Annotated in this window: 48 protein-coding genes and 1 pseudogene (1 of these 49 running past the window's edge); 15 read left to right on the top strand and 34 right to left on the bottom strand. The window is 46.0% G+C overall.

What is annotated here, in order from left to right; translation table 11 throughout:
• Nucleotides 1–995: the 3' portion of an exodeoxyribonuclease I gene (gene sbcB / locus K2Q13_RS04685; protein ID WP_292919507.1), read on the top strand. Its footprint begins 448 nt before the window's first position; 995 of the gene's 1443 nt are visible here — the last part of the coding sequence; its start codon lies beyond the left edge, outside the window; the stop codon is at nucleotides 993–995.
• Nucleotides 996–1067: 72 nt separating this feature from the next.
• Here the strand turns inward: sbcB and K2Q13_RS04680 are convergent, their stop codons facing one another.
• Both K2Q13_RS04680 and K2Q13_RS04675 read right to left on the bottom strand, forming a co-directional pair.
• Nucleotides 1068–1346, bottom strand: a complete 279-nt coding sequence (locus K2Q13_RS04680; RefSeq protein ID WP_292919506.1) for a hypothetical protein — start codon at nucleotides 1344–1346, stop codon at nucleotides 1068–1070.
• Between the two features lie 166 nt (nucleotides 1347–1512).
• A complete protein-coding gene (locus K2Q13_RS04675; protein ID WP_292919505.1) occupies nucleotides 1513–1908 on the bottom strand; it encodes a dihydroneopterin aldolase in 396 nt (131 codons plus the stop codon).
• Nucleotides 1909–2015: 107 nt separating this feature from the next.
• Here K2Q13_RS04675 and plsY point away from each other — a divergent pair, with 107 nt between their 5' ends.
• A complete protein-coding gene (gene plsY, locus K2Q13_RS04670) occupies nucleotides 2016–2630 on the top strand; it encodes a glycerol-3-phosphate 1-O-acyltransferase PlsY (protein WP_292919504.1) in 615 nt (204 codons plus the stop codon).
• Here the strand turns inward: plsY and tsaD are convergent.
• Nucleotides 2627–3661: a tRNA (adenosine(37)-N6)-threonylcarbamoyltransferase complex transferase subunit TsaD gene (gene tsaD / locus K2Q13_RS04665; protein WP_292919503.1), complete on the bottom strand. Its 1035-nt coding sequence runs from the start codon at nucleotides 3659–3661 to the stop codon at nucleotides 2627–2629. The genes plsY and tsaD overlap by 4 nt on opposite strands.
• Before the next feature lie 434 nt (nucleotides 3662–4095).
• Here tsaD and K2Q13_RS04660 point away from each other — a divergent pair, with 434 nt between their 5' ends.
• The 4 genes from K2Q13_RS04660 to K2Q13_RS04645 all read left to right on the top strand — a co-directional run bounded on the left by K2Q13_RS04660 (nucleotide 4096) and on the right by K2Q13_RS04645 (nucleotide 10129).
• Nucleotides 4096–5046: a CoA ester lyase gene (locus tag K2Q13_RS04660; RefSeq protein WP_292919502.1), complete on the top strand. Its 951-nt coding sequence runs from the start codon at nucleotides 4096–4098 to the stop codon at nucleotides 5044–5046.
• A gap of 95 nt (nucleotides 5047–5141) precedes the next feature.
• Nucleotides 5142–6323 carry a malate--CoA ligase subunit beta gene (locus tag K2Q13_RS04655; RefSeq protein WP_292919501.1) on the top strand — a complete coding sequence of 394 codons (1182 nt, stop codon included), beginning with the start codon at nucleotides 5142–5144 and terminating at the stop codon, nucleotides 6321–6323.
• A gap of 9 nt (nucleotides 6324–6332) precedes the next feature.
• On the top strand, nucleotides 6333–7220 hold the full coding sequence (gene sucD, locus K2Q13_RS04650) for a succinate--CoA ligase subunit alpha (RefSeq protein ID WP_292919500.1): 888 nt from the start codon (nucleotides 6333–6335) through the stop codon (nucleotides 7218–7220).
• Nucleotides 7221–7690: 470 nt separating this feature from the next.
• Nucleotides 7691–10129 (top strand): Calx-beta domain-containing protein, encoded by a 2439-nt coding sequence (locus K2Q13_RS04645; protein ID WP_292919499.1) that lies wholly within the window; start codon nucleotides 7691–7693, stop codon nucleotides 10127–10129.
• Nucleotides 10130–10215: 86 nt separating this feature from the next.
• Here K2Q13_RS04645 and K2Q13_RS04640 read toward each other — a convergent pair whose 3' ends face one another.
• The 5 genes from K2Q13_RS04640 to K2Q13_RS04620 form a co-directional block, all read right to left on the bottom strand.
• Nucleotides 10216–10746, bottom strand: coding sequence for a CinA family protein (locus K2Q13_RS04640; RefSeq protein ID WP_292919498.1), 531 nt, complete (start codon nucleotides 10744–10746; stop codon nucleotides 10216–10218).
• Between the two features lie 7 nt (nucleotides 10747–10753).
• Nucleotides 10754–11590 (bottom strand): alpha/beta hydrolase, encoded by an 837-nt coding sequence (locus K2Q13_RS04635; RefSeq protein WP_292919497.1) that lies wholly within the window; start codon nucleotides 11588–11590, stop codon nucleotides 10754–10756.
• Nucleotides 11591–11601: 11 nt separating this feature from the next.
• The gene (locus tag K2Q13_RS04630; RefSeq protein WP_292919496.1) at nucleotides 11602–12093 is read right to left on the bottom strand and encodes a DUF2141 domain-containing protein; all 492 of its coding nucleotides are present in this window, start codon (nucleotides 12091–12093) and stop codon (nucleotides 11602–11604) included.
• 174 nt (nucleotides 12094–12267) lie between these two features.
• Nucleotides 12268–15504: a DUF748 domain-containing protein gene (locus K2Q13_RS04625; RefSeq protein ID WP_292919495.1), complete on the bottom strand. Its 3237-nt coding sequence runs from the start codon at nucleotides 15502–15504 to the stop codon at nucleotides 12268–12270.
• 253 nt (nucleotides 15505–15757) lie between these two features.
• Entirely contained in the window at nucleotides 15758–16222 is a 465-nt protein-coding gene (locus K2Q13_RS04620) for an FKBP-type peptidyl-prolyl cis-trans isomerase (RefSeq protein WP_292919494.1), read from the bottom strand.
• Nucleotides 16223–16396: 174 nt separating this feature from the next.
• Here K2Q13_RS04620 and K2Q13_RS04615 point away from each other — a divergent pair, with 174 nt between their 5' ends.
• Nucleotides 16397–16852, top strand: coding sequence for a YbaN family protein (locus K2Q13_RS04615; RefSeq protein ID WP_292919493.1), 456 nt, complete (start codon nucleotides 16397–16399; stop codon nucleotides 16850–16852).
• A gap of 60 nt (nucleotides 16853–16912) precedes the next feature.
• Nucleotides 16913–18370 carry a DUF4139 domain-containing protein gene (locus K2Q13_RS04610; protein ID WP_292919492.1) on the top strand — a complete coding sequence of 486 codons (1458 nt, stop codon included), beginning with the start codon at nucleotides 16913–16915 and terminating at the stop codon, nucleotides 18368–18370.
• Between the two features lie 36 nt (nucleotides 18371–18406).
• Here K2Q13_RS04610 and K2Q13_RS04605 read toward each other — a convergent pair whose 3' ends face one another.
• The 7 genes from K2Q13_RS04605 to K2Q13_RS04575 form a co-directional block, all read right to left on the bottom strand.
• The gene (locus tag K2Q13_RS04605; protein ID WP_292919491.1) at nucleotides 18407–19456 is read right to left on the bottom strand and encodes a VanZ family protein; all 1050 of its coding nucleotides are present in this window, start codon (nucleotides 19454–19456) and stop codon (nucleotides 18407–18409) included.
• A 360-nt stretch (nucleotides 19457–19816) separates the two neighbouring features.
• Nucleotides 19817–20332 (bottom strand): DNA-deoxyinosine glycosylase, encoded by a 516-nt coding sequence (locus K2Q13_RS04600; protein WP_292919490.1) that lies wholly within the window; start codon nucleotides 20330–20332, stop codon nucleotides 19817–19819.
• Between the two features lie 16 nt (nucleotides 20333–20348).
• Complete coding sequence (locus K2Q13_RS04595) at nucleotides 20349–21086, bottom strand: 2,3-bisphosphoglycerate-dependent phosphoglycerate mutase (RefSeq protein ID WP_292919489.1); 738 nt, start codon at nucleotides 21084–21086, stop codon at nucleotides 20349–20351.
• A complete protein-coding gene (locus K2Q13_RS04590) occupies nucleotides 21086–22171 on the bottom strand; it encodes a fatty acid desaturase (protein WP_292919488.1) in 1086 nt (361 codons plus the stop codon). The genes K2Q13_RS04595 and K2Q13_RS04590 overlap by 1 nt, the downstream gene beginning before the upstream one ends.
• A gap of 22 nt (nucleotides 22172–22193) precedes the next feature.
• Entirely contained in the window at nucleotides 22194–22649 is a 456-nt protein-coding gene (locus K2Q13_RS04585; protein ID WP_292919487.1) for an HIT family protein, read from the bottom strand.
• 6 nt (nucleotides 22650–22655) lie between these two features.
• The gene (locus K2Q13_RS04580) at nucleotides 22656–23405 is read right to left on the bottom strand and encodes a phosphocholine cytidylyltransferase family protein (RefSeq protein ID WP_292919486.1); all 750 of its coding nucleotides are present in this window, start codon (nucleotides 23403–23405) and stop codon (nucleotides 22656–22658) included.
• An 89-nt stretch (nucleotides 23406–23494) separates the two neighbouring features.
• A complete protein-coding gene (locus K2Q13_RS04575) occupies nucleotides 23495–24652 on the bottom strand; it encodes a cysteine desulfurase family protein (RefSeq protein ID WP_292919485.1) in 1158 nt (385 codons plus the stop codon).
• A 249-nt stretch (nucleotides 24653–24901) separates the two neighbouring features.
• On the opposite strand from K2Q13_RS04575, the gene K2Q13_RS04570 reads away from it, so the two are divergent.
• Nucleotides 24902–25645, top strand: a complete 744-nt coding sequence (locus tag K2Q13_RS04570) for a hypothetical protein (protein WP_292919484.1) — start codon at nucleotides 24902–24904, stop codon at nucleotides 25643–25645.
• An 88-nt stretch (nucleotides 25646–25733) separates the two neighbouring features.
• Here K2Q13_RS04570 and K2Q13_RS04565 read toward each other — a convergent pair whose 3' ends face one another.
• From K2Q13_RS04565 to K2Q13_RS04535, 7 genes are all read right to left on the bottom strand, one after another.
• Nucleotides 25734–26447, bottom strand: a complete 714-nt coding sequence (locus K2Q13_RS04565; RefSeq protein WP_292919483.1) for a hypothetical protein — start codon at nucleotides 26445–26447, stop codon at nucleotides 25734–25736.
• A gap of 18 nt (nucleotides 26448–26465) precedes the next feature.
• The gene (locus K2Q13_RS04560; RefSeq protein WP_292919482.1) at nucleotides 26466–29723 is read right to left on the bottom strand and encodes a TonB-dependent receptor; all 3258 of its coding nucleotides are present in this window, start codon (nucleotides 29721–29723) and stop codon (nucleotides 26466–26468) included.
• Nucleotides 29724–30122: 399 nt separating this feature from the next.
• Nucleotides 30123–30416 carry a hypothetical protein gene (locus K2Q13_RS04555; RefSeq protein ID WP_292919481.1) on the bottom strand — a complete coding sequence of 98 codons (294 nt, stop codon included), beginning with the start codon at nucleotides 30414–30416 and terminating at the stop codon, nucleotides 30123–30125.
• A gap of 96 nt (nucleotides 30417–30512) precedes the next feature.
• Nucleotides 30513–33836: a tetratricopeptide repeat protein gene (locus tag K2Q13_RS04550; RefSeq protein WP_292919480.1), complete on the bottom strand. Its 3324-nt coding sequence runs from the start codon at nucleotides 33834–33836 to the stop codon at nucleotides 30513–30515.
• Nucleotides 33837–34042: 206 nt separating this feature from the next.
• Entirely contained in the window at nucleotides 34043–36298 is a 2256-nt protein-coding gene (locus K2Q13_RS04545) for an adenylate/guanylate cyclase domain-containing protein (RefSeq protein WP_292919479.1), read from the bottom strand.
• A 93-nt stretch (nucleotides 36299–36391) separates the two neighbouring features.
• On the bottom strand, nucleotides 36392–37402 hold the full coding sequence (locus K2Q13_RS04540; RefSeq protein WP_292919478.1) for a metal-dependent hydrolase: 1011 nt from the start codon (nucleotides 37400–37402) through the stop codon (nucleotides 36392–36394).
• A gap of 160 nt (nucleotides 37403–37562) precedes the next feature.
• Nucleotides 37563–39257: an L-lactate permease gene (locus K2Q13_RS04535; RefSeq protein ID WP_292919477.1), complete on the bottom strand. Its 1695-nt coding sequence runs from the start codon at nucleotides 39255–39257 to the stop codon at nucleotides 37563–37565.
• Nucleotides 39258–39426: 169 nt separating this feature from the next.
• On the opposite strand from K2Q13_RS04535, the gene K2Q13_RS04530 reads away from it, so the two are divergent.
• The gene (locus K2Q13_RS04530) at nucleotides 39427–40362 is read left to right on the top strand and encodes a hypothetical protein (RefSeq protein ID WP_292919476.1); all 936 of its coding nucleotides are present in this window, start codon (nucleotides 39427–39429) and stop codon (nucleotides 40360–40362) included.
• 170 nt (nucleotides 40363–40532) lie between these two features.
• Here K2Q13_RS04530 and K2Q13_RS04525 read toward each other — a convergent pair whose 3' ends face one another.
• The 4 genes from K2Q13_RS04525 to K2Q13_RS04510 form a co-directional block, all read right to left on the bottom strand.
• Nucleotides 40533–40763, bottom strand: coding sequence for a sulfurtransferase TusA family protein (locus K2Q13_RS04525; RefSeq protein ID WP_292919475.1), 231 nt, complete (start codon nucleotides 40761–40763; stop codon nucleotides 40533–40535).
• A 51-nt stretch (nucleotides 40764–40814) separates the two neighbouring features.
• Nucleotides 40815–42089 carry a porin gene (locus K2Q13_RS04520; RefSeq protein WP_292919474.1) on the bottom strand — a complete coding sequence of 425 codons (1275 nt, stop codon included), beginning with the start codon at nucleotides 42087–42089 and terminating at the stop codon, nucleotides 40815–40817.
• 302 nt (nucleotides 42090–42391) lie between these two features.
• Nucleotides 42392–42925, bottom strand: coding sequence for a hypothetical protein (locus K2Q13_RS04515; RefSeq protein WP_292919473.1), 534 nt, complete (start codon nucleotides 42923–42925; stop codon nucleotides 42392–42394).
• Nucleotides 42926–43084: 159 nt separating this feature from the next.
• Entirely contained in the window at nucleotides 43085–45316 is a 2232-nt protein-coding gene (locus K2Q13_RS04510) for an EAL domain-containing protein (RefSeq protein WP_292919472.1), read from the bottom strand.
• A 310-nt stretch (nucleotides 45317–45626) separates the two neighbouring features.
• On the opposite strand from K2Q13_RS04510, the gene K2Q13_RS04505 reads away from it, so the two are divergent.
• Nucleotides 45627–45752, top strand: a complete 126-nt coding sequence (locus tag K2Q13_RS04505; RefSeq protein WP_292919471.1) for a hypothetical protein — start codon at nucleotides 45627–45629, stop codon at nucleotides 45750–45752.
• A gap of 130 nt (nucleotides 45753–45882) precedes the next feature.
• Here the strand turns inward: K2Q13_RS04505 and K2Q13_RS04500 are convergent, their stop codons facing one another.
• Together K2Q13_RS04500 and K2Q13_RS04495 are read right to left on the bottom strand one after the other, a co-directional pair.
• On the bottom strand, nucleotides 45883–46227 hold the full coding sequence (locus tag K2Q13_RS04500; protein WP_292919470.1) for a hypothetical protein: 345 nt from the start codon (nucleotides 46225–46227) through the stop codon (nucleotides 45883–45885).
• A 282-nt stretch (nucleotides 46228–46509) separates the two neighbouring features.
• Entirely contained in the window at nucleotides 46510–46881 is a 372-nt protein-coding gene (locus K2Q13_RS04495; RefSeq protein WP_292919469.1) for a DUF4156 domain-containing protein, read from the bottom strand.
• A gap of 210 nt (nucleotides 46882–47091) precedes the next feature.
• Here K2Q13_RS04495 and K2Q13_RS04490 point away from each other — a divergent pair, with 210 nt between their 5' ends.
• Both K2Q13_RS04490 and K2Q13_RS04485 read left to right on the top strand, forming a co-directional pair.
• A complete protein-coding gene (locus K2Q13_RS04490) occupies nucleotides 47092–47664 on the top strand; it encodes a LemA family protein (RefSeq protein WP_292919468.1) in 573 nt (190 codons plus the stop codon).
• 30 nt (nucleotides 47665–47694) lie between these two features.
• Nucleotides 47695–48672, top strand: coding sequence for a GIDE domain-containing protein (locus tag K2Q13_RS04485; protein WP_292919467.1), 978 nt, complete (start codon nucleotides 47695–47697; stop codon nucleotides 48670–48672).
• Nucleotides 48673–48707: 35 nt separating this feature from the next.
• Here the strand turns inward: K2Q13_RS04485 and K2Q13_RS04480 are convergent, their stop codons facing one another.
• The 4 genes from K2Q13_RS04480 to K2Q13_RS04465 all read right to left on the bottom strand — a co-directional run bounded on the left by K2Q13_RS04480 (nucleotide 48708) and on the right by K2Q13_RS04465 (nucleotide 53407).
• Entirely contained in the window at nucleotides 48708–50201 is a 1494-nt protein-coding gene (locus K2Q13_RS04480) for a CYTH and CHAD domain-containing protein (protein WP_292919466.1), read from the bottom strand.
• Between the two features lie 54 nt (nucleotides 50202–50255).
• The gene (locus K2Q13_RS04475) at nucleotides 50256–51074 is read right to left on the bottom strand and encodes a polyphosphate kinase 2 family protein (protein WP_292919465.1); all 819 of its coding nucleotides are present in this window, start codon (nucleotides 51072–51074) and stop codon (nucleotides 50256–50258) included.
• 42 nt (nucleotides 51075–51116) lie between these two features.
• Nucleotides 51117–52136 carry an isoaspartyl peptidase/L-asparaginase gene (locus K2Q13_RS04470; protein ID WP_292919464.1) on the bottom strand — a complete coding sequence of 340 codons (1020 nt, stop codon included), beginning with the start codon at nucleotides 52134–52136 and terminating at the stop codon, nucleotides 51117–51119.
• Nucleotides 52137–52237: 101 nt separating this feature from the next.
• Nucleotides 52238–53407 carry a L,D-transpeptidase family protein gene (locus K2Q13_RS04465; protein ID WP_292919463.1) on the bottom strand — a complete coding sequence of 390 codons (1170 nt, stop codon included), beginning with the start codon at nucleotides 53405–53407 and terminating at the stop codon, nucleotides 52238–52240.
• A 238-nt stretch (nucleotides 53408–53645) separates the two neighbouring features.
• On the opposite strand from K2Q13_RS04465, the gene K2Q13_RS04460 reads away from it, so the two are divergent.
• The gene (locus tag K2Q13_RS04460; RefSeq protein WP_292919462.1) at nucleotides 53646–54809 is read left to right on the top strand and encodes a J domain-containing protein; all 1164 of its coding nucleotides are present in this window, start codon (nucleotides 53646–53648) and stop codon (nucleotides 54807–54809) included.
• Between the two features lie 23 nt (nucleotides 54810–54832).
• Here K2Q13_RS04460 and K2Q13_RS04455 read toward each other — a convergent pair whose 3' ends face one another.
• Together K2Q13_RS04455 and K2Q13_RS04450 are read right to left on the bottom strand one after the other, a co-directional pair.
• Entirely contained in the window at nucleotides 54833–55612 is a 780-nt protein-coding gene (locus K2Q13_RS04455; RefSeq protein ID WP_292919461.1) for an EAL domain-containing protein, read from the bottom strand.
• Nucleotides 55587–57320 (bottom strand): diguanylate cyclase, encoded by a 1734-nt coding sequence (locus tag K2Q13_RS04450; protein ID WP_292919460.1) that lies wholly within the window; start codon nucleotides 57318–57320, stop codon nucleotides 55587–55589. Before K2Q13_RS04450 ends, K2Q13_RS04455 begins: the two co-directional genes overlap by 26 nt.
• 140 nt (nucleotides 57321–57460) lie before the next feature.
• Between K2Q13_RS04450 and K2Q13_RS04445 the strand changes: the two are divergent.
• Nucleotides 57461–57671, top strand: a pseudogene (locus tag K2Q13_RS04445) (IS5/IS1182 family transposase); the annotation flags it as partial.

Here is a 57671-nt window from a genome sequence, read left to right as displayed (position 1 = left end):
GGCCGCAACATGAAGACGGGAAACCCAGTTTTAAACTGCAGGATCTGGTTGCGGTCAACGGTATTCTGCATGAATCCGCGCATGATGCCTTGTCCGACGTGCGTGCCACGATTGCCCTGGCGCGCCTGATACGCACGCAACAGCCGCGCCTCTTTGACTGGTTGTTGCAGCTACGCGACAAGCGCAAGGCCACGACACAGCTTGATCTAACGACACGCAACCCGGTATTGCACACAACGCGCATGTATCCGGCTAAAACCGGTTGTACTTCGCTGGTCATGCCCTTGATTATGGAACCGGGAAATAATAACAGCGTGTTGGTGTATGACTTGCGCCATGACCCGGAAATGTTCCTGTCGCTGAATGCAGACGAACTGAGCCAATTGCTGTTTACCCGTAACGAGGACTTGCCCGAAGGCATGCAACGGCTGCCGGTCAAATCAATAAAGATCAACAAATGCCCAGCACTTGCGCCACGTAATACTTTAGATGATGAAGCCGCTGAACGTATCGCACTTGATCTGGATGCTTGTTACCAACATTGGCAAACATTATGCGCCGTTCCCGAGTTTTTTCAGCGTGTGGCGACTGCTTATACCAGCCGCACATTTGAGTCATCCGGTGACGTCGATGTGGCCCTGTACGACGGTTTTCTGAGCAATGCGGATGCAGCATCACTGGGACAAATACGAGCAGCTTCACCGAAACAGCTGGCAAAAATGCAATTTGATTTTCATGATAAGCGATTGCCTGAATTGTTGTTTCGCTATCGCGCCCGTAATTGGCCGGAAACATTAGAGTCAGTAGAAGTGGAGCGGTGGAAATTGTTGCGCTTGCAGCGCCTGACGCAAGCAAATGGCGGTGGGAACATCACTTTTGACGAATTCTCGGCGCAAATTGCGTTATTTCGGGAAACGTATAAAGCGGATGAGAAGGCTAAGCGGATATTGAATGAATTGGAAGCGTGGGGTAGTAACTTGATGGATTCGTCATAGATACCCCGCATCCAGAGGCATTTTCTCTTTTAGCGTGCATCAACTGTTTCGAAAACGTTTTTCAGAGAACTGTTAACGTTTAAAACTATTCGCCGTGATTTCTTTTTCTCCGCACAGCTTGGCGGTTTCATTGACGCAGCCGATTGCGGCAGTCATTTCAAATTCTGCTGCTTTGACTTCCGCTATCGCGGTTTTTATTGCTTCCGCTTCCATATCAATTGTTTTTGTCGGATCTTCGGCTAAGTTGCGTATTTGTGTCGAAAGGTTGTAAAGCACAGCAAAGCGTTTTTCTGCTGCATCCTTAGCTTGTTTCATAAAGGCGTGGTATTCGCCCAGCAATTCATATTTCATCGCTTATCCTTCAACCTGTTAGCCAAGCAATTAAAACTTGCCGGATATTAGTGTCGAGTTCTACCAGGGCTGGCTGTTAGTCTGGTACCGAGTCATGAAACCAATACAAGTTACCAACCCACAATATCACAAGAAATGATACTGGATCCATCAGCGAAACCCTCAATTAGTTCTTAACTAGACCTATGCGCGACCGAATATCGGATACAGCATCCGGTGTCCGTTCAATGCACACCCCCAGCTTCTTGACTCCGCGAATGATTCCAAGTTTGGCAACGCTAATTTTAACCCACGGTGATTGAAATTCCGTCAGAATAGTTTGCGCGATATACTCAGCCAATGCTTCTAGTAGTGAGAAATGGTGCTTTGTCAGGATTTCGTTAATTCTTTCGATGATCAGCGCATAATCCAATGCATCCTGGATGTTATCGGATTGACATGCACGGCTAGTGGGCAGCGCGATTTCCAGGTCTATCTGGATAGTTTGTGGAACTATCCGTTCCCAGGGATAAATGCCAATTAGGGTCTTGGCCTTGAAGTCATGCAGAAAAATAATATCCATCGTTGATTAAGCGCTAAAATGTGTGGGTTAATCTGGGAGTGCCGGAAGCCTCATTGGTATGAGCAATACGCGATTCTATTCTATTTTGTCTGGGTGGTGCTGATCACATGACGTTATTGGTGTTTGCTTTGCTGGCTTATTTGCTGGGATCGGTTTCCTTTGCCGTGGTATCCAGTTGGATTTTTAAATTACCCGATCCGCGCACGTACGGCTCAAAAAATCCGGGCGCAACCAATGTCTTGCGTAGCGGCAAGAAAGCAGCGGCAGTTTTAACCTTGCTAGGCGATGCCGGAAAAGGCTGGATTGCAGTAATTCTGGCGCAAACGTACGCTACGACTTGGGAATTGGGGAACGAAGCAGTGGCTGTGGTTGCCTTGGCGGTGTTTCTTGGGCACGTGTTCCCGGTATTTTTGCGTTTTCAGGGTGGCAAAGGCGTGGCAACTGCGGTGGGGGTGTTGTTGGGTTTGAATTTTTGGATGGGTCTGATGGCTATCGGAACTTGGATGTTGGTCGCATGGATTTGGCGCATATCATCGTTGTCGGCTTTGGTTGCCGCCGCGTTGGCGCCAGTATATGCCGGTGCCATACTTGGCTTTGAAGGCAGCACATTCGCTGTGTTGTTGATGTCGCTGATATTGATTTGGCGGCATCAGTCGAATATCGTCAATTTACTTGCTGGCAAGGAAGGACGTATTGGTGAAAAAAAATCTCCCGGCACTTAATCAGCTTCCGGTAGTTCAAGCATTTCCAGGTCCCAGCGTGCCTTGACGGTGAAGCTGCTTGCTGGTTGCCAATTCTTTTCCGGCATGGCCTGGAGTCGCATCGCACCGGCAAATGCAATCATGGCGCCATTGTCGGTACAAAATTCAAGTTCCGGATAAAAAACCACCGCGCCTTTCAAGGCCGCTTTGTGGTCGAGATTTTCGCGTAACTGCTCGTTGGCGCCGACACCCCCGGCTACCACCAGTTGCGTCAGTCCTGATCGTGATAAGGCCGTCAGCGATTTTTCCGTCAATACTTCCACCACCGCATCTTGAAATGCCAAAGCAATATCCGCACGGATTTGGTCGATACTTTCCTGTTTGTTGACTAAAGTAAGTACTGCAGTCTTTAGCCCGCTGAAACTAAAATTGAGGTCCCCACTATTCAGCATTGGCCGCGGCAGTTTAAATTGTCCCGGGCGGCCTCGCCGCGCGAGTTTAGATAAAGCCGCGCCACCCGGATAACCCAATCCCAGTAATTTAGCCGTTTTATCAAATGCTTCACCGGCAGCATCGTCTACAGTCTCGCCCAGCAGCCTATAGTGACCAACTGCATCCACTTGCATCAATTGCGTATGCCCTCCAGATACCAGCAAAGCAATGAATGGAAAGCTTGGTGCCGGCGTGGATAATAACGGAGACAGTAAGTGTCCTTCCAGATGATGAATACCCAGCGCAGGAATTTTCAACGCAAAACTCATTGCTGCGCCAATACTAGCACCGACTAGAAGCGCACCGGCCAAACCGGGGCCCTGTGTATACGCTATGGCATTGATTTGGTGCAAGTCACATTTCGCAGCGGCTAATGTTTGTTTAATCAAGGGCAACACGCGTCGGATATGATCGCGCGATGCCAGCTCAGGCACCACGCCGCCATATTCGCTATGCATTTCTATTTGAGAATACAATGCGTGATTCAGCAGACCGCGCTCTGTGTCAAAAAGTGCGATTCCGGTTTCGTCGCAAGAAGTTTCAATTCCTAAAACAAGCATGAGAAAGAATCAGGGTAGTTATGGTTTTATGGATAGATTATCACTGGGTTATTTTAGCATTGTGACTCTTAATGACCGGTAGCTTTTGCTGCATCCCTATCGATCAATTGAGCTCGCATAATGCCCGATTCAGAATCCTTTTGCACAGATGCATTTCACATGGGGAAAGGCTGTCAGTAGATAAATTCTCATAGAGAAGATATAATTCGCTGAATAATTAGCCTTTAAAATAAGAAACCAAAACCATTTATTCTAACCGTTCACCTCATCAAGATTACCTGCGTTGCTAATCCACGAATCACAGAATGCTTTAATTCCATGCCTACTTTTGAGGGCAGATCAGGTGAAATGGTGCGCAATAAACCATAATTCATCCGGCATGTTCGTTGTTAGCCCTATTGATTACTTAAAAATTTATTAATTCTGGAGGAAAAATGAGTCACACGCTTTATGAAACCACCGTACAGCGAGTACAACGCTGTGAATTGGCCGTACCGGGCTCCAACCCAGGGATGTTTGAGAAGGCATTGAATAGCGGTGTAGACTTTGTTTTTCTCGATTTGGAGGATGCAGTCGCTCCCGATGACAAAGTCCAAGCGCGTAAGAATGTTATTCAGGCGCTTAACGATTTGGATTGGAAAGGTCATGGCATCACAGTTTCAGTGCGTATCAACGGTCTTGATACGCAATACATGGTGCGTGATGTAGTTGATTTGGTTGAGCAGGCCGGAAGCAAGATTGATACGCTGTTGATCCCGAAAGCAGGTGTTTATGCGGATGTCTACATGGTGGAAGCCATGGTGACACAGCTTGAAAAGCAACAAGGCCTGACCAACCGCATCGGTCTGGAAGCATTGATTGAAACCGCACTGGGCATGGCCAATGTGGAGGATATAGCGCGTCACGGTACAGTAGGGCGATTGGAAGCCTTGCATTTCGGCGTGGCTGATTACGCCGCCAGCAATCGTGCCAGAACCACCAACATCGGCGGTTTGAACCCGGATTACCCCGGCGACCAGTGGCATTTCGCCATCAGTCGGATGATTGTGGCTTGCCGTGCCTATGGCTTGCGCCCTATCGATGGCCCATTTGGCGACATTAAAGATCCGGATGGTTACGTGCTTGCGGCGAAACGCGCAGCTGCACTGGGTTGCGAAGGTAAATGGGCCATTCATCCGACGCAGATTGAGTTTGCAAACGATGTATTCACGCCGCCTGAAAGAGAGATTGAAAAAGCCAAACGCATTTTGGCTGCGCTCAAGGAAGCTGCCGCCCAAGGTAAGGGCGCTGCAGCATTGGATGGCCGTTTAATAGATGCAGCTTCGGAAAGAATGGCCAATAATGTGGTGAAAGTCGCCGATGCGATTGCCGCCAAAAATGGTTGATGATTAAAAGCCGCAATCTGCGGCTTTTGTTTTTGTGATGCAATGAATTGAGCTTATTGAGTTAACGCAGTTATTGCGATTGTGGGGAAATTGAATTGAACATACACGAATATCAAGCAAAAGAAATCCTGGCGCAGTACGGCGTCAAGATCGCTGAAGGTGGTCTCGCCTACAGCGTTGTCGAAGCAGTGCAACGTGCCAGAGAAATAGAGGGCGATGTATGGGTCGTCAAGGCGCAAATTCATTCGGGTGCGCGCGGCAAGGCGGGCGGCATTAAGGTGTGCAGAACGCATGCGGAAGTCGAACAAGCCGCCGAGGAATTAATCGGCAAAAAATTGGTGACACACCAAACCGGACCTACTGGAAAAATTTGCTCCAGGATCTATGTTGAAGCCGGAACCAGTATTAGCAAGGAGATGTATCTATCCTTCATGGTCGATCGCGCTAGTGAGCGCATTATCATGATCGGTGCTGCCGAAGGCGGAATGGAGATCGAGAAACTGGCAGAGACCAATCCGGATGCGATCATCAAGATTTATATTGAGCCCGCCGTCGGGTTGCAGGATTTTCAAGTGCGAAAAATGGCGTTTGGTTTAGGTATCGATCCGGCGCAACTGAATCATGCGGTAAAAACCATCAAAGGCTGTTATCGTGCGTTGCGGGATCTCGACGCCAATACCCTGGAGATCAACCCGCTGGCCATAACCGCCAATAACGAAATTGTGGCACTCGACGCTAAAATGGTATTTGACGAAAATGCATTGTTCCGCCGTCATAAGATCGCTGAACTGCGTGACAATACGCAAGTTGATAATCGCGAAGTCGCAGCCGCCGAAGCTGGTTTGAGTTATGTCGGACTGGATGGCGACATCGGTTGCATGATTAATGGTGCAGGCCTGGCTATGGCGACGATGGATATGATCAAGCTGGCGGGCGGCGAGCCTGCCAATTTTCTCGACGTCGGTGGCGGTGCATCCGCCGAGCGTACTGAAAAAGCATTCCGTTTGGTGCTTGCCGATGCCAACGTTAAAGCAATGCTGGTGAATATTTTCGCCGGTATCAACCGCTGTGACTGGATTGCGGAAGGCGTGGTGCAAGCGGTCAAGAACATCGATATGAAAATCCCGTTGGTGGTTCGCCTATCGGGAACCAATGTCGAAGAAGGCCGTAGCATCATCAAGAATAGCGGCTTGCCGATCATCACAGCCGATACGTTAGCGGAAGCCGCAGAAAAAGTGGTTCGCGCCCGCAACGAAGTCGTCGCACAAAAAGCCTAGGAGTACAAAGTGGCCATATTAATCAACGAAAAAACAAAAATTATTGTGCAAGGGTTTACCGGAAGAATCGGTACCTTTCACGCGCAGGAAATGATTGACTACGGTTCCAATGTAGTCGGCGGTGTCACGCCCGGTAAAGGCGGACAAAAGCATCTGGGATTGCCGGTATTTAACACGGTTAAGGAAGCAGTCGAGCAAGTCGGCGCGGAAGCCAGTATCGTCTTCGTGCCGCCGGCTTTCGCCGCAGATTCGATCATGGAAGCCGCCGATGCTGGTATCAAATACTGTGTCTCGATTACCGACGGTATCCCCACGCAAGACATGATGACGGTCAAGAATTTCCTGCGCCGTTTCCCGAAAGCAGACCGCATGTTAATGACCGGCCCGAATTGCGCCGGCACCATCAGTCCAGGCCGCGCTATGCTTGGCATCATGCCGGGCCATATTTATATTCGCGGCAATGTCGGCGTGGTTGGCCGCTCCGGTACCTTGGGTTATGAAGCCGCCGACCAGATGCGCTTACTCGGCATCGGTATTTCAACCTCGGTCGGCATCGGCGGCGATCCGATTCCCGGCAGCTCGCACCGCGATATTCTGGAACGGCTGGAACAAGATCCAGAAACCAAAGTTGCGCTGATGATCGGCGAGATCGGGGGGCCGCAGGAAGTCGAAGCGGGTAAGTTCGCCAAGGAAAATATGACCAAGCCATTGGTGGCTTACATTGCTGGCTTAACCGCACCGGAAGGACGGCGCATGGGACACGCCGGCGCTATCATCTCCTCAGCCGGAGAAAGTGCGGCCGAGAAAGTCGCAATGCTGAAAGAACTCGGTGTCACCATCTGTCCGACACCATCGCTGATGGGGCAAACGGTGGCGGAAGTATTGGCAAAACTGTAACAACGACTCATAAGATGAAAAGCCCGGTAACTTTTGTGTTTCCGGGCTTTTTATTACCTGGAACAAAAGCATCCGAGCAATCCTCGATTTTCCAAAAATCCTAATTCGACGAGTTTCAGTTCATCAATTTTTTAATCTTTCCAATGCATTGATAACGTCATTATGATCCAGGCTCGTGTGGAAATAAGCTTAATTCAATGTTGCCTAATGACTGCCTAAATTAGTCTTTTTTAGGAAGCTGAGATAAGCAAATTTATCCATAAAATCATGACTAAAAATCTGAAAAAGAGCTGTCACAAAAGTTGTAATTTTGAATGAATTCAGTGCTATGATTCGCCTTGCTCTCTTGCATATAGAGCGAACAGTTATAGCTGTTCCGGCTTGAATTAGCCAGAGTTCAAGCTGTTGCCAAATATTAATAAAAGCGATTTGAGAGTAGTACTCTGATAAATCTTCTAAGGATAATAAAAATGACAACTATTCGAGTCGATGATGTTTTTGTCGATGAAACCAATGCAACTGCAAATTTTACTGTGTGGCTGGATGTTGCTGATGCTAACCCAGTAACCGTCAATTACCGAACAGACCTGAATACCGCCACTTACGGCGGTAACCAGGATTTTGTATTTACCTCGGGAACCTTAACCTTTAATCCCGGTGAAGTATCTAAGACGGTTAGTGTCTCTATCACCAACGATGCAATCGCTGAAGCGATCGAGAATTTTGAACTTAATTTATCTTCGCCCAGTGCCAATGCAACCATTGCTGACGCGTCTGCGCTTGGAACCATCATCGATAACGATGCGCCATCGGGCACGCCGGTTGTTTCTATCAATGACTTTACCGTAGACGAAGCGACCAAGGAAGCCACGTTTGTCATCGTGCTTGACCGACCATCGACCAGCGTGGTTTCGATGAATTATGCAACACAAAATGGCACGGCCCTGGCGGGTTCGGACTTTGTCGCCACGAATGGTTCGCTTAAGTTTGCGCCGGGTGAGACCGCCAAAACGGTCAAGGTTTCGTTGGTGAATAACACAGCATTTGAGGCTTCTGAATCGTTCAATCTGGTGTTGTCTGCGCTTACTAACGCCACCACGCTAGATAATATTGGCACTGCAATTATTTTTGAGAACGATGCAGCTGCGGTGAGCAATTCGAGAATTTCTGTCGACGATATATTTGTCGATGAATCGCAGGCCTATGCGGACTTTATCGTGCGTCTGGATGCGCCGAATATCAATTCTGTAACCGTCAACTACCGTACCGACCTGAATACGGCCACTTATGGCGGTAACCAGGATTTTGTGTTTACATCGGGTACGCTGAATTTTGCTGCGGGAGAGATGGTTAAGACGGTGCGGGTTACGATGTCGAATGGTTCAATCGCTGAAGCGATCGAGAATTTTGAACTTAATCTATCTTCGCCCAGCGCCAATGCAACCATATCCGATCCTACTGCTCTTGGGACCATCATCGATAACGATGCAACCTCCGGTGTGCCGGTGGCAAGAATTACTGACGCTGTTGTGGACGAAACCGACCAAACGGCAACCGTCACCGTCATTCTTGACAAACCAAGTGTTAATGGCACAAAAGTTAATGTGGCAGGGCAGAATGTGACGGCAAATAATGGCGGAGATTTTCGTAATCTGCATATTGGCACGGTTGCGTTTGCTCCAGGAGAAACAGCTAAAACGGTTACATTCGGGCTGTTGAACGATAATGCGGTTGAAGATGCGGAGCTATTTGATGTGACATTAAACAACCCTGTCGGCATGACGGTGGGAGACGGGCGTGGACATGTCATTATCGCCGGCAATGATAGGGCTGCTGTGGCCTCACCTGTCATCAATGTTGCGAATATCGCTGCATCCGAAGATAAAGGATTTATTGATTTCCAGATTACCTTGACCGCACCAAGTGTTGGCGGTGCTCGAGTAAACTACAGCACCACCACAGGTACGGCTGGTTTTAATACAGATTATGTGCATGCCACCGGCACCCTGGTTTTTACTCCCGGTGAAGTATCCAAAATTGTCCGAGTCGGCCTGGTTGACGATATCACAGCGGAAGCGCTCGAGAACTTTACATTCAACTTAAGTGGCGCAGTCAATGCAACGATCGGTAATGCCTCGGCCAGCGCGACAATTATTGATAACGAGAGCGCTGCGCCTGCAGCACCGATTGCAATCGCGGGTACTTCCGGGAATGATATTTTGCAAGGTACGCAGTTCAGAGATACTTTTACAGGCGGTGCCGGCAATGACATATTCAATGGCGGTAATGGCAATGACAGTATGGTGGGAGGAGGCGGGAACGATACTTTCATCATCGAGAATGCAGGCGATACGTATTCCGAGGCAGCCGGCGGCGGTACCGATCTGGTGATCAGTTATCTGCCAAATCATACGCTGGGCGTTAATGTTGAGAACCTGCTTTTGGCCGGTACCGCAACCACGGGAATTGGCAATACACTCGCCAACACGATTACTGGCAATGGCGGAAACAACACGATCAACGGTAGTTCCGGGAATGACATCCTGAATGGAGCGGCAGGTTCCGACAATATTTCCGCAGGCACGGGTTCTGATTTCATCGTGTTCAATACCGCGCTGAATGCGACTACTAATGTCGATACGATTGCGGATTTTAACGTGGTTGATGATACCATCCGCTTGGAAAATGCCATTTTTACCAAGTTTACGGCAACAGGCGCTATTCCCGCGAATACGCTGGTATCGGGTCCAGGTGCAGTAGCCTTGGATAGTAATGATTTCCTGATTTATAACACTACCAATGGAAATCTTTATTACGATGCTGACGGCAATGGTGCCGGTGCGCAAGTGGCTTTTGCAACATTGGCAGGAACGCCTGTGCTAACAGCTGCCGATTTTGTAATTATTTAAAATCTTATTGAAGGTATTTCCGATTGTTTTCGCGGTAATGTTTTAAGGGTATCTTCGGGTACCCTTAATGCTTTTGTCGGTAAGCATCACGCCACAGCAATGGTATTTTCCAATAATTGTAATATGCCCTGCAAGGCAGTAGTCACCGCCAAATGCCTGATGGTTTCACGGTCGCCCTTGAAACGATGAGTTTGTTGCTGCACCGGGCCATCTTTGCTGACCCACGCAAAACACACCATTCCCACCGGTTTTGTGGCTGTTCCGCCGTCGGGTCCGGCAATGCCGGTAATCGACACGCTGATTTGCGCATGACTTCTGTGTAGTGCGCCGATAGCCATTTCTTGCGCTGTTTGTGGCGATACGGCACCAAATTGATCTAGCGTACTTTGCTGTACGCTCAGCATTTCGCATTTGGATCGGTTGCTGTACGTGATAAATCCCCGTTCATACCAGCCTGAACTGCCTGCTACGGCGGTGACTGCTTGACCAACCCAACCGCCAGTGCAGGATTCGGCTGTTGCCAGCATCCATCCACGCTGCTCAAGGGCTTCTCCAACGCGCAGTGCCAGATCGAAAATGGCTTGATCGTCATCAAAAATTTGTGATTCACGGGTCATCGGTAAGCTACCTTGAAAATTTTAATGGGGAGTTCAGATGTTGATCCATAAACGCGCCCAGAGCTCTTTGCCACGTGGGTTGCATAAATATGAAACCGTTATTGTGACCACCTTCCAAAGTTAAGAAATGTTTCGGCTCGGAAGCCGCTTGAAACAATCGCTGGCCATGCTGAAACGGGACGATTTCATCTTGCGGGCTGTGCGCGATAAAAACCGGGCAAGTTACTGATTGTAATGATTCAAGCGTGTTGTAATCAAAACGGCTGATCCAGCGTACCGGCAGAAACGGATATATTTGTGCAGCCAGATCGGGAACCGAAGTAAACGTCGAAGCCAGCACCAGCAGGCCGGGCTTTTCGCGGGCGGCCAGCCAGGAAGCTACAGCGCCACCGAGCGATTCGCCAAATAATACAATTTGCTCAGATGCAATCTTTTGCGTCACGGTCAAATGCTGCCAAGCAGCTTCGGCATCCAGATAAGTGCCGGATTCCGACGGTGTTCCGCTGCTCTGGCCATAGCCTCGGTAGTCAAACAATAAGGTGTTATAACCCAATCGGCTGAACATGGTCAGATAATTGATGCGATGGGAAATATTTCCGGCGTTGCCGTGAAAGAACAATACCGTGCCTTTGGCATCGGGAACAGGCACCCACCATCCATGCAGTGTTTCACCATCAGCAGTGGCGATGCTCACCGATGAATAATCCAGACCAAACATTTCCGGCGTATTGCTGAGTTGCTTGTCCGGAAAATACACCATACGGGATTGACCCACATAGATCAACAAAACCAATGCAAGGTACGAAACCGCCAGCAAAAAAAATAGATTCAGTAGCATGCGCATGAGATGATGGATCAGGGCTGCTTCAGATCAATCACGATATCGGCACCCAGATCGGTGGTCGTAAATGCCGAATCACTGAATTCCGGAAAACCAACCTGCTGTTCAGGGTTGTTCGATAAGCCAAACGGTTCGTTCGGCAATAGGTTCCATCGTTTTTTTAATTTACGGTTTCCATCCAGATCATGATAAGCCGACACTGCATAGGTGCCGGGCCGTTCCAGATTGATACAGACTTTCTGCGGTTCCTCTGCCGCCGGAGCGCGAACCTTGCGTGTGCGCCCTTTTTTAAAAAGAAAATGCTCCGGGTCATGGTATAACTCAACGTTCAGCACGCCGCCTGGTTGCACCCCATTGACGGTTACCCTGATTTGCGCGAGGTCTGCATCGCAGGCATCGGGGACTTCATCCGGATTGATGTTGAAGGCTTCAGCAGCATGCGTCTGTGCGCAGATCAGAAAGCCCAGTACCAGCACCCAGGGTACTTGCCGGGAAAATGTGAACAATGGTCGTAGCGTCTTGGATTGGATGGTTTTCATCGGTATTATTTTTTTGGTTTGCAACGTATGAATAGTTTACTATAATCGATTCGCTAAGACTAAAGCCGCGCGACCGAAGAAAAATACCACCCGTTCCGGGGATACATGAACAAAGGGCAACTTCAAAACTTGAAGCCGATCTCACTTCAATGAAAACTCAACCCGGCTGCCTGCCTTTTGGTCATCTACTTCTGCTTCATGACTGACGACAAATATCCGGTCGCTGGCAACTTCGCCATTCTCAATCAGCCAGTTACGCGCCGCATTGGCGCGGTTTTCTGCCAGCACCTCCAAATCATTATCATGAATCACCGTATGCTCGAGCATCAGTTGCTCCATTTCGGCATCAGGAATGCTTTTAGTTAACCCGATAAGATTGGTGGGTTTTTCGAAAGTTTCTTTTTTATAGGCCATCTCAAGGTATTCGCTATATTCTTCCGGAGCTAAGGTCACATCCACAAGAGTGCTGCTGGTAACGCCTTTCTTGACATCCTCGGCTAACTTCTGCGCTTTCACTTTGTTTTGTAACATGGCGAGTTTCAAACCTTCATGATCCGCGATAGGATCAACGTGGCCGGAAATTTCCAATTCCAGAGACGGACGGTCATTTAAAACTTCGGATAGAGTTTGCAGACGTTGCAGGGATTCGTCTTCGATGGTCGAAAAACCGGGAGTAAAGGTAATTTCAGATAATTCTTCGCCACCTTCAAATGCTGAGGCTAGTAATGTAAAAGGAGAAGTAATCGCTTTAGTGATTAGGTTGACGAATGCCTGGAAAATAATGTCACCAAGGTTAAATTCAGGGTCATTAATCGATCCTTGGAGCGGCAGATGTATGTCAATCTCACCGCGGCGGTTTTTAAGCAGGGTAATCGCCAGGTCGAGCGGCAGAGAAACAGCATCCTCGCGATCGATTTTTTCACCGAGCGTGAATTGATCCAGAAAGATTTTGTTGTCGGCTGATAAAGCCCCATTCTCGACTTGGTAGTTAACGTCTGCTGACAGTTTGCCTTTTTCAATCGCATAACCGATAAATTTTCCCGAATAAGGGCTGAAAGGCGGCAAATCAATATCTTTAACTTGCGCCATGATATCCATCTGCAATTCCGTACCGAATGGATCGATCGAGCCGCTGATTTTCAACGGCGAGGTTTTTCCAACCATGCCTCGTATGTCGATTTTCCCGGTTTTTCCGGTTTGCAATGGACCAATCTGGCCTGACAACGCGGATAACTTGGCGGAGTAATTCGGCTTAATAAACCGGTCGTTGAAATGAACACTGCCTTGTTGCAAAGAAATGTTATCAATACGAACGGCTGCCGGTTGTGGGGATTCGCTTGGCTGGGTATCCGCAGGGGATGCATCGGCGGCCGCCACGGCAGAATCTAACGGGATATCCTGCCGAACGATATGTTTAAGATTGAGACTGCCGTCCGACCGGATTGTCACGCGTGCATAAAAGTCACTTAATTTGATTGCCTTTACATCCACACGGAGCGGTTCGTTAACAAAATTCAGGTCGTTGATATCCAGTTTTTTCCAGCGCAGCAGGTCACGCGTAGTTTTTGGATCAAACACATTGAAATTGGCTAGATTTCCATGCCCGCCAAGCTGAATTTTCAGTGGATTACCCTGAGCTTTGATCGTGCCGTTAAAGGAAATATCACCACTGGTTAGCAAGGCAGTCAATTTGTCACCGCCCCAGCCTTGTAAAGACACCAGATCAACGTCATCAAGATTCATGGTTAAATCCGCCGCAAGTGGCGCCCATCCCAGCGAACCATCAACTTTGATTTTGCCGCGTTGATTGACTTTAGCTTCCAATGCAAGATTCGACGGTGTAGCGCCACTCAAGTCAACGTTATCTACAGTGAGATTCAAGCTCTCAACAACCATCGGGGTAAGCTTTTCCAGTGTGAGATCTTCGTAACGCAGTGCAGCTTCATTGAGTTTTATGCGTTTGACTTGAGTAGTCCACTGCGTCTCGTTATTGCTGGTAGACGCTTCTTTTCTTGCAGACGTAGGTGGAGCGACGGAGTCACTAGGGGTTGCTTTGCTTTCGGCTACTTTGATCCCATCGGAATCAGGATAAGCCGGTTTTCTGCCAGGAATGGGTATATTTTTTTGCGCTTTTATCTCAGTTTTTTGGACTGGTGTTTGAGTCTGCGTTTGAGTCTGCACTTGTTCATCGGTAGGCTCAAACATCCGGGTTAGATCTATTTCGCCGTCAGATTCCCGACGTAAGGTTGTATTCAGGCGATCCAGAACTATTTCATCCAAAGTAATCCGGCGCGATTTGATATTGATCAGGATGCGGTCGATAGCCAGTTGAGCGAGCGATAATGCAGGTTCACTTTCGCCTTCGCGCATTAATTCGACTTGGTCCATTTTCAATTTAATTTGCGATGGTTGCTCACGCATCAAATCTACCTGGGTCAGTGCGATGTCCAGTTTTTTTACATCAGTTCGATAGGGCGCCGCTACCGTACTATCCTTTATGGCTAATTGCCGCAATGTTGTATTTCCGGTTAGCGTAATAGCGGGCGCTTGGTCCGGCTGCTGTGTAAATGTCACGAGCAAATCACTGTCGAAATAACCTGAAAGGAGTTTGATTCCCTGGGGCAAGGGTGCATATCGGTCAAACTCGGATAAGTCTATTTTATTGAATTTAAGCGCCAAGGTTGCTTCCTGTGGAACGGCGAATGGGCGCAGTTTGCCCTCTAATGAAAAAGGCGATCCATTAATTTTTGCGCTGAAGTGTGGTTCTACCCAGTGTGTTATAGCACTCTCAAAATTAGCGATAATTGGAATGCCTAGATTAATTTCAGTAATTTGATGATCAGTCTGCATGTGACGGTCAAGAAACTCAAAATGTCCCCCCTGGATCGTAATGTTGCTGATTGAGAATTTCGTGGCACGATCCTCTTCCTCTTCTTTATCCGAGGGTTGGCTGAATTTTTCCAGTAAATCAGAAATATTCAGTTGATCCTTTGTTTCTCGAATCAAACGAAATTTAGGATTTGTCAGAGCAATTGCGGTTATGACAGGCGCACGTTGCTTTAGCGACTCAATACTGAGATCGATATAAAACCTATCAAAGGAAAGCAGCGATTCATTTGGCTCGCCAGTATCAGCTTTTACACCCACTTGAAAACCATGCACGATCAGTTCTAGCTTATGCGGTTTGATTTCAATCAAGGCGACTGTGACAGGGCGTTGCAACAGTTCGGATAGACGTATCTCAAGCTGAGATTTTGCGTAACCGGGCAACCAGAAATAGCTGAGCGCTGCCAACAGAATAATTAAAATCGCTATCACGCCGAGACTGATGCTCAGACGTTTGTGCCGAATGAAGCGTTGCGGTATGGTCGTAGTCATAGCAGTTCCCTGTCATTTTCAGTTGATTATGAAACGCTCAGGTTGATTAAAGCGCCTCGCCATAACCGACGAGGTATGCACTTTAGGTTGGCGGCTTTGCAACTCGCTGATCTCAAGGAGCGAAGATTAAATCCGCAGCGACCAAATGGATTTAAGAATTGAAGGGCAAATGAGCTATTGCGGAAGCGACAAAATAACTAACTCAATAGCTCGATTTACAATATTTGTCTAACGGTTGAATGAAAAACAAATATTAATAATGCGCATCTTTCTTAAAACCAATCAGTTCTACATCAAAAATCAGGGTAGCATTCGGTGGAATGATGTTTCCGGCACCTCGTGCACCATAGCCCATCGATGGCGGAATAATTAACGTGCGTTGCCCTCCGACTTTCATGCCTTGAACGCCTTGATCCCATCCTTTGATGACGCGCCCGGCACCCAACATGAATGAAAAATGTTCTTTACGATCATGAGAGCTGTCAAATTTTGGGCCTTTTTTCTCAGGCGCATCTTCATCATAAAGCCATCCGGTATAATGTACATTGACCGTTTTTCCAATTTCTGCTTCTTCGCCCGTGCCGACTTTGGTGTCAATTTTTTGTAACTCTGAACCATCTGCCGCCGCATGCTCTTTATAAGCAAATGCTGCGTTGGATAGCATTAATAACGCGAACAATACGAAGCTTAAATTTAGTAGTGTTTTGATATTGCGCATAATTTCCTCAAAAATAATATAGAATCCGGTTAATATGAATAATTAGCCTGTAGATATTATAACTGCTAACATAAATCCTTATCTGCAGCCGGTTGAAATGATGGTTGCTTTTTGAATCAAACTTAATTAAGTTTACCAATAAATATTTTTTCGAACCAGATTACTCAATTAAAAATGCATGCATCGGAGCAGCAAAAAGTAAACCAGAACGAACGGCAAGTTGCAGCCGAGCAAGTGGCCGATTTGTTATGTTTACATGACTCGCCAGTTGTACGTATCCTGTATTTGAGCGCTGGTTTTCTGGCGTTGTTGCTGGGCGCGTTAGGAGCGATCTTGCCGGTGTTACCTACCACGCCATTTGTGCTTCTGGCAGCCGCATGTTTCGCACGCGGTTCCGAGCGCTTTCATCGTAAATTGCTGGAAAATCGGATAGCGGGCCCAATAATTCGCGAATGGAATATTTATCACAGTATCCCATATCGCGTCAAACGCTGGGTCTATTTTCTCATGTCGTTATCATTCGGCAGTTCTATTTTAATCGTTCCCGAACTATGGCAAAAGATCATGCTACTTGTGATTGGAAGTATTTTAGCTTTCTATATCTGGCGCATTCCTGTAAGAGAAGTTTGAAACACTTTCACTGATCGCATTCATTGGGTTCACTTAACCCGTCTTTGGGCCTTTCATATCATGGATACTTTAAATCGATTCTCCAGCCAAGCTTTGTTGACCATTAGCTGCGTACTGTTCCTTTGTGATTCGGTGGTAAATGCCAAAACTGAAGAGCAACTGAGCACCCTTTTAGAGCAGAAATCAGTGGCGGTTACCATTTACAACAATGACCTGGCTCTGGTGAAGGATTTGCGCCAAATTGATCTCGCCAACAGAGACTTTAATCTGGCATGGCGCGATGTCAGTGCGCAAATACGACCGGAAACCGCATTGCTACGCAGTGTCAATCATCCAGGCAGTATTACGGTAGTTGAACAGAATTTCAATTTTGATTTGCTAACGCCACAAAACTTACTCAACAAATATATTGGACAAATGGTGACAATCATTAAAGTCAATCCGGTAACCGGTGTAGAAGGCAGGGAAAATGCAGTGGTGTTGGCTGCCAGCGGGGGTGTTGTATTAAAAATGGCCGATCGTATCGAAACAGGCATTCCCGGTCGAATTGTTTTTGAGAATGTGCCAAATAACTTGCGTGACCGCCCTACGCTGGTGATTCAAGGCAATCGTAACAATTCCGCAGCGCAGGAATTAGAGCTTAGCTATTTGACAACCGGCTTGTCTTGGAAAGCCGACTATGTTGCAGAGCTGAATGACGCAGATGCTCAAATGGATTTGTCCGGCTGGGTCACGCTGACCAATACCAGCGGCACCCATTACGCCCAGGCAAAACTGCAATTGGTAGCTGGCGACATTAATCGGGTACAGCGGGAGCTTGCCACCCCCATGGCAAGGCGAAGCAAAGCAGAGTTTGATGTTGCGGAAGTATCAATGCATCAGGAATCTCTGATGGAATATCACTTATACAATCTGAATAGGCCGACGACTCTGGCTGAAAATCAGACCAAGCAAGTTGCATTGCTCAACGCTGTCAACGTGCCCGTGCGTAAGGAGCTTGTGTTGATTGGTAACGATTACTACTACGCTTCCAGCTATGGTGATCTCGGGCAGAAACTAAAAGTAAGTGTATTTGTGCAATTTGACAATAAAGAATCGGTGCGGTTAGGCGTGCCTTTGCCCAAAGGCACAATACGTGTGTATAAGCGCGATAAAATGAATAATGCACAGTTCGTCGGTGAAGATTGGGTCGATCACACGCCGATCAATGAGGTCGTGCGCTTGAAGCTGGGACAATCGTTTGATGTCACGGCAGCCAAAAAACAAACCGATTTTAAACAGTTAGGCTCTGGAAATAATAGTATTAATCGTTTTGAGAGCGCTTATGAGATTACGCTCAAGAATGCGAAAAAGGAAGCGGTTACGGTGCTTGTTCAAGAACCTATCCCCGGAGACTGGAAAATCATTGCGGAAAACCAGCCGCATAGTAAACCTACTAGCAACGTGGCCGAGTGGAAAATAGAGGTGCCTGCGGAAGGTTCTGCATTACTTAATTATCGCGTGCAAACGAAATACTGAGTGTGGATTTTTGAATTTACCAGTTTTTTTTCTGACTTATTTTTCATTGCGAGCAGCATCAGTGATAAAAGAATGATGATCCTTCCTTATCTTCGTAAGCAAGATCAGAATCAATCCGAAAATCCCGCCTGCTGCATCAATAAAAAAATCTATGATAAGGGGAGTTCGGCCTCCGATATAGAGTTGTGCGAGCTCAGTGCCAGCAGCTAGAGAAAGAATGGCGAATATCATTCGGCTTAAGCGTTCTTGAGTCATCATCAAGCATAGAATCAAGCCAAACAAGAAAAATGAACAAAAATGCCAGATCTTGGATAAGTCCCATGTCATTGGGCTTTTAATTTGCTCACTTTGCATATGAATGTGTGTTTTTACTTCATCGGATACTTGATTCTTGAGTTTTCCGGGCAGAGTCGTTCCCACGATAATGGAGATGAATGCGAAAACCAGTAATAAGTGCAAGAAAACACTTTGTTTGTTGCTGATAAGGCATGAGCCAATCAGCAGCAGGAAGAAAGCGCTCCATGCTGATAGCATTATGTTCCTAGCTATTGCGAACAACTGGGTTTCGCGGACGGGATAAAGTTGGATATTATTTATCTGGAGCGATCCGGTAGCTTGACTTAATTGTGCGATTATCCGGATGCTCTGGGTTTCATGTGAAACAGTAAAAATGCCTTGATAATTTTCCCAATCATGGGTTCCTGTCAGCGACACTACTACCGAAGGCAAGTCCCAGCGCTCCTTCTTTTTATCGACTTGCAGAAGCAGAAGTCTGGCCTGATTCCAAGACTTTTCGCCTGCTAATACATCACTGCTTTTTACATCAGCGGATAGCAATAAAATCGTACCAGGCGCAACCGTTGGGATATCTTGGTAGATGCTGGTTATCGTTGTTGCATCATTGGATATAAGATTGAATCCAATGCTGGTGAAATTAATTTGACTGTTTTTTGAGGTTTTGTACTTCCAATGGTCAGTTAATAGCTCAGATCCATCTGGTTCATATTGCGCGATCCAAGTATGAGATGCAATGGTGGTAACGGCCAATAAAATAAAAAGCAAGCACTGCGTTTTAAACAGCGGCATGCATCAGATGCCGGCGCGCAGCAATACAGTAGAATCTCTGCAGCTAGTAAGTTCAGGAAATATAAACATATTCTTTTGTTGCGTTGTGAAGTGTCATTTTTGACAGGATTCTCCTGCGCGCGAGCGGCACAGCACACAGTGTAGAGCAATTGGGGCGCTATCTTTCCGATCTAAAAATACTGAACCATTAAGCTGATATATCCAGCGGCAAAAATAATAAGCACAATAATCACGAGCTTTTTCATCGAATGAAGTCCTTTCAGTTAAATGTTAATTAGCATTGCTGTATTGTAGCGTGTAAGTAAAACGCATCTTAGGCTTTGCCGTCAAGTATTTTGCATTGTTTTGTTGAGTAGATGGTCAGTGCGACTCCAATGCTAACTTGATTATTTGATGCCATGTTTTGTATTTTTCATCGAATGACAATCTTGCGTTAGCGGGGCTTGTGGAAGGCAGGCGTGACAGAGTTATTGATCTTAACTTATTGCCCGGAATGACGTTGCGCCTAAAGCAGGTTTCTGCTTTCCCGCCGTTAAAAAATACGTGGGTAATTTGCGGGTGTAAGGTAAAAAAGGCTGGAAAATTGTTGACGATCTCCGTCCCAGTTTCAATCATTGAATCCAGACTTCCAGAGCGGTTGCAGGATTTAAGCACATCCCATAGCGCGATGGGCGATGATTTCAGGGCGATTATTTTTTCTTCATAGGGCGAACTTACTTGGATTTGCAGCAGTGGTGCCATAATTGGCCAGAAGGCATTGCGCGGATGTGCGTAATATTGAGTTGCCGCCAGTGAAGCCTCACCGGGCATGCTGCCGAGTATCAGGATTTTTGTGTGAACGCCCGCTATGGGGGCAAAGCTGTGGATGGTTGGCATGATGAAACGAAGCGTATCAAACGAGCTTGTCGATATAATAATGCCGTATGGTGTTGCATTGCTGGTCTAATTCATACACTAAGGGGCGACCGGTAGCCAGTCTCAACTTCATGACCTGTGTGGGCGTGAGATGATCCAATAACATCATCAGCGCTCTCAGGGTATTGCGATGAGAGACGATCAGCACGTGCTTTCCTTGCCGGATTTCCGGTTGAATCGTGTCCTGCCAATAGGGTTTGAGGCGCGCGAGGGTTTGTCGCATGCTCTCTCCCGTTGGCAGTTGATTGCGATCAATATGGGCATAACTGAGCTGATTGCCCGGATAGCGATAATCCTCTTGATTCAAATTCGGGGGAGCGGCGTCAAATTTGATTTGGCAACCCAGAATCGGCCAAATGCCGAATTGTCTGATCGCCGACCAACGCTCCATGCCTTCGAGTGCCCCGTAGTGGCGTTCATTCAAATGCCAGGTTTGCAGTACCGGAATATCTAGGTGCATGCTTGCTAGCGCAATGCGCGATGTCGATGTGGCGCGTTGCAGGACGGAAGTAAAACACAAATCAAAAGTGAAGCCTGCATGCTTCAGCAAGTAAGCTGCTTGTTCAGCTTCCTGTTCACCTTTTGAGCTCAGCGCCACATCGCTCCAGCCGGTGAATTTTTTATCGCGATTCCAGATGCTTTGCCCGTGGCGCAACAGCACCAGCTTTGTCACACTTTGTCGGGAAGTTTCTGCCGCCGGGATAACTTTTAGCATTAATTGTTTTGTCGCTGCGAGGGATTCGTGGCAGCTTCAGAGGATTCGCGCCAGATTTGTTTTAGCGCTGGCCATAAGCCGCTGCGCAGTGTTTTGATATACTGCGAATTATCGGTCAGATTATTGACCAAGCGACGCTGGGCCTTGCCAAGATTATGGTATGGCATGCTCATGAAGAGGTGATGCGTGGCATGGTAACGCAAACCGACCGGCGCCCACAGCGGTGTAATCAGGAAATTACCAGGAATGTTGATCGAATCCAAATACTGCTCAGCCAAAGTCATCTTGCGATCGCCGGGATTGCGGTAAGCGTGAGCGGCTAGCGTGCGTAGTGAATTAAGGGCAAAGACAGTCACTGCGACCAAATACCAAAGTATCAGCAACGAATACGGAAAAACTTCCAGCATCACTAAAGCGATAATAGTCACACCAAATAAACAGGCAGCGATTTCCTGCTGCCGCCAATTGAGATCGTTGCGGATAGCATCTTTAGCGCGCCGGTAATTCGGATCAATCGTCAATGACGATGCGCGTTCCCATACGATCTTGCGCAGCGGGGGAATCAGGTAAACAATGGGCGTCAATACCACAAACCGTATCGCTAGCAGAATCGGGATCAGCAACGACAATAGCACATACACCACCATTTCTCCGGGCTTGCGCGTCGCAAACGGCAGGTATTCGCCATCTGCGCTGGTGCCATACACATCCGGCTTATGATGATCGTTATGCACGCCATCATAAGTAAACGAAGGGATCATGAATGGGATGCCGCTCAAGATATTCCATGCCAGACGGAAGTTTTGAAACGTGCCTTTTTTCAGATGCGCCAGTTCATGCACAAAAACCGCCGAGCGATATAATGTCAGTACCGAGATCACAAAAGCACCTAGTTGCCACAGTGATAAAAACGGAGAAAATAGCGCAGTGAAAAAGGCGGTCCAGCCCAGCGTGACATGGAACAGAAAATCAATCCAATAAATCCACGGATTGGGCGCCAACAGATCGCGTACCAGATGATGAGCTTCCCGCAAGGGAAATTCCTTGACGTAAGGTATATTTTGTTCGGTGGCTTGTTCAGTCACTTGTTGCCTCGCTTCATTACGGTCACGACCAGTAGGTTTTGAGATGCTCCATGATCTGCTGATTGATAGCTGTGTCCGTTTTGTTGATTTGACTCAAATTCGGCACGGCTGGCCAACCTGCGTCGATAAATTCCATGCCGACGAATGACTTAGGCTGTGCATAGCGTGGCAGCACGTGAAAGTGCACATCCGGGTCAACCATCATCAGCATCAGATAATTGATTTTGTCATACTGAAAAGCTTGGGTTAGTGCTGATTCGATATGCCGGGTTACTGCATGTAGCTCATTAAAACTTGCTAAACTCAGCTCCGAGAAGGCATTGGCTGGCTCATGTGCAATTAAAACCAGCGCACCCAGCGTGACTTGCGCCGGACGTAATAACACTGACCAGTAATGATACGACCGGATAATCGTTTGCGGCGCACCGAATTTGCGCATGGTGGCATTGTAGTTCGTTGGAGCTGAATCCTGCATCATACGAGTTTACTCGCTAAAAATAATGCCCGCCCGGGCTAAGTCCTCAATGAAATCGATTTCGCACCAGCGAAAACCTTTGATAGAACAAGAATTCACCAAATGCTGCTTAGCCAGACGATCAATAATTGATAAGTACCATGATTTGAGTTCCGCTGGATGACGCAAAGCCACTTCCACGGCATCACGAAAGGTGCGTGCGCCTTGCTCGCGGAAGTAAATCAAACCAATTGATTCCGCATTGACTTGATGCGGCGGCACGATCTTGCTGACTTGCTGCACCCAGCGATCGGCATCCAGTTGTACTTTCATATCGTCGGCGTCATAAGTATCCTTGTCATCCACACTCAGTGTAATGGGCGCGAGTTCTGAATTCAAGACTTTGCTCAGTAACGCCGATTCGATCACGGTATCGCCGTTTAGCAGCAAAAAATCGCCATCCATTTCGGCGCGTGCGATCCAGCAACTTGCCAGATTATCCGCTACCTCATAAAAAGGGTTGAACAGAATTTTAATCTTGGGATAATTTGCGTAACGTTGTAGCAACAATGCCTCAATCAGAGCCACCTGAAAGCCGCTAATAATCGTAACATCATTGACACCCACCGCCAACAAAGCATCGATTTGCCAGGCCAGCACGGGTTTATCGGAAACCGGCAGCAAGCATTTTGGCATATTCTCAGTCAGTGGCAATAAGCGGCGGCCTTGCCCGGCGCTCAGAATGATGGCTTTGATCGATTTCGTGGCCTGATTCGTCATAGATAAATTGATTTTAAGGTAGTTACAATGCGAAGCGTTGATAATAGCAACGCAGTATTGTAACTAAGTTTGGATTTAGAGAGTGCGCTTTAAAAAGAAAGACTACTGGTTTGCTTCAATTCTGCAACAATGCGCTGCGTAGTACGCAAGAAATCGTCAATTTGTTCCAGTGTGTTGCTGCGCCCCAAACTGACACGCACCGCGCAGCGCGCAAGCATTGGGTCAACCTGCATAGCATTCAGCACATGACTTTGTCCCGGATTTACGCTGGAACAAGCGGCCCCAGCCGCGACGGCAAAACCAGCTTTATCCAATTTAACCACCAGCGTATCACCTTCAATATTCGGCAACGCAAAGTAACAAGTGTTCGGAATGCGTGCGGCAGCACTGCCGAAAATCACTGCGCCCATACCAATCAATCCTTTTTCTAACTGATTGCGCAATAAAGAGACATGTTGCGCGGTTTCGGCCATGCGCGCTTGCGCCAATTCGCACGCTACGCCAAAACCGACAATCGCAGGCACATTCTCGGTGCCGGAGCGTAGCCCATTTTCATGTCCGCCACCATAGATCAGCGGTTTTAATAACAACCGTTTGTCGACGATCAATGCCGCTGCGCCTTTTGGGCCATAAATCTTGTGCGCGGAAAGTGTCATGGCATGCACTTTGAGCTCCGAAAAATCAACTGGAATTTTTCCCAGCCCCTGAATTGCGTCGGTGTGAATATAAGCGCCATGCGAGCGCGCCAGTTCGGCAACACTGGCAACATCCTGAATCACGCCGGTCTCGTTATTCGCCAGCATCACCGCAACCAATCCCGGCTTGTGATTCTGCATCGCGTCACCCGCCGCTTCCAAATCCACCTGCCCGGAAGCATTAACCGCCAACTGGTGCATTGCCCACGCATCACAGCTGCGGCGAGACAATGCCTGAGCCGGTTTCAACACACAAGGGTGCTCAATCGCGCTGATGTACAGATTGCCGGGCTTCAAACTATCGGTCGCGCCGCGGATAAACAAGTTATTCGCTTCCGAACCACCGCTGGTGAAAATCACCTGCACCGGCTGCACCCCTACCGCATCCGCTACCTGTTTGCGAGCCTTGTCAATTGCCCGTCGCGCGCTCAAGCCGTAGCCATGGCGACTGGAGGCATTGCCGAACTCCTGTTGAAAGTACGGCAACATGGCTTCTAGCACAGCGTCATCGACGGGGGTGGTGGCATTGTGGTCGAAATAGACTGGTTCCATTCAGATCGTCTGTAAATTGAATAAAGAAGAGTATGATAAACCTTAATGGGAGTTTTTATGATCCCGAGTGTTTATTTTTTCTGCAACTCTCATAAATTTAAGGTGATATTCCGGCAACAGCTGATTTAACTCTGTGCTACAGACAAACAGTTGTGCTTCATAATCGTAGAAACAACTTTTGTATGGCATCTCCTAGTTGGATGCTAGAATCATTTAAAAGTCGATAATCAAATCAGGGGAGATTATGTCATGCTAGCAGAGAAACGTTTAACTGAAGTAGGCTTCACATTAGATCAAGCTATAAATTTTATTAATACAAATATTAGCCAACCCCAAGTAATCTTTGAGACTGCAGCTCAATATGGCGTAAATACGAGAATGCTGAGTGAAATATCGGGTCACTCAAAAGACATTGTTCATGAATATTTTTTAAATACGGGCTATGACAGCGCGACGATAAATACAACATTAAATACCAATCTTCTGGTGAACTCTGATTTAAGTGCATTGGAAATCCTGGTTAGCTTTAACAGCAGAGAGGATATTTTATCGAATGCCTCGTTGCGTGAAGTAGTTAAACCGGTAATAGACGCCAATTATGATTATGATGGGACTTTTGGCCCCGTAAATATTAGTCAATCCAATGACGGAATTTATTCTTCGGGAGAGCTGGGTGTAGAAAAACTGGATAATGTTCCTACGAGCAGTGACAATTTAGAATCTTTGTTTTATGGTTCATTAATTAATATTTTCTTGCGGCTTGATCAAACTGAACTTGATCAGATTAACACGTTTCCCGCAAATGATGATCCTGATGAGTTTCAAGTACTCATTCTTGATACTTTGAGTGCGACACCGGACTTCTTACCTTGGAGTGATGAGCAATTAGCTGATTTGGTAACCGATGAAGCGATTGATATTATGGATAAATACTGGACTAGTGACCTTGTCGGCGTGTTGGATCATAGTTTGCTGGGGTTAGCAACTGTTTAAGAAAGAACTAAAAGAGAATGTGCTTATCATCAAGGCAATATGGAAATGACAAAATTCTCTTGATGAGTACTTTAACTGCCTATAGTTTTTAACAACTAATATTCTTTTTGCATATACGTTCAAGATAGCCATCAATAATAGTCCAATAGCAACATGGATTCTTTTTGTATGTTGTTACATTCCACGCGCTACCGCTGACTATCCCGGATATGGATTGAGGTAGATTTTCCGATAAACTGACATAATTCTCCTGTCTTAATAGTTTTGCTTCGCCAGACACAATATCAACAAGAACAAGAAAACCGATATTATTTATTTCTGCATTCTTCTCAAGTTTGCTCGCAAGCTCAGCAGGTAATAAATATCCATCAGCAGCTAAATTTGATGAAGCACGGAGTGCTTTTTCCTCATTTTTTTGACAAATGAGTTCAATCTGGCCATTGATAGTAATGTAATTGCAAGAATTAAATCTCACTCCATCAAGTTCGATTCCGGTAACTCCAGTTATAGAGATTGATGCGATTCTTCTTATTTCTGATGCAGCTTCAGGGCCAACAACACGATATGAGTCTGCATCGACATGCTTCAAATACCTTTTCTGCCCATTAGTACTATCGATGAGTACAACAAAACCGAAATTAACATTCGAAATTCTTTCTAGCTCATTTGCAAGTTCGATGGGTAAGTCTTTTGAAAATAAATTTGAAGGATGCGTATCACGAATTTTATGTGTTTCACATCCTGTCAATACAAATACTAAGAATAACAAAAATATCACAAATGGTTGCTTAAGATTTGGCATGCTATTTTCTCCTTTCTTCTAGAAATTTAATGTTACCCGCGCAAAGATTGTGCGAGTTGGAACAAAACGTGAGTTAACAGGCTCGGATGTTTGGAAATTGATATTGCGGAAAAGAAAAGATTCATCAAAAAGATTTCTTGCTTCCAGACTTACAATTCCTCGTCGATTGGGGAGTCGATAACCAACCGATGCATCAACTAAGAAAAATTTATCAACGCCTTCATTCTGATTCCCCTGTCGGTCAATCTTCTGATGTACAAAGGTGCCGGTCAAATTGGCAAAAAATCCCTGAGGATTAAAATAATCTACTCCGGTAGGAATACTGAGAGTGTCAATTTGATGAGGCCCGGCAGATGTTTCCGCCCGAGAAAATTTCTCAAACTGAATTTCACTTTTGGCAGTCCAGTTAGTATGCAATAAGCCATATAAGTATGCTCGGTACAAATTTTCTTTCTGATCTTGGAAGCTGCTACTTCTCGAAGAGTGCACAGGAACTCTTAAATCACGGCTGGAAATTTCAAAACCAGTAAAGACTTTATTTCCATGATGAGCATCCAATCCAATTCCCATTCGACGGGATTTCGTGCCATTAGGATCATCAAATAATTGGTTAAACCCGGCGACCTGTGTGGGTTCAATAGTCTGCTGAGTTGTGAGGGGTGCTTTAATCGTTTCAATCAACGCCATACGCAGCCTTAATTGCTTGGTAAAGCTCCACTGTAAACCTAATTTTGGGTTGAATCCATCAACTGGCAAGCCCCTTCCTTTATAAGAGTCGTAGCTAAAACCAAGAGTAGCATTTGTGTTTTCATTAAAATTCAAATTGGTATAAACATAGCCATTTGTTTTGTCATTGCTGAAGTTTTCAGTTGAACAGCAATTTACTTGTTTTGTTAGCAAGCTTATTTCTCTAATGTCCCGATCAACATTAGTACGATAAATGCCAGAGCCTGCTAGCATATTAATCCGATTACTACGAAACTGATATTGAATTTCAGTCTGATAGGCTTCATTTTTAGCTGAGGTTAAATTATTAATCAACCCTACAGGAATGGGATCCGTATTCTCACTTTTTCTATCAGTGTACTGTCCCGACATAATGATATTCTGATTAGGTGCCAAATCATATTTGCTGCCTATGCGAACCGAGTCCTCATCGATTTTTCGTCGGAATCTATTTTGAGGGAGATTGAGATTTGTGGAATCCCTGTCAAAATCCAGCAATAAATTGCCCTGATCCGACGAACGAGTGCGCGCTTCTGCCTGCAGATTCAGTCTGGATGTTAGCGCATGTTGAACGAAAGCATTGAGAATATCATGGTTTTGATCATTGTTGGTGCGGAAGCCATTGGTTTCATAATGAAATTGCCCCAGGCTAATCGATGTGCGCTCGTTGAATTTAGAAAAAACCACTTCATTGCCCAAGCTACCATTGTTGCCAACCACACCCGACGTGATCAATTGAGCCTTGCTGCGTTCCATTAAGGGGGAAAATTCATTAAATCCAGGATTCGATGGGCCTGTGTTATTTATGATATTGAGATCAGCTACCACCAAATGCGGTTGTACGGGATTCACATTGATCGGTTGCAGCAATTGCGCTTGCAGCAATTCGCTGACGCGTGCTGCTTCGTGGCGCGAAATGTTGGCATAGGTATCCGATAAAAAACGATGCGCCGAATGGTTGGATGGATCGAAGCTCAATGATTTTGCCGTTTCCATGAGGGCGCGTTTTTCAAACCCAAGGTTCTCAAAAATTCTTGCCAGACTTGAACCCCGGGCCGCTTCATCGCGATCGAGCAGGAGCCTGGATCGATACACTGCACGGTTATTGTTCAGTTCGATCGATTTCTGGATATCCCTGAGCGCTTCTACCGGGCGATTCTGGGTTTGTTTCTGGATGCCATCATAGAGCCACGGGGTTGGGTCTTTCGGGTCGCGTTCTTTGGCCAGATCAAATTGCGTGCTCGATAGTGGATAGCGCTTTTCCTCGAAATACGCCTTGCCCAAATAACTGCGAATCAGGGAATTGGCTGGATCCAGACTGGCGGCGATTTCAAGTTCTATGCGTCCTGCTTCGAGATTGCCTTCGCGAATCAGTGCAAGTCCAAGCCCAAGTCTGGGCATTGGATCGGCCTGATCGAGTTCAATCGCGTGTTGAAAAATTGCTTTTGCAGCTTGTGTTTCGAGTTGCAATAATTGCGCAAAGCCTAATATCGTCTGTGTTTTGCTCAAGGCAGGATTTAATTCGACCGCTTGTTGCGCAGCTTGCTGTGCTTGCTCTAATTCACCCAGCGACATCTGTAATTCCGCAATTCGCGCCCACGCCAACGCTTGCTGGGGATCCAGCAGCATGGCTTGTTGTACGCTTTTAAGTGCGACTTCAATCTCAAAATGCGCCTGCTGGACATAGGAAAGTGCCAGGTGCGCTACGGCTGATTCCGGATTGTTGGCAACCGCTGTGGTGGCCAGCTCAAGTGCTTGATCTTTATCATTTTGCACGACAGCGATGATTGCCTGTAAGGCATAGGCATCACTGTTGACCGGTTCCAGCTGCAGTACACGCTGAATGATTTCCTGGGCTTCTTCAACCTGCCCGGTGCTGAGCAATTGACCTGCCTGATGTATGAGCGCATTGATATCTTGCACGCCACGATCCTGCCAGTAATCCAAGATGGTGGGATAGTACAACGTCCATTGCACTGCATCGATTGGAAATAGCGTGATTTCTTTTTGGGGTGCCTGACCTCTGTGAATGGTGGCCGCTTCATAATCGTTAAGTACTAGATGCCCCCAATCATTACTGACGGATACTTTGCCTTCGTAGACCACAACTTCTGCATCATTTCCGTGGACGCTGACCAGAAATTCGGTACCGTCTACACTGGCGTTAACAAAGGGAGTTCTGATTTTGAACGGTTTCGGTGTCCGTGTGATGATATGAATCGCACCCTCAATAAAATCTAATAGCGAGATGTTCTTATCTTCTTGTATTGTCGGAAAAATAATACTCGATTTCTGGTCAAGCCGTAGCATGCTATCGTTATTTAATCTTAAGGCTGCACGACTGTGTGATCTGGAGCGGATCATGTCACCTTCACACAACAGTGTGTCCATGACGGCTGATTGCCAGGTTTTTTTCTGCATACGCTTGATTTCGATCACACCTTGTACGGATACGATTCGGGCACGGGCAGTTTCCGCTGTGCACACTGCTGCGGCATGCAGTGAACCGATAGGGCTCAGAGAAAACAGCGCTGCGGTAAGAACAAACATCAAGCTTGATGCTTTTCCAAATCGCTGATGTAGCAAGACTGGTAAACATATTTTCATCTTGATCTTTTTTATTGTTGCTCACCCAGAGATTACCTCCAAAACACCCGATTTGCATGTTTTAGTAGAAATGAAGCGTTGGGTGCCTGATTGTAGTTTTAGAAAAACTGCGAGGCCTATATTTGGATGTTAGCGTTTCTTCTTTCGATAATATGTGATATTTCCCACACACAATCGTACTCGTGCAAATAAATAATTTATTCTTTTAGCGCGAGCAAGACAGGCCACGCTTCATTGAAGTATTGCAGGATGGCAAAAGTAGAAATCAAATTGCCAAGAGATGAGAATTGTTAAGTCTAGTCATGAGTATTGGGTTATGTCCATGGCTAGATTTAACGATGATTAAAGCGGGGTTTTATCTTCGCAAAACAAGAGACGATTACTGTCCTTGATATATTTTATTGTCCCACCGATTGTTACTTGTTTTGCATAATAGACACAACAGCGTTTAGGTTTCGGCTGTGTGGGATCATAGGCAAAAAAATACCAGGTATTTTGATATTGGATAGCGGTGTTTGCATTTGCATAGACATGAAAATCGGTGGTTGGTTGGCCAGGTTCTGTTGTTTCTAGGTGTGCGCAACATTTTACGGGGATTACTGAGGTATCAAATGTGGTATGTCCCGTCATTGCCATAATCTTCCTCCAAAACAAATAATATCAAAGAAACAGACTAATCTGCATAACCAATTATTATTTAATCAAATAATACATGAACAGTTGGTGTTCGTACTAAAAATTCATGGTTAGTTTTAAAAAGAGTGTGCGGGTTGGAAGAAAGATTGGGTTAATAGGCTCGGATAAATTAAGATAACTGCTTCTGTAATAAAACGCCTCATCCAGCAGATTTTTTCCTTCCAAGCTCAGAATTCCCCTGCGACTGGGGAGTCGATAGCCAATGACGTAATCCAACAGAAAAAATGAATCAATCCCTGAAGCAGTCTTTTGCGGATCTCGGATTCGACCATGATCGCCATGAAGAAACAGGTCTTGTTTGACAAGAGTTGCGGTGAATCTGGAAAATAAACCGGTCGGATGGAAATGCTCAATACTCAATGGCATGCTGACTGTTTTTATCTGATCCGGATTGGTGATCGTATTTGCGCCATTATGCACGAGCTTTTCGTATTGAAATTCACCCCGCATGGCCCAAAAGGTATGGGGTAGCCAGTAAAGGTAAGCGCGATATAGTTGTTCATTTTGTTTTGACAATACTTCTTCACTGGCAGGGGCTGAGGGTACTTTTACGTCGCGTTCAGATGCTTCGAAACCGCTGAACAGCTTATCCGCAACGCGCGTATCAAAACCGATACCCATGCGCCGCGCTCTGGTCCCGTTGGGTTCGTCAAAGAATTGATTGAAACCGGCAACTTGCGTGGGCTCCAGCGATTGTTGCGCAATAATGTGAGATTTTGTAGTCTCAAACCAAGCGGCCCTCAGTCTGAAAAAATTTGTCATATCCCACTGTAAGCCAATCTTGGGATTAATTTTGTCTATCTGGGTATTGACGGTGCTGCTAAATGCATCGTAGCTTAATCCAAGAGTGGTCGTAATATTTCTAGGTAAGTGCGTGTTGGTATAAGTATAGATTGTATTGCGATCATATATACCCCCGAAATCGTAGGTTCCTCCACCCATAGTCGAATTAAAATATTTTTCCCGGAACAGGTGTTGTGCTTCGATTTGTAATCCGGATAAATCGAGTCTGAGAGGATCGTCAATCTTACTGAAGGCTATCTGTTCGTCACGAGCTGTATACTTGGTAGAAAACAAAAAATCCTGCCTGGGTGAAATAGAGTATCTTGCGCCAAATCGCGCAACTTGCTCATTCAATTCCCTACGGTAATACGATCTGTCGTTCAATCCATCTTCACCGAACTTAGAGAAATTCAACTGAATATCTCCGTGCTCTGATGCGCGTGTGCGGGCTTCGGCTTGTATATTAAGCTTGGGAGTTAAAGCGTACTGGAAGAAGGCATTGTAAATATTATGCCTTTGATCGTTGTTAGGGCGGAATCCATCCGTTTCATGGTGAAATTGCCCCAAACTGATTGAAGCTCTGTCACGCTGAAGAGAGGCCACCACTTCATTCCCAAGGGTGCCGTTATTGCCAACAATCCCGGAAGCCACGAACTGAGGTTTATTGCGTTCCATGAGCGGAGCAAATTCATTAAAACCTATGGCCGCAGGCGCCGTTCCTGTAATGATATTGAGATCCGCCACAGCTAGATGCGGTTGTACCGGATTAACATTGATCGGCTGCAATAACTGCGCTTGCAATAATTCGCTGACACGGGCAATTTCATGTCGCGGAATATTGACGTAGGCATCGGATAAAAATCGATGCGCCGAATGATTTCCCGGATCAAAACTCAAGGATTTTGCGGTTTCCATCAAGGCGCGTTTTTCGAATCCCAGATTCTCGAAGATTCGTGCCAGACTTGATCCGCGCGCGGCTTCGTCACGATCCAGCAACAACCGGGATCGGTAAACTGCACGATTGTCGTTCAGCTCGATCGATTTCTGGATGTCTTGCAGCGCTTCGACCGGTCGGTTCTGAGTTTGCTTTTGAATCGCATCATAAAACCAGGGAGTTGGATCGTGCGGATCGCGTTCTTTAGCTAGGTCGAATTGCGTGCTGGCCAGCGGATAGCGTTTTTCCTCAAAGTAAGCTTTGCCGAGGTAGCTGCGAATGAGCGAATTTGCCGGATCCAGACTGACAGCGATTTCCAGTTCAACCCGACCCGCTTCGAGTTTGCCTTCTCTTATCAGCGCTAACCCCATACCCAGCCTCGGTAAAGGATCTGCCTGATCCAATAGGATGGCTTGGGAGAAAACCGTTTGCGCGAGCTGCGTATGAAATTGCAATAAGTGCGCATAACCCAGTACCGCCTGTGTTCTGGCAATATTAGGGTTTAAACTGACTGCTTGTTGCGCTGCTTCGAGTGCGCGATCCAGGTCGCCTACGGACATGTATAATTCAGAAAGTCTAGCCCATACCAAAGCATTGTCGGGTTCTATCGTTGCCGCTTGTAGAACGCTCACTAAGGCTTCTTCAATTCTAAAATGCGCTTGCTGCGCATACGAAAGCGCAAGTAGTGCTGAGGTAGAATTAGCTTCCAGCGCATTTGCACGCGTAGCTAATTCCAACGCGTGTTCCTTGTTATTCTGAACAACTGCGATCAAGGCCAGTAAAGCGTATGCTTCACTGTTATCGGGTTGTTTTACGAGTACTTTCTCAATCATTGTTTCGGCCTCATTGGCCTGACCAACTGTCAATAACAGACCGGCCCGGTAGAGCAGCAGGTTGTCAGGGTAATGGGGTAATTCAATGTCATCAAGCAGGGATAGTGCTTCGGAAGCTTTTCCTTGCCGATAGAGTTCGACAGATTGCTGTAGATTCGGGGGTGCAGATGGTGTTGTGAACGGTTCGAGATGAATATTAATAATGGCCGGGTAGTGCAAAGCCCATTTAACGGCATCCGCTGGATTGATAAGGTTTATTTTCTGCGGCGCGGTATTTCGACTAGCGATTGTCGCTTCATGATCGGCAAGTACAACGGTTCCCTGATCATTTCTGACAATCACTTTTCCTTCATAAAGGATCAGTCGGGTACTATCTTCATCCACACCAACAAAGAATTCGGTGCCTTCAACACCGCCGGTGAGAAAGGGTGTTCTAACCTTAAATGGCTTGGGTGTGCGGGTAATGATATGAATTGCACCGGCAAATAATTCCAGTAATGAGGTCGCGCTGTTATTTTCTGGCTTGGGAAACGTCATGCTGGTTTTTTGATCCAGTCTCACCACGCTGGCATTGTTTAATAACAGCGCGCCCCGGCTATGCGTGCGTGCACGGATAGTGTCTCCCAAACAGACAGCGGTGTGCATGGCCATTTTCTGCCAGGTCTGTTCGTTGGCACGGCGCAATTCAATGGTTCCTTGGACTGAAATAAGCCGGGCTATTTCTGATCCGCAGGTTCCGGTCGCATGTGCGCTATTCATAGAGCCCAGGAACAACAGGAAAAGAAATACGGATTGTAAGATTGCCAACATACCCCGGCAGCTAAAGCTGGATTCAGTTCGCTGGGATATTTTCATTGTTATGTATTATGATGGTTCCAGATTCTGGAGTGCATGTTGATGCGTGGCCTTGAATCATGAGAAATTCGTATTCGCAATTCAGATTCTAACAGTGGTTTGATTATACGAAAGAAGTAACCTTGTCGCTAGATTAAGGTTTGGGGATGTAACTATTCCGATTATTTGGTTTCAATGCGTATGGTTGAGTTCCATGCATCAACTGAAGGCGCTGATTGTTTTTTTTTGCAAATGTTTAAAAAAAACTTTGAAGGGCCATCCTCTGGGATTTTATCCAGGATTTTATATAAACCATCGCAAGCCTCAGTCCATTGTTGATTCTGATAGGCTTTGAGTACACTGGAAAATGTTTCACACAACCATAACTGCAACTGACTGGCTGATTGCTTGTGTGCGACCAGCTCGAACAAGTTAACGGGTGTGGATTTTCCGGTCAGGAGAAAATCTCCCAATGGGCGAATCAGAAATTCATCTAAGCCCGAAATCACTTGACCTGATACCAGCAAACGGGTGCCCAGGTACTTATTGACGCCCTGGATGCGGCTAGTGGTATTTACGATATCACCAACCGCGCGGTATTCAAAATGGTGCAGTGCGCCAATATTGCCTAATAACATTTCGCCAAAATGTAGTCCCATGCGTGTAGGTAATTTTGGCTGGTTAGCGGTATGATTAAAGCGTTCAATATCGGCAGCGATATCCAGGCACGCGAGACAAGCGTCTTTACGTAAATCGGAGCTGGCGGAAGTTTTGGCCCAGATGGCGAGCATGGCATCGCCAACTACATCGGAGACCGTGCCGTTATGCTGTTTGACAGGATCAAATAAAACAGCGTAATAATTATTCATTAATTGACCGAGTTGCTGCGGTTCCATCTTTTCTGCAAGCGTGGTATAGGCTTCGGCATCAGTCGCAAGGCAAGCGCCATACACGAGTTGATTATTCAGTGCCATGGCCCCTGAATTTCTTACAATATCATTGACGACACGATCAGGAAGAAAGTAGCCAAAAGCTTTTTTTAGTTGTTGGCTTTCATGTTTTTCTTCGTAATATTTGAGCGATATTGCACCAAATAGCGCCATCGGTAGCTGCAGAAAAACCGGATTGATGAGTGGCAACCAGATACTGATTTCTTTGAAGAAATAATAGGCGCTCCCTGCATAGAAAGAGATCAGAACGAAACTGGCTACGATGGCGCTTCGATTAGGCAAGAGCATAAAAATGATACCTAGTCCAAGTCCTAATACCAATAAAATACCTAAACTACCTATTAGAGGGAAGGGTCTGATAGGTTTGTTTTCCAGTAAATTGGCAAACGCTGTTGCCGCTATTTCGACGCCGCTGATGTAAAGTCCATCGGGGTTTGAGAATACAGTGTGATAATCATCCCGGACAATGTCTTGTTCCGGCTGAGTCGCTGCAGAGAATCCGACAAATACAACTTTATTTTTAAGATTCACTGGGCTAGATTGTTTAGCAAACTCATCTTCATCAGGGTGCAAGACCTGATGATAGGGAATTGTATTGATGCTGCGCGGAGGGCCATAAAAATTCAAGTAACGTGTGTCGTTCCCGGAATATAGATTCAGAAGCGCGTAAAGAATATTTCTTTGAATGGAATTCAGATTTGCATCGCGGTTGAGTTCAATTTTCAAACGATGTGCAAGGCTAGATGAATTGTGGAAGAGGTCACGTAGTGTAAAAATTAAATCTTCAATATCCAAAGCCTCTTGTTTAATTGGTAACCGCGCCGCATAAGCCGGGTCGACCCTATGCAATAATCGGACTAAATTTTCATAAACGGGTAGTGCAAAGATTTGTAAAACAACTGTAGGTATCGTTGGGATATCGCCGCCATCGGTTTTAAAAACCCAATAATTATTGACTCTTTCCATTTTGGGCAAAGGAAAAGGCGCATGGGCTTTGGCGGCATCGGCAATAAGCGGCAGGAGCGGTTTAGGCCCTTCCTTAACAATCCGATTATAATTTTGTTCGTTTGCATCTGTGGCAAGCGCGCTATCTTCATAAACCAGTCTCTCAACCAGCACGACGTTATCCGCCGTTTTCATGCTAAATGCCAGTTTCTTGTCATACGCAGCTATTGCGCTGGGCGAATCAAAAATAAGATCAAATACAATGATGCTCGCTCCGGCCTGGGTTAATTGCTCGATAAGTCGTGCATGTAACTCGCGCGGCCATAAGTATGGGGGCGTGGGTAAATTAAGCCGGGATGCGGAAGATTGGTCAATGGCAACGACGACGACGTTGTCTGGGGCTGTTATTGCTCCGCGCAAATGAAACAACCAATACAAACCAAATTTCTCTTCCATCCATGTCCCTGCAGGTGAAAGATTTACAATGACTCCCGTCAAGCCGATAACAATGCCCAGGAAAAGGTGCTTAAGCCATCTAGTCATGTTTATTCATGCATAAGCTGTAGTCGCATATTGGTGGAAAAAAAGCAGTCGCCGGATAGTTAATCCGTTTTTCGGTGATTTACGATTACCGGTTTAGTCTAATAAATGTCCGCCTAGCAGCAGGGTAATAAACTTCTCGCGAGTGGCATCGGATGCATCTCGATAAAGCCTGTATTTTGCGTGCTGATCCGGCTGCTCCGGGTTAATCTCGATACCCCATAGTGGTGCTAGTGTTGTGGGTAAATTCGAATAGCGCACGTCAATAAGTACATTGGGTTGTTCCGGTCGAACTGCCAGTAGTCCCGCAGAAAAATGACTGAAACGTGCAATATCCTGCGCCAACACCGAAGAAACCGGCAGTGTGCTCAAGTCACGTTCTAAAACAAATTTTTCAATGGATTCGCCTGGATAAATGCGCGGCTCAGAGAATAAGCCGATACGAATCGCATCCACATACAATTTGCCTTCAAACTCATAAATTGAGCGCCATAGCAGCAAATTGGCAAGTGTTGGTTTCACCAGCAATTGTTCTGCTTGTTGTCTTCTTTCTGCAATCAATGATTCAGCGACAGTTTCTGCGCGTTGCAACTGCATCCAGCCGAACGACAAATAGACCGCTGCGAGCAGCAATCCGATGCGGGCCGCTTTATGACTGTATTTCTTGTATGCCATCACTCCGGCGATCAGCAGAATCAGGGTGAAAGCCGGATCCAATACCGAAATGATACTCAACGCCACGCGCTCGTCGCTCAATGGCCATAACAGATGCGTGCCATAACTGGTGAACGCATCCAGCACACCACTCAAACAATACCCGAGAAAAGTGAAAAGATACAAACGAGCAAAAGGCAAACGTTTACGCAAGAACGGCCACAACAGCAGAGCAACAATCAAGGCACCCAACGGCACAAAAAACAGTGAATGGGTAAAATGGCGATGAAATTCGATATTCAACAACGGATCATTTTCAGATTGAATCAGGATATCGGCATCCGCTGCAATGCCAGCCAGAAAACCAATGCCGGTTGCTATGCGTGTTTCCTGTTGCCTGGCGCCTGACTGCGCCATTGTAGCGCCAAGCAATCCTTGAGTTATTAAATCCATAGGGTTAAATGTTGTGAAAAAACGCTAACCATTATTTTAAATAAATGTAAATTGATGCTTCGACCTTCTGCAGTGAAGTAATTTGAGAAGCACAAGGGGGAGTATACAATTTATGGATATTAGTTATAACATCCCTTAATTCAATTCCTCTCCAGTTATTCTACATGAGGGGGTCGGTTATACCTAAAGTATGGATTGCAATCAGCGTGATCACGCCAACTGCGATCAAGTAGTACAGTGTTGGGATAATGGTCATGCGAATGATGTTTCCTTCTCGCCCTAACAGGCCGACTGTGGCGGATGCTGCGACTACGTTATGGATGGCGATCATGTTACCTGCAGCGGCACCAACCGCCTGTACGGCGACCAGCAATGCACTCGATACACCGATCAATTGTGCGCTATCGAACTGAAATTGCGTCATCATCAAATTGGATACGGTGTTGGAACCAGCGATAAATGCGCCTAATGCACCCACTGCAGGGGCGAAAAACGGATAAATATCTCCTACGCTGCTGGCAACCCACTGCGCCATCACTTGCGGCATGGCTGGAAAATCGGCTAGATTGACGCCAGAGTTGATCAGAATACGTACCATCGGTAAGGTGAAAATCAACACGAATCCTGCCCCGAGCAAAGTACGCGAAGATTCCTTGAGTGCAGCTTTGAGCTCGCTGAGTTGCATCCGATGCAGAAAGAATGTCGCCAACACCACGAACATCATAATGCCTCCGGATGAATATAAGAATTCGATGCTTCCAGAAATGTCTTCTTCACCCAATATGTCAATCCAATTGAATGTCAGATGATGGCTTAATAATGCTTTCACATCGGTGTTGATCCGCGACAGAACTAGCAAGGTTGTTAGTAGTGCATAGGGTAACCAGGCCGAAACGATGGTAACAGTGGATTTTGCAGTCAAATTTCCTAACTTGATTTCGATGCTGCCGATCCATTCTATCGGCCAATCTTTGGCGGCGGGAAAATCCCAGTGTTGTTTGGGTGTCAAGAAACCGGCTCGAGCCGCAGAAACGATGATGGTTAATCCGACCAGTGCGCCAATGATCGATGGGAATTCCGGCCCTAAGAATATGCCCGCCAATGCGTAAGGAACAACAAAAGCGAGTCCGGCAAAAATAGCGAAAGGCGCGATCGCAAGTCCTTCCACCCAGGATTGGTTGCGTCCGAAAAAACGGGTCAACATCATACACATCAACAGTGGCATCAATACACCGGTCATGGCGTGAATTATGGCAACTTCACCTATGATCAAGCGATAGAAATCTTCCCAGCCGGAGCCAACCGCGATTAATTGCTCGGTGATGCCTGTCTGGTCCAATCCACCGCTTACGCCAACGATAATCGGCGTACCTGCGGCACCGAACGATACCGGCGTGGATTGCACCATCATCCCCGCCATCACTGCCGCCAGCGCTGGAAAACCCAGAGCGACCAGCAACGGCGCGACGATAGCCGCCGGTGTGCCAAATCCTGAAGCGCCCTCAACAAAACAGCCGAACAACCAGCCTACGATAATGACCTGCACACGCCGATCCGGACTGATGTTAGAGAAGCCTTGTCGGATCGTGGTAATGGCGTCGGAATGTTTCAACGTATTGAGCAGCAGTATCGCGCCAAAGATGATCCATAAAATAGATCCGGTTAGAATCAAACCTTGTAGAGTCGATGCGATCACTCGATTGACCGGCATTTCCCAGACAATCAGTGCAATCATAACGGTTACGATAAACGTTAGCGGCATTGCGCGCCGCGCAGGGTAGTTGAATCCAACTAGCAGCACCGCAGCCAACAGGAGCGGCAAGAACGCTAGAAATGAAAGCAAAGATTGACTCACAGCATGTTTTCCTGTTTAAGGATGCAGGTTAATCCGCAAGTTTCATTCAACGCAGATTTAATTTATTATGCATTCATACTGAACATCGCGTGATTCAAAATTGTATTGAGACTGATATTTTGACCCAGAAGCAATTTACTCAGCAATACCGTGAGAAATAGGAATGATAATGACAAAGAGAGTTATAAATCTTTTTTTGTACGTGCTCGTAATTAGTTTTGCGTGGGAGGTTACACCAGCATCTTCGGAAACAGAAACGGAAAAAGTGCGAGCGCAATGCAGAAATAATAATCTGCTGAATGTGGCCTATGACTGCGATTGCATTGGGAAGAAATTTGAAGCGGCACGAGAGCGAGATGCATCTACTGGTTATGCGAATGTGGTGAACCAGGTGCTGACGACGGACGTCGGTGAGTGCGTGCAACCGGAGAAGATTCGTGCGCAGGTGGTAAAAAAATGCGGAATGACGTATAACATCGCTTACGCAAAACTGCATGATAAAATGAAGTTAGGCAAGTCGAGTTTCTGCCACTGCTTAGCTGATGAATCGTTGAAGTTACTAGAGGGCATGGATCCCAAAAGAATTCCTACCCTTGCTGCAGGCAGTACGCGCGCGTTGCTTGTTTGTCGCAAGGTGGCGAGTTACGCGGTTCCGGCCGATAGCCCATTTCATCCACAGCAACCCATTCCCATCGCCACTCTGTCCGGGGATGAGGATATCAATGTGACAGAAAATCAACTCTATCTTATCGTCGTGAATGGGAATTTTGACTTGAATCGGCTTGATAATACGCGTTACGCTGTGAGCGATGATTATAAAAGCGATCGGAATATCAAGTATGTAACAATAAAGGATCAGCCAGTAACCGAGTTACCCGTCGCTCTCATCAAGCGCGGTGCCGAGGCAGCACCAGGCCAGATTGAAGCCAGGGCAATATCCGATGTTGTGGACGTGGCTGTGAATTACAATCTGGCGATACTCGTGCGCGGCTCACAACTCAAGGAAATTCTTACCAGAGTGCAGAATAATAAGCGGGTTAACTCGAGTGATTATTATGCCATTATAGGCGACGAGCTCTATAAAGTATCTGATTTGCAAGCGTGAATGTAATTTCCACTGAACGATCACACCAGTGACACTGGGTATCTGTTTGTGACACAACGATTGGATGAGGTGATCGACAAATTCTGCACACTCCAGTTGTTAAGCAACTTTTATCTTTTGTATTGGTTGCTTCAAAAACATTTTCCAACAGTTTGTTAATTAGAGACTATCTATCGCTTCTTGAGTACGAAGACGAATTCACCGGTTGCTTGTGACATAGACAACAATTCATTCCCCGTTTGCTCGGAAAAAACCTGAAAATCAATCATAGAACCTGGGTCAGTGGCAACGATTTTCAGGGTTTGTCCGCTGATCATGCCAGCAAGTGATTGCTTGGTGCGTAAGATAGGCAGAGGGCAAACCAAGCCGCGCGCATCCAGTTCTTTGTCTATTTTATCCATTTTCAATAGTATGAATTCTATGATCTCACTTCGATTCGATAAAGCTAGGAATTAAAACGCGAGCTGCATGCGTGAAAATAATATTTTTTCTGTAGGTCGATCGATTATGCCAATTGCGCCGTTGAAATGGGTCTGATTGTAACTTAATTGGAATTTAACATTGCGATTGAGATACCAATTAATGCCTACCCCAAAATCCTGAGCCTTGTTGACTGAGCGATCCATATTAAATAAGCCGTGCGCAAATGCTTTGGTGTCAAGATTGAGTTCCGAATAGCGTGTGACCAATTGTACGGCACCCAATGCACTGATATTTTCAAACGTTATCGGATTGTGCGGCTGCACCCTGCGAAATGAGGCATCGCCATTAAAGAGAACCCAGGATAATTGGACTTGGAAAGCATCATTTGTGACTTTATCACTCGTGGCCCCAATCTTAATATTTTGTTGGGAAATTGTATATTCCCCCATGATCCCAAACGGGCCGGAGTGATAAAAAAGCTGCGGGCCGATACGTTCGCGGCTGCCGTCGGCAAAAGCACCTGATACGTACGATGCAATCGACTGTTGCCCCGGTGATATGAAGATTGGCAAGTGCGCATTACCTGGTTGCGCGCTGCCATATTGTGTTCCATAACTATAGGCAACGCCCAATCCCAACCCCTGGAGAAATTCGGTTTGAATATGTTTGAGCGGGTGGGAAAAAATGCGCGCAACAAAATCGATACCGCTGCTGTTTGAATTAATAACGCTATCGCCTATGCCTGAACCGTTATCAACATTACCGTGAAATATACCAATCTGATATTCGGTGGTATCCCAGAGGATATCGCCAAAAACTTGTGCGCCAATTTCGCGATTAGGCGCCAGATTGGTGGGGAAGGCTCGTTCGTTTAAAGCTAATGCAGTCGCTGACTGCAGGCGTTCCAGTCCAAATGGAGACTTGAACTTGCCGACGCGAAGATTGAATGGTTTGATGTAATTACTTTCAAAAAAAGCATCCAGAATTCCCAGACTCGATTCCAGATTAGGCATAAAGTAAAAGCTGTAAACCTTACCAAATCTGACTTCAAGTACGGGTCGAATACGGCGGAAGGTAAAATTGTCATTATCTGCCTCGCCCGCATTCTCAAAAAAAGTTCGCGAGTCAGCTTGGATAAATCCTCCTAAGCGTATTTGATTTCTGCCATTATTCCATCGATATCCTGATCCAGAATCAGTAACGAATAATCCTGTTTTTCTTTTATTATCCTTGGAAGATTTTATTGTAATCGGTTGTTGTGACCGGTCTGGGATATCCTCTTGCGCATAAGCTGTGGAACTCACATAAAAAAAACATGCTGTAAGAATTAAGACACCTTTTAACGGTCTCAGACGGTGTTGCCACGTTAACTGTGCCTGGAGCAAAAATATCAGCATGAATAATTCAGTGGAGTGTTCAGGTCTTGCATTTGATTTCCTCATGCTATCGCTAAGAGTCGGGCAATGTGCATGCATAAAAATGAGAATGCTCTGACTACATGACCTGGAAGTTTTCAGGCTCAAAAATTTACTTCGAAATAATAATCGGCAAGCCTAGCCATCGTAATTTCTCTCTTCAGATCCTGTAGCTGGGAGGGTAGCCGATTCTAAAGAATTATGATGCAAGCGATGTTTGTGCCTGCGTCTTTCGGTCGAAGTAATACCAGAATTTCTTGCTGCCCGGTATGATGCAAGTGCACTTCTTGAGCCATCATCCGCAGCATCAGATCAATATCAAAGTGTTGCCGCAGCAAAAGGGTCAGCTTATGTTGACTGAATGGTGTCAGGAGGCGTTTGGTGAATTCGTCGCTGGCAATCGGATCAATGCTGAAAGTCGGATTTTCTGCGGCACCAGCACCAAATACTGGCGCCAACAAACCGCCACTTTCTCCGGTCAGTGCAGGTGTGGCACCCGCATTGGCGCTGAAATTGAAAGTTGCCGCAATACTGGAGACCCTAGTAAAATGTAGTGGCTCATGATGCTGGGCACGTGCGATATTGGTCAGAAGCTGCCTCGACTCCGCGCGGATAGCAGCGTCATCATAAACTTCAACTGCTCTGCTCAACGCAATAGGTGATAAGCAACCTGAAGATGATGAAATAAAAAGCAAAAGAAGTGATATCCGAGTAAATATTTTCATGGGTAATGGATCAGATCAGAAGCGGAAAGCTATGTTCTGCATCGTGACGTGGTGATCGCACTAAAAGAATTCTTTTAGATATCTGGCAAAAGAGGGCTCGCAAAATAGTAAGCATCTCCTGTGCTTAAATAGGTTAACTACCTAAAACATTATAATTTATCAAGGGGTTTGTTGAAGAAACGCTTCAAAATTTTCTGCGGACAAAGGTTTGCTAAAAAAATAACCTTGTCCGTAATCGCAGCCCATGGCGATTAAAAGTTGTTTCTGCGAATTTGTTTCCACGCCTTCAGCGACGACTTTCATGCCCAGACGGTGCGCCATGGTGATGACCGCTTCACATAGGATTCTATCGTTAGATTTGCTATCCAGATTAGAAATGAAGGACTGATCAATCTTGAGATAGTCGATATCGAATTTTTTTAAATAAGAAAGTGACGAATAACCTGTGCCAAAATCATCAATGGCTACTTGTACTCCTGCATCGCGGAAGCTTAATAATTGTTTTACGACTAATTCATGGATATCTAGCAACAAGTTTTCAGTAATCTCAACGATAATGCTTTGACCCTTCAGTTTTTTTTGATGTAAGTGATCCACCCAATCGCTCATTTTGCTGATAAATTGTTTGGGTGATTTATTAATACTAATTTGAAAATTAGTATTGTAATTAGCTTGCCACGCAGCTACCTGGTTGACAGCTTGTTTGAATACCCAATCGCCTATTTCAGCTATCAGGCTGGATTCTTCTGCAATGGAAATAAATTCTATTGGATAAATTGTTCCGCGTTCTGGATGCTGCCAGCGTATTAAGGCTTCGGCTTTATGGATATAACCGGTTGTTAAATTTACAATGGGCTGATACATCAAGAACAGCTGTTGTTCTCTAAGTGCGTGACGCAATTCATAGGCGATTCTTGAACGGATTTCTGTTGCTTTGCGCATGCTGGAGGTGAAATAACTGCAGCAATTGCGCCCATTATTTTTGGCGGCATACATGGCTTGGTCAGCGTTCTTCATCAGAATTTCCGTACTGCCCGCATCAGCAGGGAAAAATGTCACGCCAATACTTGCCGTGACATAGGCTAACTTAGCATTCAAATAAAATGGCTTAGTCAATTCCAGTAAAATCAGCTGGATTATTCTTTCTGCACAGTTCTGATCGGTGAGTCCATTTAGAATAATGGTGAATTCATCGCCGCCCAGGCGTGCAACCGTATCGGTTTCTCGAACGCAGCCACTGAGCCGCTTTGCTGCTTCTATCAGAAGAGCATCGCCAACACTGTGTCCAAACGAATCATTGACTTCCTTGAAGCGGTCGAGATCGATAAACAGCACCGCTAAGAGTGCTCCTGTACGAGAGACATTTCTAATGTCATGGCTTAGCCGGTCATAAAACATATTGCGGTTTGGTAAACCGGTCAACGAATCATAGTTTGCCTGCCGCCATATAATTTCATCCGATTTCTTCTTATCTGTGATATTAGAAAAATTAATGAGATAGTAACAGCTCGAACCATTGTTATTTGGTACCGAAGTGATGGTTAACCATGCCGGGTATTCCCGTCCGAACTTGTGTCTATTCCACACCTCACCTTGCCAGTGGCCAGATTGCTTAACACTCCCCCATATTTTTTGGAAAAACTTAGTACTGTGTCTAATGGATGTGACAATTGATGTGGGCTTGCCTACTATCTCCTCTGCGCTAAAGCCGGTTATTATATTCAGCGCTTTATTAATAGAAATGATGACCCTATTCTCATCGGCAATCATGATTGCCTCTGGGCTATTTTCAAAAACTTTACTGGAAAGATGCAATTGCTCGTTCATTTTTTGTTGCTCTAATGCAATTCCAATAATGAACGATCCGACTTGAAGCAATTTACGGTGAAATACGCTCGGCAAGCGATGCTCAAAACTGGAAAGCGCAAACGAGCCAATACATTCGCCACCTTTACTACGCACGGGCATTGACCAGCAGGAGAGAATATTAAAATCGATGGCTATTTCTCGGATACTCTGCCAACGTGGGTCATCGAGCGTACTTTCTATAAAGACTGCTTCTTGACGAAAAACTGCATTGCCGCAAGATCCCGCTTCAGGGCCAGGACGCAAACCATTGAGTCGTGTTACACACTCCGCTGGAATGCTGGGTGCCGCGAACACATTCATGCATTGCTTGCCTTTGTCCAGTAGCATGACTGATGCGACTGCATTATCCAAGAGTTGCTCTATCAACAGGCAGATTTTTTCACAAATTTCTTTGTAATTATTTCCCAATACGATTAACTCAAGAATCTCCTGTTGGAATTCAAGAATCTTACTTTGCTCGGGATTGGTGAGGTCGAAATAACCGGTTGGAGCAATGATCTGTTGAGTTATGTCCTTATTCACAACGTGTTAATCTCCCCCCTCAATTTGAACTACGTGGTTTTTTGCATGGATTATGTGAGTTAAAGAGTTTTAGTGTGCAATAAATTTAGCTCTTGGATATAAGTAGGTGTAAATTATACGTAAATTAGTCAAGCGCTCAAGGTTTATCGATTATTTTTTTACCTGTCTGATTAGGTTTTTGATTAGGTGTATGATTATAAATGATTTATTGTGTTGGAAATAGTTTCGTTGTTAACTGCTGGGCATATCGATTAAAAAAAGCTGCCCTTCAATCCAGGAAGTTAATATTCCCAACAAGGATTTTGGATTCATGCGCTTTGTTCTGGGTTTTGCCGACGATGAGAGTGCACGAAATTTTTATAGGGCAGTCGGTGTGGTAATTATCTTGGTTGGTGTGTTGACGGATTATCAGAATCAGAGGCTGACAAGAGATTGAAAAATTTTAGACGTAAATGAGTTTTGAGCTTTTGGATTTATTATGTTGAATCACGCTAACAACTGAGTCATTATTGCATTCAGTTGTTAGCGTGACCTTCAGTCATTGCTGATTAGTATCGGCGCACCGTTTACTTGCTGCTGTCAGCACTGTCAACTTTTTCCTCTAATGTATCGCCAGCCTCTTCAATTTTTTCTTCTAATGTATCGCTGGTTTCTTCAACTTTTTCTGCGGCATTTTCAACTGCTTCGTCAATTTCTTCACCGGTTTGTTCGGCAGGACCTTCAAACGCACTTTCAATTTCTTCAATTTTCTCTGATACTTTTTCTATAACTTCATTAACTGCTTTTTTGCCGCTATCGATGGATTGATCGATTTCTTTACCCATTTTCTCAGCAGTTCCTTCTTGTCCCGAGCAGCTCACTAATAGTAGAGATAAAAAAGCCACTGAAAGGGATAAAATTAGTTTGTTCATGACAACCTCGTTTACAAATGAATAGAGTGGGTTTTGCAACCCCGTTTATTTGGGTATCTCTGAGCGCTGATGTGAGATTCTGCTTATTAAACATTTTATATTATCTGGCTTTCCAAAATAATGATAAAAACTTAAGTTAAAGAATATGGCTCGAGACGTGGCATAGTAACACTCATCGAATATTTCGACAAATTTCCTCAGAAGTAAATATTTAAGGAAAATCAAATGGATCGCGTTTGAAGGCGGACGCAAGTGAGTGATGATCAGTTTCAATTCGTAGCCTTAATGACATCGATAAACGTTTCCGATATGTATGATTTCCTTATCAGCACCAGGAATTTCGTATTTACCCGAGTTATTGGAATAGATAATATGCACATTATTTCCTCCCAATTTTTTCGCCTCATTGGTTAAATTGCTCCTAGCTCTGATCAGCCGCGCGGTATAAGACGTGGTATCGTTTTCGGTTTCACTTTCTTTTGAAGATCCTGTCACTTTTCCGAGTAATTCGCAGCCTTCAGGGCCAGATTTACCGAGCATGATAGTAACGGTTTTGCTTTCCTCGGGCTGTGCTGAAACTTTAGCGCAGCCAATAATAATTAGTAAAATCAATAAGATTTTAATTAATTGGCATGATGGTTTTGAAACGCGCATGAGTAACTCCTAATACTTGATTGCAGCTATAAATTCAGAATCATAAATAAACACGATATTATCCGTCAATCACCCCTGATCAGGACAAGTATTGCAGAATTTTAGTAATCAATGCAGTGAAATAAAGCCACTACCTGCATCTTTTCAATCCAGATATGGATGGATCTCTAAGGTATATTAAGTTTTATGTAATTTATAGGAGGAGAGACGTTGGACATTATTTTCTATATTTCTATCGCAGTGTTGGCCATTGCTTTTGTATATGGAATCATGCTCTATAACAGCTTGGTGGACATCAAACATTCAGTGTCCCAGGCATGGTCGAATATTGATATTCTTTTGAAGCAGCGTCACGATGAGCTTCCCAAGCTGGTTGAAACCTGCAAGCAATACATGGGTTTTGAGCAGGAAACACTCAAGCAGGTGATTGCGGCGCGCTCACAAGTAGCTGGCGCTCGGGAGGCGGGTAATATCGGTGCATTGGGCGCTGCGGAAAGTAGCTTGCGCATTGGGTTGGGCAATCTGTTTGCCGTTGCAGAAGACTACCCGGAATTGAAAGCCAGTGAGAAATTTCAGCATTTGCAAGTGCGTATTACCGGGCTGGAAAACAGCATCGCAGATCGTCGTGAGTTCTACAATGAAGCGGTCAAAATTAATAATGTGCGGATTGAGCAATTTCCTGATGCCATCATTGCTAATTGGTTTAAATTCAAACCACGCGATTTGCTGGAGTTTGGCGACGCTGATAAACAGGATGTCAATATCGCTAAATTGTTCGGTTAATACATTGTTTCAAGCATGATTCCCTTGCCGATGGAATTTACACACGAAGAATTCCAATTTGCGCTGGGCGCATCGATATTGGTTGCGTTGCTCAGTTTCTATTTCTTTACTCGCAATTGGAAACGGTTGCGGATCATTGAGAATACGCCGACTGCGAAGCTACGTTCCGCGCATCAGGGTTATATTGAATTGGAGGGAAAGGGGCAGTTGGTTGATGATCAACCTATACATGCGCCGCTATCGAACCATCCTTGTCTTTGGTATCGCAGCCAAATCGAGCAGCAAGAATATTTTGTTGAAAAGGGCCGTACGCAAACTCGCTGGAATGTTGTGTACAAAACTATCAGCGATCACCGGTTCAAACTAACAGATGGCGTAAATAGTTGTTTTGTGGATCCCCGTAGTGCGGAAGTCAGTGGTGATGAAAAATTGGTATGGTACGGCAATACCGAATGGCCCACTCGTACGCAAATACTGGAGAGTCAGTCAGTCGTTCATGCCATGGCCCACGGCTATCGTTACACTGAATGGCTGGTGCTGCCGGGTCAATCACTGTATATATTGGGACAATTCAGTACCTGGTCTGCTACAACGCAGAAATCAGTTCGGGATGTAATGATCAATCTGATCAACGATTGGAAACAAGATCAGCCGGCGTTGCGAGAACGATTTGATACCGATCAGGACGGTAATCTTGATCAGGAAGAATGGGAGGCTGCGCGTCAGGAAGCGCGATCCGAGGCGCAACAGATTCACGATCAGCTGGTCTTGGAACCGGACACGAACATTATTGCAAAGTCGAATAACTCGGCGCAGCCTTTTATTATATCGGTATATCCTCAGGCGTTATTGGCCCGGAAATATCGCAGCAATGCCTGCATCGCTTTGACGGGGTGCGTAGTATCTCTCAGTATTGTCGCGTGGTTATTGCACGTACAGGTATTATCGTTCGTGATCAGCCGAGTGAAACTTGTGTATCAACATTTAGCTTCAGAATTCTTTCAGTGAGATTCTGAGTGACTCACCTATAATTCTGAGAACGCCTAGCGCCAAAATAATTGGGATCGTGCCAGCCGCCGCCAAACGGCAGTGGGTAAATGCGCACGTCGCGCAGCTGCAAATTCCAATGCGCCACTCAGTCGACCGAGCTCAAAGCTAAGCATGACCGTTCTTTTCGGGAGTTTGTGGAGTAATTGCTGGCCGATAATCAGATCGTTGGTATATCCCAATTCATTCTGTAATGCTGATAAAGCGGCAATGAAATGATCAGCGCGTTTGCCGTAGATCGGTGCGAAAGCATCGGCTACGTAACGCAACTTCTTGGCAGCGATGCGTGCTTTATGACGACCGTTGGCATCCAATTTGGCGAAGCCATGGCAACTTTTGCGTAGTTTCTGCCAGCGTTTGTCGAGAACTGTCTTGGCCCATATTTTTGCCTCTTGTTGTCGGGCTTCAGTAGGTGTGGCAGATAAGAGGCTGCGGCCGATATCGAGCATGAGCCGGGTAAATTCGGGCTTGCGCAATAGCTCTTGCGATTGCTGGCGGGCAAGTGCGGCAGTATTTTGCAATAAAGCGGAGGCTGTATCGTTAATGTCGATATTTCCTGCGGATGATTCCAGAGTCAACAGAATCTCAGGCAAAATTTCTTGCTGAAATACATCCCAGTCGCGCGCCGGATTCAATGCCTGCATTAACGCGCGTAGAGGTCTATTCCAATCTGGTATCGCTTGCCCCAGTGATTTCGCCAGTTGCGCGCCAGTGTGCAAGCGGCGCAAGGCAACACGGAGTTGATGCAGATATTCAGTGTCGTGCGCGTTTTCCAGAAAGCCTGGCACGTTGGCGGATAATTGCACCAGTGCGGCTTGCAGGATTGCATTCCAGGCATCTTTAGTTGGCTGATTTTTTTCAATCATCGGTTGAACCGCTTTGACTGGAACAGGAGTCATTGCGTTGCTCAGAATATAGCCGCGTTCAGCTTTGCTGCGGGGCTCAACATGAAGCGATACATGCTCCAGTAATCGTATTGCCATATCGAACAGAAATTCAGGTGCTCCTGATTTGAGTTCGATTTCAACTTCGCAAATGTTGCTGGAGGCATCTCCGGCATAGATATTTCCGCTATCGAGAGCTACCTCGACTTGTGCTTGCTTACTATCAATTAGCCAAGTGGTGCGCTGAAATTCAGTAGTAAATACCGGTACGATGCGTTTGAGTTTAATTCCGGAGAGCAGATCCAGGGCGACTGGTGGCAATGCGGAGAAATCCGGATGTTTGCCATCAATGACCGTTACTTCCCATTCCGGACGGCTTGTTAATGCACCAACCGATTGTGCTTCGGCTTTTAGTGTCTGAACCCACCGATTATTCACGTAGCGCAAACGCAAAGTAATGCCGCGCCGCATGAGGTCAAATTTCTCGGTATCAAAATAAATGCTCAGCAGCGGGTGTTGCTCCGGCGTGACTGCGGTTAACAGGGAGTGGCGCCTGAGCCGTGCTCGATGGCGTGGATGCAGGGCTAGTTTCAGTTCGACTTCCATGACGGACTCCTAGTCTTGAATGCCGTAGGCTACTGCGGCTGGAAAGATTTGTGATTATTCAATCTTCAATGTTTTAAAGTTGATGTCTGCGGAGGGTGGCGGCGTTTTCAACTTCATGCTCTCCAATGCCTTCACGACATGGTGGGCGATGACTAAATTGCGATACCATTTGCGGTTGGCCGGTACGATATGCCAAGGTGCGGCATCGGTGCTGGTGGCCGCCAGCATGGCCTCAAACGCATTCTGATAATCTCTCCAGAATTTCCGTTCCTCCAGATCCCCGGTGTTAAACTTCCAGCGTTTTTCCGGGTTGTTGATACGTTCTTCCAAGCGTTTCTTCTGCTCATCTTTTGAAATATGCAAAAAAAACTTCAATATCACCGTACCACTTTCGGATAATAACTCCTCGAATTCCTTGATCTGATTAAACCGCTGCTTGACCGCCTTGTCTGATATCAGCCCATGCACGCGGGTAATCAACACATCCTCGTAATGTGAGCGATTGAAAATGCCAATTTGTCCCTTGGCAGGCGCTTTCTGATGCACGCGCCACAGAAAATCATGACCAAGCTCTTCTGCAGAAGGCGTTTTGAACGTCACTACCTTGCATCCCTGCGGATTGACACCGGACATCACATGTTTGATCGTGCCATCCTTACCACTGGTATCCATCCCCTGCAATACGATCAACAGTGCTCGGTTACCGTTAGCGTACAAGCGTTCTTGCAGTTCGCTCAATTGGTCGGTTAATTTCTCTGTGGCGGCTTTGGCTTCCTTCTTGCCTTGCCTGCTTTTCTCATAGTTGCCGGTATCGTCGGGATCGCATTGTGATAGCTGTAGTTTATTGTCGGGTTTTACTGGGTAGTTTTTCATTTTAATGGATTATTTTCCCGTTAATCTGAAGGTGTTAAGCTGTTATTTAACGGAATTCTCTTGTGGTATTTCATTTTCGGCATAAATCCCTATCCACGCAATACCATCGTTGCCGATAGCGCCGCGGTACATGCCTCTGGTGTTGAACCGCATGGTATATTGGCCTTTGGCATCGAGAACGATCAAACCGCCATCGCCACCGATAGCGGCGATTTCTCTCAGCGCATTATCGGCTGCCTCGGCGATGGGAGTGCGTAGTAAGAGAACCTGCGCCGCCGTATTGAATGCGGCTGCGGTGCGAATGAACATTTCGCCAGTGCCGGTCGCGGATACCGCAATCGAACGGTTATCCGCATAGGTTCCGGCACCAATGATGGGAGAATCTCCGACACGTCCAAAACGTTTGTTGGTGAATCCGCCGGTTGATGTGCCGGCGGCAAGATTGCCATGATGATCCAATGCGACAGCACCGACGGTTCCACGTTTTTCATCCTTGTTAGACTGCGGTGTATTGGGGTCGGCATCGGCATCATGATCGCGCAGCATGCGATCTTCAGCAATCGCTTTTTGCAGTTGCTTCCAGCGGAATTCGGTATGGAAATAAGAGGGGTCGACGATTTCCAGTCCTTGTTCGGCGGCAAAGGTATCGGCGCCTTCGCCTATTAGCATGACATGAGCGCTTTGGGTCATCACTGCATGTGCGGCACGAATCGGGTTGCGAATTGTGGTGACAGCGGCAACGGCACCTGCTATGCGCGTTGCGCCATCCATGATCGATGCATCCAGTTCAATGCGCCCGGCATGAGTGAAAACCGCGCCTTTGCCGGCATTGAATAATGGTGAATCTTCCATCACAGCAATCGCTGCAATCACAGCATTAGTACTGCTGCCGCCTGCCTTGAGTATGGCATAGCCAGCGGCCAGTGATTGTGTAAGGACTTGGGTATGCGCCTGTTCGCGCTCCGCGGTCAGTTTGCCGCGCTCCATCCCGCCTGCGCCACCGTGAATCAACAGGCGAATTGGCGGCGTGTCAGCTTGAGCTAAATTTGATTGTAAAGTCATCGGGAGCAGGATCAGAAAGTAAATGAGCGTATGTATCGCAGCCCTTTCAAATTGATTTGTGAATGTGTGCCGCCGAATTCTTAAGGGAAACGTACTCAACTCTATCGAGTGCGAACCTCGTCTCTATCGGCCATCTCTATGACTGTGGCTGCTGTTAATTGTCCATCCATGTTTCCGTCCCAGGTGGCATTGAACGGCAGCGTATTTTGCACACGTTTTGCAAAATCAATGTAGGCTTGCAGTGTCAAGTCAGGTTGTGTGACTGGTGTCGCAATCGTACGTGGATTCTGAATGACTTCACTGAGCAGAGCCTGGTTGATGTGAGCCTGAGGCCGTGAATCAAGCTTTGCTTTGGACGAAGCGCGCGCAGCACTCAATGAATTTTTAAGCAATAAGGTGTGATTACGCTTATCGTCTTCCAAGATGGCATAGCTTTGCAAATACAGCGTGTTATCGCGCCAGCCAAGCAGATAAGGTTGATTCACCACGCGAACCGGTGTGCCTACCGGTACATCGTTATAAATGAATGCGATGTCTTCCGGATACATGCGCAGACAGCCGTGACTGCCGCGCAAGCCAACGCTGGGTGGTTTGTCGGTGCCATGAATGGCGTAGCTCGGCCAGGCGAGTCTGAGTACATAAGCGCCCATTGGATTGTCAGGTCCCGGTGGTACGATGGCAGGGAGTGGATTGCCGTTTTTGGCATATTCTTTGCGAATGGAGGGGGTTGGTATCCAACTGGGGTTCTCATTCTTGGCGGTGATCCGTGTCATGCCTTCCGGTGTTTTCCATTCCACGCGCCCGATACCGACCGGATGCGTAATGACTCTTTGTGGTTCTCCCGCTTTGGTCTGTGGAAAATAAAACAACCGCATTGCGGCGAGATTGATCACAATGCCCTGACGTGGCGCATCTGGCAACACAAACTGGGTTGGGATCACGATTTTTGTGCCTGCTTTCGGTAACCAGGGATCGATTTGAGGGTTGGCGCTGACGATTTCTTCATAACCCAGGTTAAAGCGCCGAGCGATATCAGAAAGTGTATCGTCCTCGTGGGCGGTGATGATTTGTAATTTGCCCACTACATCTTCACGGGCAGAATCGAAACTGAATTCATGGTTGGCAATCGGTATGGGCAATGAACGAACCGCTGGATTGCTTGATTTCGTTGTTTGGGTTAAGAATGATTGACAGCCGGTTAAAAGGAAAAAACTGCCGAGAAAGCCGTATGTCAGAATATAATACAGCGATGGTGAAAGTGTTTTAGTCATCCGGATCATGAAGGTCACGAAACAATAGAGTCATCAATGGTACGTCAATTTACAGGTTTTTTCCTCATGGCTCAATCATTCTGGCCATCAATCGAGTTTCGTTGGTTAGAAAGTGTGCAGTGTGAAGACTAAAATATTTTCCAGAAATATTCATAGGCTACTAGTAAAGACACGCGTGTGAGTGTGCTTAGCTGAATGGCACGTATTCAATTCACCTGCTGATTTAACAGGATAACAAATGCGTCATCAACCCGATTTATTTTCCAGCGAGATTGAGGATATTCACCAGCAAACCTCAGCCGACTCTGCGACGGCACTCAAATTGACGCCGCAGGATGATCAGTTATCGCCAAGTCAGCAGCGCTTTAACCGGCTACTGGAGCGCATTGATAAATTGAAAGAGCAATTGGTTGAAATGCAGGTGATGCGTGATGCGCATCGCCCTGTGTATCACCAAAAACTGACACCATTGCGTGAGCGTTATAACCTGTGTGTGCGCGAAATAGTGCTTTTGCTGGACAGCCGATTGCAGCGTAAAGGTTTAAGTGCCCTGCAAGAACGCATTACCGCGACCATACTTTGCAATCTCAGCATGCAGCTGATCGTTCAAGGGGATGAGGAAATGAAAGCGTTGCATGATAAGCACAGCAGAGAAAGTTTGGCGCAGAAAGAGCAGGCCGCCATGATGGACATGCGTGAAATGATGGAAGACATACTGGGTGAGTCGCTGCCCGATGACGAGTCGTTGGACTCTGCGCAAGACGTGTTTAGAGCGGGTATGGAACGTTTGCGAGAAGCGGAAGCTGCAGAGCAGGAAGCGCGGCAACAGGCTCGGATTCGCAAAAAGAAACCCAGCGCCGCTCAGCTCCAGGCCATAGCAGATGAAGAAGCGGCAGAAACCACACTGCGTAAGGTTTTTCGACAACTGGCCAGTGCCTTGCATCCTGATCGTGCCAGTGATTCCGAGGAACGTGACCGAAAAACAGTGCTAATGAGCGAAGCCAACGCCGCTTACGATCGGCGTGATTTGGTAGCCCTGCTGCAGATCCAACTGCGCGCCGAATTAACGGACACTGCATCCATCGCCAAAATGGCGGAAGAGAAAATTGCTGCGTTGTCGCTATTACTCAAACAGCAAGTCCAGGAATTAGAAAGCGAACTGCAACAGCAGCGTTTTGATGCGCGTCATGAATTTGGCCTCAAATCCTATGAAACGGTGAGCGTGGCTAACCTGCATCGCAGTCTCAGGACTGAAGAATCATGTTTCGAGAGAGACTTGATCGCGATGCAACAGGATTTGCAGCAACTGACGGATGATAAGTACTTCAAACGCTGGTTAAAAGATCAAAAACGGCTTTCCCAAGAATCTACGACCGATGTATTTGATGATTGGCGGTATTGAGCCTCTTTTGGAAAAATAAAATACTAACCTGGGTATTGCGTGAGAGGGAACGGCAGTATTTTTACTTCTTTCTGAATTTCTTGCTTTGCCTGAAGCTCCTGTATCATTCGAGTTAACTCTTCAGCGGGCAGCGGACGGCAATAAAAGTAACCTTGAATTAATTCGCAATTCTGATTTCTCAGAAAATCCAGTTGTGCTTGCGTTTCAACACCTTCGGCAACAATTTTTTTGTTGAGCGCATGCGCCATAGCAGCAATTGTGGCTGCAATGGTTCCACCGCTGCCATCATCCTGGATTTTACGTACAAAAGACATGTCGATTTTTAATGTATCAAAAGGAAGTTGTTCCAGATATGACATTGAAGAATAACCTGTTCCGAAATCATCGATTGAAAGCTGTACACCCAGCTGTTTCAATTTGTGGAGAACATCGAGCACAACCTTGGCGTCGTCCATCATCACGCTTTCGGTAATCTCAAGTTCAAGACAATGTGGCTGCATGGCATTGTCGCTTAACACGGTTTCAACCGATTTTAAAAAATCAGGATGATAGAATTGTTTTACCGATACATTGACAGCCACATAATCTAATGAAATTCCCTGATTAAGCCATGTGCGATATTGTGCGCAGGCTTCAATTAATACAATCCGGCCGATTTCTGCTATCAATCCGGTTTCTTCAGCGAGACTGATAAAGTATCCTGGTGAGACAAGTCCATTTTTTGGATGATTCCAACGGATTAGTGCTTCAGCTCCACGTGGCAGATTTGTTGTTGGATCATATTGTGGCTGATAATGAAGCAACAAATTGTTGCTCAGAAATCGCGCGTCTTAGCTCTCGTTCGATAGTCGCTCGTCTGACTACTTCCGTATTCATGCTTTCTTCAAAGAAGATATACTGACTTCCAGTTTTTGCCTTTGCTCGATACATGGCAATATCGGAGTTACGCATTAAATCGGCAATATTTGCTCCATCATGCGGGTAAATGGCGATACCGATGCTGGCAGCTACAACATTTTCTTCCCCATTGATGATAAATGGCTTGGTCATTGAATTGATTATTTTATTTACCGCCGAGACAATTTGATGCTGGGAATCGATCTGGCTAATGATGATGGCAAATTCATCACCTCCGAGTCGCGCGATCGTATCGCTTTCTCGGATACATTTTTGTAACCGTGTGCCAGCATCACACAACAATTTATCTCCAGCAGAATGCCCAAGGCTATCATTTATTTTTTTGAAATTATCAAGATCGATATAAAGAATGGCGAATTTTTCTTCTTCACGCCGCGTTTGCGCAATTTCTTTTTGCAACTGTTCTGCAAAGAGAAAACGATTTGGCAGTCCCGTTAAATTATCTATGCGTGCTTGTCGAATGAGTAACTCTTCCCTGTTCTTGGTAAAAAGAGCTACGGCTATCCGGTCTGTATAATCTCGGATGCGTTTTATTTCATCGGCCTTCCAGTGACTTGCGATTGAGAATCCCAACGCGATAAACCCAACCGTTTGGTCTTTCCAATTAAGAGGAAGCAGGAAAAGATGAGGACTAACCATGTTGATCTTATCGATCTGTATCTGTTGCCGAATTAATTCATTCTCAATCCAGATTCCTTCGGGATTATGCGTAAGTAATTGTCGCAGATTGTCTGATAATACGTGGGAATGGTTATGCAGTTGCTTGCTGTTACTATCTATCATATAGACGTGCATTTGTTTCAGTGAATCATCATGTATTACTGAGATACTGGCAAAATGCACGGTAGCAATTCTTTGCAAATGAATTAAAACATCATAGGCAATTTTTTCAATATTGAGAGCAGATAATATTTCGCGGTCAATTTTTGAAAGTGCAGCGAGTGTTTCGAACTGATCTCCTAATTTTTCACTCATGATGTTGAACGATGAAGCTAATTCTCCGAATTCATCGGAACTGGTTACAGTCACTTTAGTTCTGAAATCATGATTACCAAGACGGCGGGTGCCATCGATCAGCTGTTCCAAAGGAATCAGAACGCGTCGAATCTGCGTCATGCTGAACAATAAGATCAAAAGTACTGAGAGAATAACGCTGCTCCAAAAAATAGTATTGAATTTCTGCAACGAATCGAGCGCTTCAGTTTCTGGTTGCGATACAATCACAAGCCAGCGAGGTGTGAAAAATTTGGGTTGGAGAAAAATCTCATGATAGCTGGCTATGTGTTTTTCTGCGCTATCTTGCCAGGTAAAATCTCCTTTGTTAGCCCGCGAGTGCTCCTTGATTTGTTGAGTTGTAGGGTAAGTCTCGGAATGGGTGCAAAATATATTTAAGTAATCCTTGTTGTATACACAAAGGTTTGTGTCCAGGATAAACGTGCTCGGATCTCTCCACAAATAATTGGGAATTATCTCTGTGATCAGAATTCCACTCTCAGGAACTGATGTGTTATGAGCCATCAAAATAAAAATTTTAATGTCTGGGCCATTTTGTTTTGTTAGGAGTAAAGATCCGCCATTGAGTACATGCTCCAAAGCATCGGCATTGAGTGATATCTCTTCGACTTCATTTCCAAACAGCGTGATCGTATCGAGAACTTTGCACGGTTAGAGTCATTTTCAGGTGCGGATGATGATATAATAATGTTTTGAATCATATTGTTGAGTTAATTGATATGAGTTTTTCGGAATTTGACGTCACCCGCCGTACCCGCAAAGGAAACTTTCTCAACCAAATCGATTCCCTGATTGATTGGGCACCGATAGAAAAAACAATCGCTGAACATTATGCTCCTACATTTGATGCCGTAGGCCGTCCTGCCTATCCCGGGCTGCTATTGTTCAAAATGCTGCTGGCAGGAATCTGGCACGGTGGACTCAGTGATG

Source organism: Nitrosomonas sp., assembly GCF_019752095.1.
Classification (GTDB): Bacteria; Pseudomonadota; Gammaproteobacteria; order Burkholderiales; family Nitrosomonadaceae; genus Nitrosomonas.
This window is presented reverse-complemented; position numbering and strand designations above follow the sequence as displayed.

Bases quoted from the DNA above. Each gene is read 5' to 3' on its own strand.
- K2Q13_RS04680 (WP_292919506.1), bottom strand. From the start codon at position 1,346: ATGAAATATGAATTGCTGGGCGAATACCACGCCTTTATGAAACAAGCT.
- K2Q13_RS04675 (WP_292919505.1), bottom strand. From the start codon at position 1,908: ATGGATATTATTTTTCTGCATGACTTCAAGGCCAAGACCCTAATTGGC.
- plsY (WP_292919504.1), top strand. From the start codon at position 2,016: ATGACGTTATTGGTGTTTGCTTTGCTGGCTTATTTGCTGGGATCGGTT.
- tsaD (WP_292919503.1), bottom strand. From the start codon at position 3,661: ATGCTTGTTTTAGGAATTGAAACTTCTTGCGACGAAACCGGAATCGCA.
- K2Q13_RS04660 (WP_292919502.1), top strand. From the start codon at position 4,096: ATGAGTCACACGCTTTATGAAACCACCGTACAGCGAGTACAACGCTGT.
- K2Q13_RS04645 (WP_292919499.1), top strand. From the start codon at position 7,691: ATGACAACTATTCGAGTCGATGATGTTTTTGTCGATGAAACCAATGCA.
- K2Q13_RS04640 (WP_292919498.1), bottom strand. From the start codon at position 10,746: ATGACCCGTGAATCACAAATTTTTGATGACGATCAAGCCATTTTCGAT.
- K2Q13_RS04635 (WP_292919497.1), bottom strand. From the start codon at position 11,590: ATGCGCATGCTACTGAATCTATTTTTTTTGCTGGCGGTTTCGTACCTT.
- K2Q13_RS04625 (WP_292919495.1), bottom strand. From the start codon at position 15,504: ATGACTACGACCATACCGCAACGCTTCATTCGGCACAAACGTCTGAGC.
- K2Q13_RS04620 (WP_292919494.1), bottom strand. From the start codon at position 16,222: ATGCGCAATATCAAAACACTACTAAATTTAAGCTTCGTATTGTTCGCG.
- K2Q13_RS04615 (WP_292919493.1), top strand. From the start codon at position 16,397: ATGCATGCATCGGAGCAGCAAAAAGTAAACCAGAACGAACGGCAAGTT.
- K2Q13_RS04610 (WP_292919492.1), top strand. From the start codon at position 16,913: ATGGATACTTTAAATCGATTCTCCAGCCAAGCTTTGTTGACCATTAGC.
- K2Q13_RS04605 (WP_292919491.1), bottom strand. From the start codon at position 19,456: ATGCCGCTGTTTAAAACGCAGTGCTTGCTTTTTATTTTATTGGCCGTT.
- K2Q13_RS04600 (WP_292919490.1), bottom strand. From the start codon at position 20,332: ATGCCAACCATCCACAGCTTTGCCCCCATAGCGGGCGTTCACACAAAA.
- K2Q13_RS04595 (WP_292919489.1), bottom strand. From the start codon at position 21,086: ATGCTAAAAGTTATCCCGGCGGCAGAAACTTCCCGACAAAGTGTGACA.
- K2Q13_RS04585 (WP_292919487.1), bottom strand. From the start codon at position 22,649: ATGATGCAGGATTCAGCTCCAACGAACTACAATGCCACCATGCGCAAA.
- K2Q13_RS04580 (WP_292919486.1), bottom strand. From the start codon at position 23,405: ATGACGAATCAGGCCACGAAATCGATCAAAGCCATCATTCTGAGCGCC.
- K2Q13_RS04575 (WP_292919485.1), bottom strand. From the start codon at position 24,652: ATGGAACCAGTCTATTTCGACCACAATGCCACCACCCCCGTCGATGAC.
- K2Q13_RS04570 (WP_292919484.1), top strand. From the start codon at position 24,902: ATGCTAGCAGAGAAACGTTTAACTGAAGTAGGCTTCACATTAGATCAA.
- K2Q13_RS04565 (WP_292919483.1), bottom strand. From the start codon at position 26,447: ATGCCAAATCTTAAGCAACCATTTGTGATATTTTTGTTATTCTTAGTA.
- K2Q13_RS04560 (WP_292919482.1), bottom strand. From the start codon at position 29,723: ATGTTTGTTCTTACCGCAGCGCTGTTTTCTCTGAGCCCTATCGGTTCA.
- K2Q13_RS04555 (WP_292919481.1), bottom strand. From the start codon at position 30,416: ATGGCAATGACGGGACATACCACATTTGATACCTCAGTAATCCCCGTA.
- K2Q13_RS04550 (WP_292919480.1), bottom strand. From the start codon at position 33,836: ATGTTGGCAATCTTACAATCCGTATTTCTTTTCCTGTTGTTCCTGGGC.
- K2Q13_RS04545 (WP_292919479.1), bottom strand. From the start codon at position 36,298: ATGACTAGATGGCTTAAGCACCTTTTCCTGGGCATTGTTATCGGCTTG.
- K2Q13_RS04540 (WP_292919478.1), bottom strand. From the start codon at position 37,402: ATGGATTTAATAACTCAAGGATTGCTTGGCGCTACAATGGCGCAGTCA.
- K2Q13_RS04530 (WP_292919476.1), top strand. From the start codon at position 39,427: ATGACAAAGAGAGTTATAAATCTTTTTTTGTACGTGCTCGTAATTAGT.
- K2Q13_RS04525 (WP_292919475.1), bottom strand. From the start codon at position 40,763: ATGGATAAAATAGACAAAGAACTGGATGCGCGCGGCTTGGTTTGCCCT.
- K2Q13_RS04515 (WP_292919473.1), bottom strand. From the start codon at position 42,925: ATGAAAATATTTACTCGGATATCACTTCTTTTGCTTTTTATTTCATCA.
- K2Q13_RS04505 (WP_292919471.1), top strand. From the start codon at position 45,627: ATGCGCTTTGTTCTGGGTTTTGCCGACGATGAGAGTGCACGAAATTTT.
- K2Q13_RS04500 (WP_292919470.1), bottom strand. From the start codon at position 46,227: ATGAACAAACTAATTTTATCCCTTTCAGTGGCTTTTTTATCTCTACTA.
- K2Q13_RS04495 (WP_292919469.1), bottom strand. From the start codon at position 46,881: ATGCGCGTTTCAAAACCATCATGCCAATTAATTAAAATCTTATTGATT.
- K2Q13_RS04485 (WP_292919467.1), top strand. From the start codon at position 47,695: ATGGAATTTACACACGAAGAATTCCAATTTGCGCTGGGCGCATCGATA.
- K2Q13_RS04480 (WP_292919466.1), bottom strand. From the start codon at position 50,201: ATGGAAGTCGAACTGAAACTAGCCCTGCATCCACGCCATCGAGCACGG.
- K2Q13_RS04475 (WP_292919465.1), bottom strand. From the start codon at position 51,074: ATGAAAAACTACCCAGTAAAACCCGACAATAAACTACAGCTATCACAA.
- K2Q13_RS04470 (WP_292919464.1), bottom strand. From the start codon at position 52,136: ATGACTTTACAATCAAATTTAGCTCAAGCTGACACGCCGCCAATTCGC.
- K2Q13_RS04465 (WP_292919463.1), bottom strand. From the start codon at position 53,407: ATGACTAAAACACTTTCACCATCGCTGTATTATATTCTGACATACGGC.
- K2Q13_RS04460 (WP_292919462.1), top strand. From the start codon at position 53,646: ATGCGTCATCAACCCGATTTATTTTCCAGCGAGATTGAGGATATTCAC.